Annotated in this window: 52 protein-coding genes and 1 tRNA gene (1 of these 53 cut by a window edge); 28 read left to right on the top strand and 25 right to left on the bottom strand. The window is 66.6% G+C overall.

The genetic code is table 11. The annotated features are described in order from the left end of the window. From AC1DS0_RS26015 to AC1DS0_RS26005, 3 genes are all read left to right on the top strand, one after another. Window positions 1–563, top strand: the end of a protein-coding gene (locus AC1DS0_RS26015; RefSeq protein WP_476817120.1) for an indolepyruvate ferredoxin oxidoreductase family protein. 2,989 nt of this gene lie to the left of the window's left edge; the window shows 563 of its 3,552 coding nt (coding positions 2,990–3,552); its start codon lies off the left edge, out of view; the stop codon is at window positions 561–563. Between the two features lie 81 nt (window positions 564–644). Then, window positions 645–1,238 (top strand): LysE family translocator, encoded by a 594-nt coding sequence (locus AC1DS0_RS26010; protein ID WP_476817119.1) that lies wholly within the window; start codon window positions 645–647, stop codon window positions 1,236–1,238. Between the two features lie 100 nt (window positions 1,239–1,338). Continuing rightward, window positions 1,339–2,013 carry a Crp/Fnr family transcriptional regulator gene (locus AC1DS0_RS26005; protein ID WP_476817118.1) on the top strand — a complete coding sequence of 225 codons (675 nt, stop codon included), beginning with the start codon at window positions 1,339–1,341 and terminating at the stop codon, window positions 2,011–2,013. Window positions 2,014–2,058: 45 nt separating this feature from the next. On the opposite strand, the gene AC1DS0_RS26000 is transcribed toward AC1DS0_RS26005, so the two are convergent. Next, window positions 2,059–2,700, bottom strand: coding sequence for a glutathione S-transferase family protein (locus AC1DS0_RS26000; protein ID WP_476817117.1), 642 nt, complete (start codon window positions 2,698–2,700; stop codon window positions 2,059–2,061). 212 nt (window positions 2,701–2,912) lie between these two features. Here AC1DS0_RS26000 and AC1DS0_RS25995 point away from each other — a divergent pair, with 212 nt between their 5' ends. The 7 genes from AC1DS0_RS25995 to AC1DS0_RS25965 all read left to right on the top strand — a co-directional run bounded on the left by AC1DS0_RS25995 (window position 2,913) and on the right by AC1DS0_RS25965 (window position 10,358). Further along, entirely contained in the window at window positions 2,913–5,282 is a 2,370-nt protein-coding gene (locus AC1DS0_RS25995) for an Orn/Lys/Arg family decarboxylase (protein WP_476817116.1), read from the top strand. Between the two features lie 15 nt (window positions 5,283–5,297). After that, window positions 5,298–5,837 (top strand): N-acetyltransferase family protein, encoded by a 540-nt coding sequence (locus tag AC1DS0_RS25990; protein WP_476817115.1) that lies wholly within the window; start codon window positions 5,298–5,300, stop codon window positions 5,835–5,837. A 329-nt stretch (window positions 5,838–6,166) separates the two neighbouring features. Next, window positions 6,167–6,742 (top strand): hypothetical protein, encoded by a 576-nt coding sequence (locus tag AC1DS0_RS25985; protein ID WP_476817114.1) that lies wholly within the window; start codon window positions 6,167–6,169, stop codon window positions 6,740–6,742. Window positions 6,743–6,956: 214 nt separating this feature from the next. Further along, window positions 6,957–7,955, top strand: a complete 999-nt coding sequence (locus AC1DS0_RS25980; protein ID WP_476817113.1) for an AraC family transcriptional regulator — start codon at window positions 6,957–6,959, stop codon at window positions 7,953–7,955. Window positions 7,956–8,103: 148 nt separating this feature from the next. Beyond that, window positions 8,104–9,060 carry a SphA family protein gene (locus AC1DS0_RS25975; protein ID WP_476817112.1) on the top strand — a complete coding sequence of 319 codons (957 nt, stop codon included), beginning with the start codon at window positions 8,104–8,106 and terminating at the stop codon, window positions 9,058–9,060. A gap of 90 nt (window positions 9,061–9,150) precedes the next feature. Beyond that, on the top strand, window positions 9,151–9,888 hold the full coding sequence (locus AC1DS0_RS25970; protein WP_476817111.1) for an alpha/beta fold hydrolase: 738 nt from the start codon (window positions 9,151–9,153) through the stop codon (window positions 9,886–9,888). A gap of 29 nt (window positions 9,889–9,917) precedes the next feature. Next, complete coding sequence (locus AC1DS0_RS25965; RefSeq protein WP_476817110.1) at window positions 9,918–10,358, top strand: nuclear transport factor 2 family protein; 441 nt, start codon at window positions 9,918–9,920, stop codon at window positions 10,356–10,358. An 88-nt stretch (window positions 10,359–10,446) separates the two neighbouring features. On the opposite strand, the gene AC1DS0_RS25960 is transcribed toward AC1DS0_RS25965, so the two are convergent. Further along, window positions 10,447–10,923 carry a hypothetical protein gene (locus AC1DS0_RS25960; RefSeq protein ID WP_476817109.1) on the bottom strand — a complete coding sequence of 159 codons (477 nt, stop codon included), beginning with the start codon at window positions 10,921–10,923 and terminating at the stop codon, window positions 10,447–10,449. Between the two features lie 159 nt (window positions 10,924–11,082). Here AC1DS0_RS25960 and AC1DS0_RS25955 point away from each other — a divergent pair, with 159 nt between their 5' ends. The 8 genes from AC1DS0_RS25955 (at window position 11,083) to AC1DS0_RS25920 (ending at window position 20,544) form a co-directional block, all read left to right on the top strand. After that, window positions 11,083–13,056: an AMP-dependent synthetase/ligase gene (locus AC1DS0_RS25955; RefSeq protein ID WP_476817108.1), complete on the top strand. Its 1,974-nt coding sequence runs from the start codon at window positions 11,083–11,085 to the stop codon at window positions 13,054–13,056. Then, window positions 13,053–13,868 carry an ABC transporter ATP-binding protein gene (locus tag AC1DS0_RS25950; RefSeq protein ID WP_476817107.1) on the top strand — a complete coding sequence of 272 codons (816 nt, stop codon included), beginning with the start codon at window positions 13,053–13,055 and terminating at the stop codon, window positions 13,866–13,868. Before AC1DS0_RS25955 ends, AC1DS0_RS25950 begins: the two co-directional genes overlap by 4 nt. Before the next feature lie 202 nt (window positions 13,869–14,070). Continuing rightward, window positions 14,071–14,985 (top strand): branched-chain amino acid ABC transporter permease, encoded by a 915-nt coding sequence (locus tag AC1DS0_RS25945; protein WP_476817230.1) that lies wholly within the window; start codon window positions 14,071–14,073, stop codon window positions 14,983–14,985. An 11-nt stretch (window positions 14,986–14,996) separates the two neighbouring features. Next, window positions 14,997–16,076 (top strand): branched-chain amino acid ABC transporter permease, encoded by a 1,080-nt coding sequence (locus AC1DS0_RS25940; protein ID WP_476817106.1) that lies wholly within the window; start codon window positions 14,997–14,999, stop codon window positions 16,074–16,076. Between the two features lie 162 nt (window positions 16,077–16,238). Next, window positions 16,239–17,567 (top strand): ABC transporter substrate-binding protein, encoded by a 1,329-nt coding sequence (locus tag AC1DS0_RS25935; RefSeq protein WP_476817105.1) that lies wholly within the window; start codon window positions 16,239–16,241, stop codon window positions 17,565–17,567. A 161-nt stretch (window positions 17,568–17,728) separates the two neighbouring features. Beyond that, complete coding sequence (locus AC1DS0_RS25930) at window positions 17,729–18,574, top strand: ABC transporter ATP-binding protein (RefSeq protein ID WP_476817104.1); 846 nt, start codon at window positions 17,729–17,731, stop codon at window positions 18,572–18,574. Window positions 18,575–18,606: 32 nt separating this feature from the next. Continuing rightward, entirely contained in the window at window positions 18,607–19,290 is a 684-nt protein-coding gene (locus AC1DS0_RS25925; RefSeq protein WP_476817103.1) for a zinc metallopeptidase, read from the top strand. 21 nt (window positions 19,291–19,311) lie between these two features. After that, a complete protein-coding gene (locus AC1DS0_RS25920; protein WP_476817102.1) occupies window positions 19,312–20,544 on the top strand; it encodes a phenylacetate--CoA ligase family protein in 1,233 nt (410 codons plus the stop codon). Window positions 20,545–20,547: 3 nt separating this feature from the next. Here the strand turns inward: AC1DS0_RS25920 and ung are convergent, their stop codons facing one another. From ung to AC1DS0_RS25865, 11 genes are all read right to left on the bottom strand, one after another. Beyond that, complete coding sequence (ung, locus tag AC1DS0_RS25915) at window positions 20,548–21,255, bottom strand: uracil-DNA glycosylase (protein ID WP_476817101.1); 708 nt, start codon at window positions 21,253–21,255, stop codon at window positions 20,548–20,550. Between the two features lie 103 nt (window positions 21,256–21,358). After that, the gene (locus AC1DS0_RS25910; RefSeq protein WP_476817100.1) at window positions 21,359–22,180 is read right to left on the bottom strand and encodes an aspartate dehydrogenase; all 822 of its coding nucleotides are present in this window, start codon (window positions 22,178–22,180) and stop codon (window positions 21,359–21,361) included. Beyond that, window positions 22,177–23,292, bottom strand: coding sequence for an alpha/beta hydrolase fold domain-containing protein (locus AC1DS0_RS25905; protein WP_476817099.1), 1,116 nt, complete (start codon window positions 23,290–23,292; stop codon window positions 22,177–22,179). The genes AC1DS0_RS25910 and AC1DS0_RS25905 overlap by 4 nt, the downstream gene beginning before the upstream one ends. Beyond that, window positions 23,279–23,980 carry an ABC transporter ATP-binding protein gene (locus AC1DS0_RS25900; RefSeq protein ID WP_476817098.1) on the bottom strand — a complete coding sequence of 234 codons (702 nt, stop codon included), beginning with the start codon at window positions 23,978–23,980 and terminating at the stop codon, window positions 23,279–23,281. Before AC1DS0_RS25900 ends, AC1DS0_RS25905 begins: the two co-directional genes overlap by 14 nt. Next, window positions 23,980–24,732, bottom strand: a complete 753-nt coding sequence (locus tag AC1DS0_RS25895; protein ID WP_476817097.1) for an ABC transporter ATP-binding protein — start codon at window positions 24,730–24,732, stop codon at window positions 23,980–23,982. Before AC1DS0_RS25895 ends, AC1DS0_RS25900 begins: the two co-directional genes overlap by 1 nt. Further along, window positions 24,729–25,691, bottom strand: coding sequence for a branched-chain amino acid ABC transporter permease (locus AC1DS0_RS25890; RefSeq protein ID WP_476817229.1), 963 nt, complete (start codon window positions 25,689–25,691; stop codon window positions 24,729–24,731). The genes AC1DS0_RS25895 and AC1DS0_RS25890 overlap by 4 nt, the downstream gene beginning before the upstream one ends. Before the next feature lie 52 nt (window positions 25,692–25,743). Further along, complete coding sequence (locus AC1DS0_RS25885; protein ID WP_476817096.1) at window positions 25,744–26,658, bottom strand: branched-chain amino acid ABC transporter permease; 915 nt, start codon at window positions 26,656–26,658, stop codon at window positions 25,744–25,746. 75 nt (window positions 26,659–26,733) lie between these two features. Further along, entirely contained in the window at window positions 26,734–27,906 is a 1,173-nt protein-coding gene (locus AC1DS0_RS25880; protein WP_476817095.1) for an ABC transporter substrate-binding protein, read from the bottom strand. Window positions 27,907–28,025: 119 nt separating this feature from the next. Next, window positions 28,026–28,577 carry a 3-hydroxyanthranilate 3,4-dioxygenase gene (locus tag AC1DS0_RS25875; protein WP_476817094.1) on the bottom strand — a complete coding sequence of 184 codons (552 nt, stop codon included), beginning with the start codon at window positions 28,575–28,577 and terminating at the stop codon, window positions 28,026–28,028. A 33-nt stretch (window positions 28,578–28,610) separates the two neighbouring features. Further along, window positions 28,611–29,591, bottom strand: a complete 981-nt coding sequence (locus tag AC1DS0_RS25870) for a dihydrodipicolinate synthase family protein (protein ID WP_476817093.1) — start codon at window positions 29,589–29,591, stop codon at window positions 28,611–28,613. Between the two features lie 26 nt (window positions 29,592–29,617). Next, the gene (locus tag AC1DS0_RS25865) at window positions 29,618–31,051 is read right to left on the bottom strand and encodes an NAD-dependent succinate-semialdehyde dehydrogenase (protein WP_476817092.1); all 1,434 of its coding nucleotides are present in this window, start codon (window positions 31,049–31,051) and stop codon (window positions 29,618–29,620) included. Window positions 31,052–31,169: 118 nt separating this feature from the next. Between AC1DS0_RS25865 and AC1DS0_RS25860 the strand changes: the two genes are divergently transcribed. Continuing rightward, window positions 31,170–32,078 (top strand): LysR family transcriptional regulator, encoded by a 909-nt coding sequence (locus tag AC1DS0_RS25860; RefSeq protein ID WP_476817091.1) that lies wholly within the window; start codon window positions 31,170–31,172, stop codon window positions 32,076–32,078. 17 nt (window positions 32,079–32,095) lie between these two features. On the opposite strand, the gene AC1DS0_RS25855 is transcribed toward AC1DS0_RS25860, so the two are convergent. Further along, window positions 32,096–33,505, bottom strand: coding sequence for an aminotransferase-like domain-containing protein (locus AC1DS0_RS25855; RefSeq protein ID WP_476817090.1), 1,410 nt, complete (start codon window positions 33,503–33,505; stop codon window positions 32,096–32,098). Between the two features lie 161 nt (window positions 33,506–33,666). On the opposite strand from AC1DS0_RS25855, the gene AC1DS0_RS25850 reads away from it, so the two are divergent. The 6 genes from AC1DS0_RS25850 (at window position 33,667) to AC1DS0_RS25825 (ending at window position 40,683) form a co-directional block, all read left to right on the top strand. Continuing rightward, window positions 33,667–34,986 (top strand): hydroxymethylglutaryl-CoA reductase, degradative, encoded by a 1,320-nt coding sequence (locus AC1DS0_RS25850; protein WP_476817089.1) that lies wholly within the window; start codon window positions 33,667–33,669, stop codon window positions 34,984–34,986. A gap of 69 nt (window positions 34,987–35,055) precedes the next feature. Then, window positions 35,056–36,258 (top strand): ABC transporter substrate-binding protein, encoded by a 1,203-nt coding sequence (locus AC1DS0_RS25845; RefSeq protein WP_476817088.1) that lies wholly within the window; start codon window positions 35,056–35,058, stop codon window positions 36,256–36,258. Between the two features lie 157 nt (window positions 36,259–36,415). Further along, window positions 36,416–37,333, top strand: a complete 918-nt coding sequence (locus AC1DS0_RS25840) for a branched-chain amino acid ABC transporter permease (protein WP_476817087.1) — start codon at window positions 36,416–36,418, stop codon at window positions 37,331–37,333. After that, a complete protein-coding gene (locus AC1DS0_RS25835; RefSeq protein WP_476817086.1) occupies window positions 37,333–39,111 on the top strand; it encodes a branched-chain amino acid ABC transporter ATP-binding protein/permease in 1,779 nt (592 codons plus the stop codon). The genes AC1DS0_RS25840 and AC1DS0_RS25835 overlap by 1 nt, the downstream gene beginning before the upstream one ends. A 2-nt stretch (window positions 39,112–39,113) precedes the next feature. Further along, entirely contained in the window at window positions 39,114–39,818 is a 705-nt protein-coding gene (locus AC1DS0_RS25830; RefSeq protein ID WP_476817228.1) for an ABC transporter ATP-binding protein, read from the top strand. Between the two features lies 1 nt (window position 39,819). Further along, a complete protein-coding gene (locus AC1DS0_RS25825; protein ID WP_476817085.1) occupies window positions 39,820–40,683 on the top strand; it encodes a hydroxymethylglutaryl-CoA lyase in 864 nt (287 codons plus the stop codon). A 36-nt stretch (window positions 40,684–40,719) separates the two neighbouring features. On the opposite strand, the gene AC1DS0_RS25820 is transcribed toward AC1DS0_RS25825, so the two are convergent. Genes AC1DS0_RS25820 through AC1DS0_RS25800 form a run of 5 tightly spaced genes read right to left on the bottom strand, consistent with a single transcriptional unit; the run spans window position 40,720 to window position 45,522 of the window. Next, window positions 40,720–41,733 carry a proline racemase family protein gene (locus AC1DS0_RS25820; protein ID WP_476817084.1) on the bottom strand — a complete coding sequence of 338 codons (1,014 nt, stop codon included), beginning with the start codon at window positions 41,731–41,733 and terminating at the stop codon, window positions 40,720–40,722. 35 nt (window positions 41,734–41,768) lie between these two features. Next, on the bottom strand, window positions 41,769–42,557 hold the full coding sequence (locus AC1DS0_RS25815; protein WP_476817083.1) for an ABC transporter permease: 789 nt from the start codon (window positions 42,555–42,557) through the stop codon (window positions 41,769–41,771). A 1-nt stretch (window position 42,558) separates the two neighbouring features. Beyond that, the gene (locus tag AC1DS0_RS25810) at window positions 42,559–43,392 is read right to left on the bottom strand and encodes an ABC transporter permease (protein WP_476817082.1); all 834 of its coding nucleotides are present in this window, start codon (window positions 43,390–43,392) and stop codon (window positions 42,559–42,561) included. Then, window positions 43,392–44,447, bottom strand: coding sequence for an ABC transporter ATP-binding protein (locus AC1DS0_RS25805; RefSeq protein WP_476817081.1), 1,056 nt, complete (start codon window positions 44,445–44,447; stop codon window positions 43,392–43,394). The genes AC1DS0_RS25810 and AC1DS0_RS25805 overlap by 1 nt, the downstream gene beginning before the upstream one ends. A gap of 31 nt (window positions 44,448–44,478) precedes the next feature. After that, window positions 44,479–45,522, bottom strand: a complete 1,044-nt coding sequence (locus AC1DS0_RS25800; RefSeq protein ID WP_476817080.1) for an ABC transporter substrate-binding protein — start codon at window positions 45,520–45,522, stop codon at window positions 44,479–44,481. 107 nt (window positions 45,523–45,629) lie between these two features. On the opposite strand from AC1DS0_RS25800, the gene AC1DS0_RS25795 reads away from it, so the two are divergent. Then, window positions 45,630–46,658 carry a GlxA family transcriptional regulator gene (locus AC1DS0_RS25795; protein ID WP_476817079.1) on the top strand — a complete coding sequence of 343 codons (1,029 nt, stop codon included), beginning with the start codon at window positions 45,630–45,632 and terminating at the stop codon, window positions 46,656–46,658. A 13-nt stretch (window positions 46,659–46,671) separates the two neighbouring features. Here the strand turns inward: AC1DS0_RS25795 and AC1DS0_RS25790 are convergent, their stop codons facing one another. Both AC1DS0_RS25790 and pdxA read right to left on the bottom strand, forming a co-directional pair. Further along, window positions 46,672–47,343, bottom strand: a complete 672-nt coding sequence (locus AC1DS0_RS25790) for a beta/alpha barrel domain-containing protein (protein ID WP_476817078.1) — start codon at window positions 47,341–47,343, stop codon at window positions 46,672–46,674. After that, on the bottom strand, window positions 47,336–48,298 hold the full coding sequence (gene pdxA, locus AC1DS0_RS25785; protein WP_476817077.1) for a 4-hydroxythreonine-4-phosphate dehydrogenase PdxA: 963 nt from the start codon (window positions 48,296–48,298) through the stop codon (window positions 47,336–47,338). The genes AC1DS0_RS25790 and pdxA overlap by 8 nt, the downstream gene beginning before the upstream one ends. On the opposite strand from pdxA, the gene AC1DS0_RS25780 reads away from it, so the two are divergent. Next, window positions 48,206–49,417, top strand: a complete 1,212-nt coding sequence (locus AC1DS0_RS25780; RefSeq protein WP_476817076.1) for a LysR substrate-binding domain-containing protein — start codon at window positions 48,206–48,208, stop codon at window positions 49,415–49,417. The genes pdxA and AC1DS0_RS25780 overlap by 93 nt on opposite strands. A gap of 22 nt (window positions 49,418–49,439) precedes the next feature. On the opposite strand, the gene AC1DS0_RS25775 is transcribed toward AC1DS0_RS25780, so the two are convergent. Both AC1DS0_RS25775 and AC1DS0_RS25770 read right to left on the bottom strand, forming a co-directional pair. Further along, a complete protein-coding gene (locus AC1DS0_RS25775; protein ID WP_476817075.1) occupies window positions 49,440–50,879 on the bottom strand; it encodes a short-chain fatty acid transporter in 1,440 nt (479 codons plus the stop codon). A 39-nt stretch (window positions 50,880–50,918) separates the two neighbouring features. Continuing rightward, window positions 50,919–54,329 (bottom strand): molybdopterin-dependent oxidoreductase, encoded by a 3,411-nt coding sequence (locus AC1DS0_RS25770; RefSeq protein ID WP_476817074.1) that lies wholly within the window; start codon window positions 54,327–54,329, stop codon window positions 50,919–50,921. A gap of 68 nt (window positions 54,330–54,397) precedes the next feature. On the opposite strand from AC1DS0_RS25770, the gene AC1DS0_RS25765 reads away from it, so the two are divergent. Further along, complete coding sequence (locus AC1DS0_RS25765) at window positions 54,398–55,108, top strand: GntR family transcriptional regulator (RefSeq protein WP_476817073.1); 711 nt, start codon at window positions 54,398–54,400, stop codon at window positions 55,106–55,108. 17 nt (window positions 55,109–55,125) lie between these two features. Here AC1DS0_RS25765 and AC1DS0_RS25760 read toward each other — a convergent pair whose 3' ends face one another. Both AC1DS0_RS25760 and AC1DS0_RS25755 read right to left on the bottom strand, forming a co-directional pair. Further along, window positions 55,126–55,362, bottom strand: coding sequence for a hypothetical protein (locus AC1DS0_RS25760; protein ID WP_476817072.1), 237 nt, complete (start codon window positions 55,360–55,362; stop codon window positions 55,126–55,128). Window positions 55,363–55,863: 501 nt separating this feature from the next. After that, window positions 55,864–55,940: transfer RNA gene (locus tag AC1DS0_RS25755), tRNA-Met, on the bottom strand. Window positions 55,941–56,083: the final 143 nt, after the last annotated feature.

Raw genomic sequence — 56,083 nt, 5'->3', positions numbered from 1 at the left:
AGAGCGCGCTGGCCGAGGCCGTTGCGCGCTATCTCTTCAAGCTGATGGCCTACAAGGACGAGTACGAGGTCGCCCGGCTCTACAGCGACGGCGCCTTCCGCAAGCAGCTCGCCGCGACCTTCGAAAAGGACAGCGCCACCGGCCAGCCGCTGCGCCTCGAATTCCACCTCGCCCCGCCATTGCTAGCCAAGCGCGATCCCAATACCGGCCTGCCGCGCAAGATGAGCTTCGGCCCCTGGATGCTGGGCGCCTTCGGCCTGCTTTCGAAGCTGAAGGGTCTGCGCGGCACCGCCTTCGACGTGTTCGGGTACACCGCTGAACGCAAGACCGAGCGCAAGCTGATCGCCGATTACGAGGCGCTGATCGCCGAGGTCCTGGGCAAGCTCTCGCCGCAGAACCACGCGCTCTGTGTCGCCCTCGCCGCGATCCCCGAAAAGATCCGCGGCTTCGGCCACGTCAAGGAGCGCCATCTCACGGCCGCCAAGGCCGAGGAGGCGGAACTCCTGAAGCGCCTGCGCGACGGCTCTGACGCTGCGCTGGCAATGCCGCGGGCGGCAGAGTAGGCGCACGAACGTTCAAGACCAGCGGGGCCTTTTGCCGCTTTCTTTCGCCCGCGCTCCAGCACGGCGGCGGCGGAGGACATCATGGACGGACTGGCTGGATTTCTGCTGGCCGGTGTCGCTCTGACCGGCAGCCCCGGCCCGGCGACACTGAGCCTGACGGCGACCGGAGCCGCCTTCGGCACGCGTCGCGGCCTCGCATATGGCGCCGGCATCACCTTCGGCATGCTCGCGGTGATGGCGCTGACCGCCAGCGGCGTCGTCGCGGTCATCCTGGCACTGCCAGGCCTGGCACCAATCGTCACGATTCTGGCGGCGCTCTATTTCCTCTATCTCGCCTTCCGCATCGCCACGGCTCCGCCGCTCGCCGAGGCGGATGGCGATGCCGCCCCGCCCTCCTTCGCCGCCGGTTTTGCGCTCTCACTGGTCAATCCCAAGGGCTATGCGGCGATGGCGGCCTTGTTCTCGGGCTTCGCGCTGCTGCCGCAGCAACCGGCGATCGATGCGATCCTCAAGATCGGCCTGCTCCTGCTTGTGATCGCCGCCGTCAACATCGCCTGGCTGCTGGCCGGCTCCGGCCTGACCCGCCTGTTCCGCGAGCCCCGGAGCAACCGCATCGTCAACCTGATCTTCGCAGCGCTGCTGCTCGCCTCGCTCGCCGCCGCTATCAGATGGTGATGCCGCTCCTTCCCTCGCCATAAGGCGCGGTTGAGTTCGCGGCCATTGCCTGCCCATAGTGCGCGTCCATCCGTGCGGACGACCGAGGGGCCGGCGAATCTTGATTTCCGAGGACGAGCTGCGCCGGATCGCCACCTGGTCGAACGACCTCACGCCGGAGGAGTTCGAGGAGGCGCGTCGCGGCATCACGACCAAGACCTATGGCAAGGGCGCCTATGTCTGTCATGTCGGTGATCGGCTGGAATCCTGGACCGGCGTCGCCGACGGCCTGCTCAAGATGAGCACGACCTCGCGCAGTGGCAAATCGGCGACGCTCGCCGGCTTGCGCGGCGGCGCCTGGTTCGGCGAGGGCACGATCATCAAGAACGAAGCTCGCCGCTACGATCTCGTCGCACTGCGCGAGAGCAAGGTCGCGCTGATGCGGCGCCAGACCTTCCTCTGGCTGTTCGAGCACTCGGCCGCCTTCAACCGCTTCCTGGTCCACCAGTTCAACGAGCGCCTCGCCCAGTTCATCGGGCTCGCGGAATATGACCGCATGCTGGGCGCGACCGGGCGCCTCGCCCGCAACCTCGCCTGGCTGTTCAACCCGATCCTCTATCCGAACAAGGACCGGACGCTGACGATCTCGCAGGAGGAGCTCGGCCTGCTCGCCGGCATCTCCCGGCAAATGGCCAATCAGAGCCTCGCCAAGCTCGCCGAGCTCGGCTTCATCAAGATCGGCCACAACGAGGTGACGATCCTCGATCTGGAGCGGCTGGCGCGCTACGAGGGGTAGACGGCGCTCGCTGGAAGCGAGGTCCGCTTCCGAGGCCTTGAAGCCTCAAATCCAAGGCTGCGGGATGTGCTCCTCCGCATGGGCGCGCTGCACGGCTGGCCGGGCGATCATACGCTGCAGATAAGCGCCCAATTCCGGTCTACTGGCAGCGGGACGACGCATGCCACGCGACCAGCGGGCCAGCGTGAAGAGATAGGCGTCCGCGGCCGTGTAGGTGTCGCCCAGGAACCAGGCGCCGCCATGCTGCGCCAATTCTTCCTCGACACGGTCGAACTGGGCGTTCACGCGTTGCTCGGCTGCGTCCCTCACCTCGGCTTGCGCTTCCGCGGAGGCTGCAACCTTGTTGGGGTGCAGGTAGAGCGACAGATTGGCGTGCAAAGCGGTCGAGAGCCACATGAGCCATTTGTAGAACTGCGGCCTGAGAGCGCTGCCCTGCTCTGGCAAGAGCGATGTTCCGCCCGGCATTTCGAGGAGATGAAGAATGATGGCGACACTCTCGTAGAGAACGAGATCGCCGCCCTCCAGCACAGGAACGAGGCCATCGGGATGCAGCGCGAGATAAGACGGGCTGCTGTTCGGCCCCTTGTGCAGGTTCACGAACGACAGCTCATAGTCCAAGCCAATCTCTTCGATGACTATGTGCGTGGCGAGGCTGATGAACCCGGGATAATAGTCAAGGCGTAGCATCTCGGAGCTACCATTTCGGTCAGTGTCTGGATCGCCATTTGTCAGGCTCCCGACCTGCAGCGGTCAAGCTCACGATCCCCGGCTGGATTCAAGGCCCGCTTCCGGCCGTAGGGGTCGAAGCGGCGATGCTGTCCGAACCTAGCCGGCTCCATGGTCGCCGAATTGTCGCATAAATCGCCCAATGCTTCGGGTTCACGCCCAGCGGAGCCGGCATGGACTATTTCAGGCGCTTCACCTTCCTGTTCGCGACGCCGAACTTCGATGCCGAGGATCTCGAGGGGATTCGCTTCAACCAGATCATCGAGGAGATCGAGCGGTCTGGCTTCGAGGTGGTCAAGGCGCGCAAGCTCGAGGATGCCGAGATCGCGGTCCAGACCGATGCCGCCATCGGCTGCATGGTGGTCGACTGGGGCAAGAAGGGCCTGGAAGGCAAGACCGCCGCGCTGATCAACCTGATGCGCCGGCGCGGCCTCGATTTCCCGATCATCCTGCTGATCCGCCGCAAGCGCTTCGAGGACGTGCCGGTCGAGGTGCTCGACTTCATCGACGGCTACATCTTCCTCTCGGAAGAGACGCCGCCCTTCATCGCCAAGAGCCTGATCAGCCGGCTGAAGCAATATGCCGAGACGCTGAAGACGCCGTTCTTCGGCGCGCTCGTCGACTATGCCGAGGAAGGCAATCATCTCTGGACCTGCCCGGGCCATAATGGCGGCGTGTTCTACAGCCGCAGCCCGATCGGCCGGGTGTTCATGGAGCATCTCGGCGAAGCGGTCTTCCGCGACGACCTCGACAATTCCGTGCTCGATCTCGGTGACCTCCTGACCCATGAGGGCCCCGCCCTGAAGGCGCAGAAGGAAGCGGCGCAGATCTTCGGGGCGGAGAAGACCTATTTCGTCCTGAACGGCACCTCGACCTCAAACAAGGTCGCACTCGCAGCCCTGGTCACCGATGGCGACCTCGTCCTGTTCGACCGCAACAACCACAAGGCCGCCCATCACGGCGCGCTGCTGATCGCCGGCGGCATCCCGGTCTACATCCCAACCGCGCGCAATGCCTGGGGCCTGATCGGCCCGATGCGCTGGGAGAGCTTCGACGAGGAGGCGCTGCGCGAGCGCATCCGCACCAATCCGCTGGTCAAGGATTCCGAGGCCTGGACAAAGCCGCGCCCGTTCCGTGTCGCCGTGGTCGAGCAGTGCACCTATGACGGCACGATCCACTCGGCCCAGATGATCCTCGATAAGATCGGCCACCTCTGCGAGTACATCCTCTTCGACGAGGCCTGGGCCGGCTTCATGAAGTTCCACCCGCTCTATGCCGGGCGCTTCGCCATGGGGCTGACGGGACTGGGACCGGACTCACCCGGCATCATCGCGACGCAATCGACCCACAAGCAGCTCGCAAGCTTCAGCCAGGCCTCGCAGATCCACATCAAGGACCGGCACATCAAGGGCCAGAAGCGGCGGGTCGAGCACCGGCGCTTCAACGAGAGCTTCATGCAGTACGCCTCGACCTCGCCGTTCTATCCGCTGTTCGCCTCCCTCGATGTCGGCGCGCAGATGATGAAGGGCCGCTCCGGCGAGGTGCTCTGGGACGACACGATCCGGCTCGGCATCGAACTGCGCAAGAAGATCCGGGCCGTGCGCCGGGAATTCGAGGAGAAGGAGACCCGGCCGGAGCGACGCTGGTTCTTCGAGCCCTTCGTGCCGGACCGGGTCAGCATCGCCGACGCGGCACGCGAAGGCGCTGTCCATGATGTCGCCTGGGAGATGGTCGCGACGGACCAGCTCGCCAGCAACCCAGCCTATTGGCAGCTCGCACCCGACGCCAACTGGCATGGCTTCACGCAGATGGAGCCGGGCTTCGCCATCACCGACCCCAACAAGCTGACCCTGCTGACGCCCGGCTTCGATCGCGAGACCGGCGCCTATGCCGAGCATGGCATCCCGGCTCCGATCGTCGCCCAGTTCCTGCGCGAGAACCGGATCGTCGCCGAGAAGAACGATCTGAACTCGCTGCTCTTCCTGCTGACGCCGGGCGTCGAGGCCAGCAAGGCCGGCACGCTGATCAGCGGGCTCGTCGCCTTCAAGAAGCTGCACGACGACAACGCCCTGCTGGAAGACGCCATTCCTGAATTCTACCGCCGCCGGCCAGGCCGCTATGACGGCGTGCGCCTGCGCGACCTGTGCGGGCAAATGCATCGTTTCTTCCGCGACCAGGACGTCAGCGGGCTGCAGAACCGGCAGTTCTCGCCGGAGCATTTGCCGGAAATGGCGATGTCGCCGCATGATGCGGCGCGCTGCCTGACGCGCAACGATGTCGACTATCTGCCGATCGACGCCATCGCGGGGCGGATCGCGACGACGCCCTTCGTCGTCTACCCGCCGGGGATCGCGACCATCGTTCCCGGCGAGCGCCTGACCGAGCGGGCCCAGCCGATGATCGACTATCTCAAGATGTTCGAGGCCTGCTTCAATCTCTTCCCCGGCTTCGAGGTCGAGATCCAGGGCGTCTATCGCGAGGTCGATGCCGAAGGGCGGGTGCGGCTCCACACCTATGTCGTCAGCGAGCAGGCGCAGGGCTGAGGATCGCGACGAGGCATGGAGACCGAGCTACCGATCATCATCCGCCCCTCCCGCGACGACGATGTCGAGCCGATGCTGGCGATCTATCGCCGGCATATCCGCCATGGCATCGAGGCCGGCGTCGAGGATACCGGCACGCCGCAGCCCGATGATCTGAAGGACCGGCGCAAGAACCTGCGCAGCCGCAAGCTGCCGCATCTGGTCGCGACCCGTGGCGGCGAAGTCGTCGGCTATGCCTATGTCGTGCTGTTCCGCAAGCGGCCGGCCTATCGCTTCACGGTGAAGCACTCGATCTATGTCCATCACGAGCATCTCGGCCGCGGCATCGGGCGGCTCTTGATGCAGGCGCTGATCGACGCCTGCGCTGCCGCGGGCTTTCGCCAGATGATCGGCTATATCGATGCCGAGAACGGCGCTTCTCTCATCTTGCACGAGCGTTTCGGCTTTGCCCGGGTCGGGCTGCTGCCGGGCGTCGCCTATCGCTACGGCAAATGGTCCGACAGCGTCATGGTGCAAAGATCGCTCGGGCCGGGCGCAACGCAGCCGATCGGGTAGGCTCTACCCGGTTGTTCGACCCGATCGCCGATCCAACAGCACCGGACGCTGACGATCTCGCAGGAGGAGCTCGGCCTCCTCAAGGTCGGCCGCACGAGATGACGATCCTCGACCAGGCGCGCCCTGCGCGACGAGGGCTGGGGCAAAGTAGGTAGGGCAGAATACTTGCCCGAATACGTTTTCGACTGCCTATTGTGCCGCGGTGAGAGTTGGCCTTTATTCTTGGTTCCGCGAAGTCATTCATTCGCAATTTTCTCGATTTGCAGACCGAAACCCGGAAGCCGGCGGCTGAATGCCGCCGGGATTGCGTTTGAAAGGGGAGACGTCCGATGTTGCAGAAAATCAGCCTGATCGTCGCAGTGTCATTCGCTCTGGCGGGGTGTGCGACCACCCCCGTGGTCACCAGCCAGACGGTCGTTGTCGCCGGTGTCGGGCCGGTGGAAGTCGAGCGGCTCGATGTCGAGGTCGCCGCCGTGCAGCCCGCCGACCACATCGTCGTCGTCCGGCAGGGCCGCCAGACCTGGCCCGTCGCGGTGCCGGAGACGCTCGGAGACCTGCAGAACCTCAGGGCGGGCGACAAGGTCGTGGTTCGGCGCGCCGAGGGCGCGGTCCTCAGCGCCAAGCGGGCCCGCAAGGGCGCCAAGCCCGGTATCGTCTACACGGAGATGGTGGCCGACTCCTCCTTCCAGAACCTGCCGGAAAAATTCGTGGTGCGGACGCTGACGGTGACGGCGAAGTTCGAGAGCTATGACCCGGCGACGAACATCGTCAGCTATGTCGGGCCGGCCGGACCACGGACCCGTATCGTCTCGGATCCCGAGATCCAGAACGACGCCCGCCGCCTGAAGCGGGGCGACATGGTCGAACTGACCTTCGCCGAGGCTTTCCACTTCCAGAAATCCTGAATGCGGCCCGCTCCCGCATCTGGATGATTCGGTCGGACGCGATCCTCCTTCCGAAGGGATGGAGGATCGTGCCCGACGACGATGCTCCTGCCAGGCGTGAGAGCGGACAATCGCAGGCTCCCGAAAGCCGGAGCGGGCAGGCATGCCGTCCGCTTGAAGTTGCTTTCATACAAAGCTATTTTGCCGAGCAAAATAATGGACCGGGAGTGAAGCGATGACCGTGCCCGCCTCCTATGTGGCCGAGCGCCTGTTCGGCGGCGAGCATCTGATCCTCGCCAGCAATGACCCCGACGAGGTCATCGACGGCTGCAGCAAGGCGCTGCGGCCGCATCGGCTTCACTTGAATGGGCGGGGCGCAGCACTTGCAACGCGTCTCCACCATGTGCCGATCGGCTCGTTCTCGATGAGCCGGCTCTGCTATGGCAGCGACGTCACCGTCATCCCCGAGATTCCGCAAGGCGGGCATTTCCTGGTGACGTTGCCGCTGCGGGGCAGTGCGCGCTTTCGCTATGGCGCCTCAACTGCAGAGCTCAAGCTGGGCCGGGGCTCGATCGTGGGGCCCTATCAGGAATGCCAGCTCGATATCGATGGCGCCTTCGACCAGATCCTGCTGCGCCTCGACCGCCGGCGGGTCGAACGTCTCTGCGCAGACCTTGCGGGCACAGAACAGGCGGCGCCGGTCAATTTCGACCTTGGCCTGCGCGATACGCCGGCCTTCTGGCACAAATTGCTGGAGGCGGCCGCGAGCCTGTCCCTGCTCGGCGACCGGCTGGCGCATCCCAAGCTGTTCATCCGCCTCGAGGAACTCATCATCGAGTCGCTGCTGGTCACGCAGCAGAACAATTTCAGCGCGGCGATCTCGGCGGCAACCCAACCGGCACGCTCGGCGCAGTTGCGCCGGGCCATGGAGCATATGCGCGCGCATATCGGCGAGCCTATGCGCCTGAGCCAGGTCGCCCGGCATTGCGGCTTGAGCTTGCGCAGCCTGCAGGCCGGCTTCCAGCGGGAACTGGGCGTATCGCCGAGCCGCTGGCTGCGGGCGGAGCGGCTCGATCGCGTGCATGCCGTCCTGGCCTCGGCGCCGCCCGGCACGGTGTCCGTCACGGATGTCGCCTTGCAATGGGGCTTCGTCCACCTCGGCGACTTCGCGGCCCAGTTCAAGGACCGGTTCGCCCAGAAACCGTCTGCCGTCCTCGCCAAGCGAACCTCCTGATCCGCTGCGCCGGCTCGCAAGATTTTCGCATCGGCGATAGCGCCCTGCGCACTTCCGATAGTCCGGGCACCACCCCTCTCCATGATGCGGCGGATGAACTCTGCCGTTGCCCTCGCGGCTCCAGAGCAGAGCCGCAACGGGAGGGGACATGGTTTTCCGAAGAGTATTTTCCGCCGCGCTGAGTGCGGGAGCGGCCGCGCTGGCATGGCCGGCGACCGCCTTCGAGGCCGGCTATATCGGAGCGGCGCAAAAGCCGGGCATCGTGCTCGGCCAATCCGCTGCGACACCGCCGCCCGGCCTCTACATGTTCAACAACGTCCTGAACAATTCAGGCTCTCTCGTCGGCCCGGGGGCGCCGAGCACGGCGGCCAGCGGGCGGACCTCGGTCGAGATTCCCGGCGGCGCGCTGGGGCTCATGTGGGTTCCCGGCTGGACGCTGTTCGGCGCGACCTACGACGCGACGATCTTCCAACCCGCCATGAGAATTGGCGTCGGTGCCCCGATCCATACGAATCCGGGCGGCCTGCACAACACCTTCATCGCCCCGGTCGGCCTGAGCTGGAAGCTGGGCGATAGCGGCTTGCACGTCAAAGCGGGCCTCGGCATCTGGCTGCCGACCGGCACGCGGGGCGGAGCGAACGGGCTCGGCAATATCGGCGCGCCCTGGTGGACGTTCCAGCCCAATCTCGTGCTGTCCTACGTCAAGGATGGCTGGAACTTCACCGCCAACATCTCGCAGGAGATCAATACGGCGAATTCGATCACCGACTATACCAGCGGCAACGTCCTGCATGCCGAGTTCACGGCCACGAAGACGCTCGGCAACTGGACGCTGGGGCCGGTGGCCTACTATGTCGGCCAGGTCAGCAAGGACCGCTCCAGCCCGTTCTATGGCGGCGCGATCAACCTCAACCGCTACGATATCTGGGCCGCCGGCGCGATGGTCGGCTACAATTTCGGCCCGGCAACGCTGAGCGTCTGGGCGACCAAGGAACTCTCGGCCCGGACCTCCGGCGGAACGCCGCGCTACGGCGTCGACAGCGCGACGGTCGCCAAGGGCACCACCGTATTCGCCACCCTGAGCTACCGGCTGTGGGGCCCCTGACACCCCGTGAGCGGGTGATCGCGCCTGCGCGCCTGCACCCGGAGCCCCCATCAGACCCACCAAATCCACACGACAGGAAAGGACCGCTTCATGCTCTACGCAGTCGAACAATGGGGAGATCACGGCGACCGGATCATCATGGTCCATGGCAGCCTCGGGGTCGGCGCCGCCGCCTTCCTCGAACAGAAGGAACTGAGCGACAGCTTCGCCCTGTCGATCATGACCCGCCGCGGCTATGGCGACACTGCGCCGATCGCTGAGTCCGACATCTATAAGGACGCCGGCGACGTCGTCAGCCTGCTCGGCGGCGGCGCCCATCTCGTTGGGACATCGATGGGCGGCGTCATCGCCATGAATGCCGCTGGAATGCGCCCCGACCTCGTGCGGTCTCTCACCGTGATCGAGCCGCCCGCCTTCGCGCTCGCGAGCGATCTGCCGGCCGTGCGGCGGGTCTCGCAGGCGATGCAGGCACATTGGGCCAGCGCCGACCCGGCCGATCGGTATGGCTTCGTCACTGGTTTCCTCGCCGCCGTGGAGATGGACATGCCTATGCCCAATCCTCTGCCCCCACCGCTCGCCGCCGCCGCTGTCAACCTCGCCACCGCGCACCCCTGGCGCGTCGACGTCCCGATCGGCGCGGTCGCGTATGCGCCATTTCCCAAGCTCGTCGTCACCGGCGGCTGGAGCGAAGCCTTCGACGGTATCTGCCAGCGCCTCGCCGATCTGCTGAAGGTCGAATGCCACTGCCTGCCGGGAGCCGGGCATGCCGTCCAGAAAATCGGCGCGCCTTTCAACACGCTGCTGCGGCGACACCTCGCCTCCGCCTGACGCCATCCAAAAGCAGGGAGATCACCACGATGACACTGACGACTGCAGACAAGATCGAGATCCAGGAACTGTCGTCGCAAATCTATATTTGCCTCGACGGCAAGGATGCTCCGGGCTTTGCGTCCTTCTTCGCGGATGATGGAGCGTTCGTCGCCCCCTATGGCGACTTTGTCGGCCCGGAGGCGGTCGAGGACTTCATTGCCAAGCATATCGCCGCCGGCAAGGAAGACAGCGTCCGCCATTTCCTGAGCAATCACCTCGTCGAGGCGCATGACGAGGGCGCGCGCCATCGCTTCTACATCCATAAGATCGACGTCGCGGTGGGTCCGGTGGCGATCGCAACGGCCGGAGGCGATTGCCTGGTCAAGCGAACCAAGGACGGCTGGCGCTTCAAGCAGTTCAAGCTCAGCATCGATCCTGCGATGTTCGGCGATGCCAAGCCACTCGTGGGCCCGCTCCCGACGAACTAGCTTCCCGACGCGGCGCGTCGGTGCCTCCCATAGGAGCTGTCTGCCGGCTACCCGCCGGCGGGCAGCTCGCTCAGCTTTCAGGCGCGGCTTACGATCCCCCACCTGGCGAGAAGAAGCACAGCAGCTCGCCCGCATCGTTCATGCACAGATGGAAGAACCCGTCGGGCGAGAGACGCGCCTTCTGATAGGGGATTTCGAGCACGACTGTTTGGCGGCGCTCGGTCACCCACATCGGATGGCGGCCCGGCATGATCGTCACGACGAAGCCTGACGGTGTCTCCCGCACCTCGCTCACATCGATCTGCGCGCAATCGGCCTCCGAGCAGCATTCGAACGGGTAGTCCCAGCCGCCGAACGCTCGATGCGCATGCGTTTGCGTCGCGCCCGCGGAGAGCAGCATCGCGATCGTGATCGAGGCAAGAGCACGCATCAGCCGGTCCTTGCGCCGTGTCATCAACCTGCGCGCACAGCCGAAAACACTGCGCCAACCCAGTGAAAACCGGGCGCCCGCGAGCCTTGCGATGTCGGGAAGCGGTGCCCGGCAGATCGCGGGGCTGAAGGCCAAGTCGAACCTCGGCGGGATAATAGCGCCCCAAATGCGTCTTGTCTGTCAAGTGGCTTCTTGCACAGCGCCGAGCCACCTGCAAAGCTTGCATGATCGCACAAGGGCCTTGGGCCCCGGCAAACCCGCGACAGACGGGGCGACAGGGTGGAGACGACGATCGTGGCAAGCGCAGCCGCCGGCCAGGCGGATACCTTTCCCAAGCTCGTGCTGCGCAATGCGCGGGAGCGCGGCGCACGCGTCGCGTTCCGGCACAAGGACCTCGGCATCTGGCAGTCCTGGAACTGGGCCGAGGTCGCCGAACAGGTCCGCGCCTATGCGAGGGGGTTCGAACAGCTCGGCCTGAAGCGCGGCGAGAAGGTCGCCATCATCGGCTACAATCGCCCGCGCCTCTACTGGTCGATGGCCGCGGCGCAATGGCTCGGTGCGATTCCCGTCCCGGTCTATGCCGACAGCGTCGCCGACGAGATGGCCTATGTGCTCGACCATGCCGGCGCGGTCTTCGCCTGCGTGCAGGACCAGGAGCAGGTCGACAAGGTCCTCTCCGTCGTCGAGCGTCTGCCGAACCTGCGCCACATGCTCTATGACGAGCCGCGCGGCCTGCGCGACTACGACCACGCCAAGCTGCACGATATCGGCGAGGTGATCGAGGCCGGCCGCGCCGCGCTCAAGGACGCAACGGTTTCAGCCGCGCATGATCGCGAGATGGAGCAGGGCGCGAGCAACGATCTCGCCATCATCCTCTACACCTCCGGCACGACCGGGCGGCCGAAGGGCGTGATGCTCACCCATTTCAACGTCATCACCGCCGCAGAGATCGGCTGCGGCTTCGACGGCCTCAACGAGAACGACGAGATCATCGCCTATCTGCCGATCGCCTGGGTCGGCGACCACGTCTTCTCCTATGCCCAGGCGATCATCGCCGGCTTCTGCGTCAACTGCCCGGAAGGCCCCGAGACCGTCGTCGACGATCGCCGCGAGATCGGCACCACCTATGCCTTCGCGCCGCCGCGCGTCTTCGAGACCATGCTGACGCTGACCATGGTGCGCATGGAGGATGCCGGCCCGCTGATGCGGAAGGTCTTCCACTACTTCCTCGGCGTGGCGAAGCAGCATGGCGAGAAGATCCTGAACGGCGAGAGCGTGCCGCTTTCCGCCCGCCTGCTCTACAAGCTCGGCGACATCATCATCTACGCGCCGCTGCGCAACCGCTTCGGCCTGACCAACATCAAGGTCGGCTACACCGCCGGCGAGGCGATCGGCCCCGAGCTCTTCCGCTTCTACCGTTCGATCGGCGTCAACCTGAAGCAGCTCTACGGACAGACCGAGGCCGGCGTCTACATCACCATGCAGCCGGACGGCGAGATCAAGGCAGACACCGTCGGCAAGCCGGCGCCGCAGGTCGAGATCCGGATCGCCGACAATGGCGAGGTGCTCTACCGCTCGCCCTCGATCTTCCGCGGCTACTACAAGGACGAGGAGAAGACCGCCGAGACGATGACCGAGGACGGCTATGTCCGCTCGGGCGATGCCGGCTTCTTCGACGAGAGCGGCCACCTCAAGATCATCGACCGCGCCAAGGATGTCGGCAAGCTCAACTCCGGCGAGCTGTTCCCGCCGAAATACATCGAGAACAAGCTGAAGTTCTATCCGAACATCAAGGAGGTCGTCGCCTTCGGCCAGGGCCGCGACTACGCCACCGTCGCGCTCAACATCGACCTGACCGCCGTCGGCAACTGGGCCGAGCGCAACAACGTCGTCTACGCCTCCTATCAGGAGCTCGCCGGCCATCCGCAGGTCTACGAGATGATGGCCAAGCACGTCGACGAGGTGAACCGCTCGCTCGCGGCCGAGCCGATGATGGGCGGCGCCCAGATCAAGCGCTTCCTGATCCTGCACAAGGAACTCGACGCCGACGATGGCGAGTTGACCCGTACCCAGAAGGTCCGGCGCGGCTTCATCGCCGAGCGCTACGCACCGCTGGTCGAGGCGCTCTACAACGGCGCGACTGAAGCCGACATCTCGACCGAAGTGACCTTCGAGGACGGTCGCAAGGGCGTGATCTCGGCGACGGTCAAGGTCGCCGACGCGAAGATCTATCCGGTCTCAGCTCCGGCGACGAAGGAGGCGGCATGAACGCGCATTCCACTGACGTCGCCGGCGAGCCGATCACTCGCAAGGGCGAGGTTCTGCTCTCGGTCGAGAACGTCTCGCTGCGCTTCGGCGGCGTGAAGGCGATCACCGACGTTTCCTTCGACATCCGCAAGGGCGAGATCCGCGCCATCATCGGCCCGAACGGCGCCGGCAAGACCTCGATGCTGAACTGCATCAACGGCTTCTACCATCCGCAGGAAGGCCGCATCACCTACAAGGGCGTGCGCCGCGCCAAGGTCAGGCCACACCAGGCGGCGGCAGCCGGCATCGCCCGCACCTTTCAGAACGTCGCCTTGTTCAAGGGCATGTCGACGCTCGACAACATCATGACCGGGCGCACCCTCAAGATGCGCAAGGGCTTCTTCTGGCAGGCGCTGCGCCACGGGCCGGCGATGAACGAGGAGATCGAGCACCGCAAGGTGGTCGAGGACATCATCGACTTCCTGCAGATCCAGCACATCCGCAAATTGCCCGTCGGCAAGCTGCCCTATGGCCTGCAGAAGCGCGTCGAGCTCGGCCGGGCGCTCGCCATGGAGCCTGAGCTCCTGCTGCTCGACGAGCCGATGGCCGGCATGAACCTCGAGGAGAAGGAGGACATGTGCCGCTTCATCCTCGACGTGAACAACCAGTTCGGCACGACCATCGCCTTGATCGAGCACGACATGGGCGTCGTCATGGACCTCTCCGACCGTGTCGTCGTGCTCGAATACGGCCGCAAGATCGCCGACGGCACGCCGGCCGAGGTCAAGGCCGACCAGCGCGTGATCGACGCTTATCTCGGAGTGGCGCACTGATGGCCGCCGCAAGCAAGGACAAGAGCGCAAAGGACATGAGCGCATGAGCGACATCGCCGCGCAGCCCGCGCCCAATCTCCTCGCCAATGGCTGGGTCAAGGCCGGCCTGATCGTGGTCGGCCTCGTCGCCGCAGCGCTCATCGGCGCCCGCATCGATCCGACCGGCACGATCCACGCCATCTTCGTCGACCCGTTCAACCAGATGGCACAGGCGCCGGACCTGCTCGCCCAGACGATCTGGGAGGGCCTCGTCTCCGGCGTGCTCTATGCGCTGATCGCACTCGGCTTCGTCCTGATCTTCAAGGCCTCCGGCGTCTTCAACTTCGCCCAGGGCATCATGGTGGTGTTCGCGGCGCTGACCCTGGTCGGCCTCTATGAAAAGGGTGTTCCGGCCTTCCTCGCAGTCATCCTGACGCTCGGCGTGATGTTCGCCCTCGCCGTGACGATCGAGCGCGTGGTGCTGCGCCCGCTGGTCAACCAGCCCGACATCATCCTGTTCATGGCGACCTTCGGGATCACCTATTTCCTGATCGGCTTCGGCGAGGCCATCTTCGGCGGCAATCCCAAGCAGATGATCGCCGATCAGCTCTATCTGCCCAAGGGCGCGATCGACCTGAAGATCCTCGGCGGCATCGTCTCCCTGCAGAAGATCGACATCGCCGCCGCCATCATCGCCTCGCTGATGATCGCGGTGCTGGCGCTGTTCTTCCAGTACACCCGCATCGGAAGAGCCCTGCGGGCGGTGGCCGACAGCCACAAGGCGGCTCTCTCGGTCGGCATCTCGCTCAACCAGATCTGGGTGATCGTCTGGTTCACCGCCGGCATCGTCGCGCTGATCACCGGCATCATGTGGGGCGCACGCTCGGACGTCTCCTTCGCGCTCGAGATCGTGGCGCTGAAGGCGCTGCCGGTGCTGATCCTCGGCGGCTTCACCTCGATCCCCGGCGCCATCGTCGGCGGGCTGATCATCGGCATCGGCGAGAAGCTCGGCGAGTTCTACTGGGGGCCGCTGATCGGCGGCGGCATCGAGAGCTGGCTCGCCTATTTCATCGCGCTGGGTTTCCTGCTGTTCCGGCCGCAGGGCCTGTTCGGCGACAAGATCATCGAACGTATCTGAGAGGCTGACCCGTGTTCTACCGCGAAGCCGGCCAATACAAGTCCACTTACGCCGCCGACATGGCCGTGTTCCCGCTCCGGCAGGACCGGATCGGCATCGCCGTCATCCTGGCCATCGCCTTCATCGGCATCCCCTTGCTCGGCAACGACTTCTTCATCGCCTCGGTGATGATCCCGTTCCTGGTGCTCTCGCTGGCGGCGATCGGGCTCAACATCCTCACCGGCTATACCGGGCTGATCTCGCTCGGCACCGCCGCCTTCATGGGTGTCGGCGCCTATTCCTGCTACAAGCTGACCACGTTCTTCCCAGGCGTGAACATCATCGTCCTGATCCTGCTGTCCGGGCTGTTCTCGGCGGCAATCGGCGTGCTCTTCGGCCTGCCCTCGCTGCGGATCAAGGGCTTCTATCTCGCCGTCGCCACGCTCGCCGCGCAGTTCTTCCTGCAATGGGCCTTCGTGCGCGTGCCCTGGCTGTTCAACTACAACGCCTCCGGCGCGATCGAGGTGCCGCAGCGCACGCTGTTCGGCCTGCCGATCACCGGCGCAGCGGCGACACCCGAGACCCGCTATTTCGTCTGCCTCGGCCTCGTCGTGGGGCTGACCTGGTTCGCCTCGAACATCGTGCACGGCAAGCTCGGCCGCTCCTGGATGGCGGTGCGCGACATGGACATCGCCGCCGAACTGATGGGCATCAAGCTGCTCAACGCCAAGCTCACCGCCTTCGCCGTCTCCTCCTATTTCGCCGGGGTCGCCGGGGCGATGATGATCTTCCTCTGGTACGGCGGCGGCGAGGCCAACGACGTCTTCACCATCCGCCTCTCCTTCACCATCCTGTTCATGGTGATCATCGGCGGTCTCGGCTCGCTGATCGGCTCCTTCTTCGGTGCCGCCTTCCTGTCGGCCCTGCCGACGGCGCTGAAGTTCGGCCTGCCGGCGCTGGGCGTGCCGATCGGCGGCGCGGCGGCCGAGCACGTCACCTTCATGCTGGTCGGCGCACTGATCATCATCTTCCTGATCGTCGAGCCGCACGGCCTCGCCCGACTCTGGCAGATCGGAAAGCAGAAATTGCGGACGTGGCCCTTCCCCTACTGACCAGCGCGCTTTCCGTTCGGCTGGAGCCAGCCGAACGACAAGAATTCGCGCAAGATCAATGGGGAGAGAGACCCAAGGACAACGACCCGCCGCGGTCTTCAAGCGGCGGGCAAGCGAAGACGGGACGGCTCGGCCGGACCCGGCAACCACGGAGGAAGGCCTATGAAAACGAGCAGCATCATCAGGAGCGTCGCCGTCGGCGCGCTTCTCGCCGCCGGGGCGATCGCCGCCCCGGCCAATGCGCAGGAGACGATCTACTTCTCGAACAACGCCTATCGCACCGGCCCGTTCTCTGGCTCGGGCATCCCGATCGGCGACGGCATGCGCGACTACATCAGCATGATCAACGAGCGCGACGGCGGCGTGAACGGCGTCAAGGTCATCTATGAGGAGTGCGAGACCGGCTACGACACCAAGAAGTCGATCGAGTGCTACGAGCAGGTCAAGTCGAAGACCATCGTCTACAGCCCGTGGTCGACCGGCGCGACGCTGGCCGCGATCCCGCGCGCCCATGTCGACAAGCTGCCGATCCTGTCGATGGCCTACGGCCTCTCGGCCTCGGCTGACGGCACCAACTTCCCCTGGGTGTTCATCCCCCCGCTGACCTATTGGGACGGCGCCTCGGTGATGGTGAAGCACATGGCGGCCGAGCTCGGCGGCATGGACAAGCTCAAGGGCAAGAAGCTCGGCCTGATCCATCTCGATGCGCCCTTCGGCAAGGAGCCGATCCCGGTGCTCGAGAACCTCGCCAAGAAATACGGCTTCGAGCTGAAGCTCTATCCGGTGGCCGCCGCGGACATGCAGAACCAGGGCTCGCTCTGGCTCTCGATCCGCCGTGACCGGCCGGACTTCCTCTACAACCAGGGCTGGGGCGCGATGAACCCGACCGCGGTCAAGGAAGCCATCAAGAACAACTTCCCGATCAACAAGCTGGTCGGCGTCTGGTGGGCCGGCGGTGACGACGACGCCCGCGCCGGCGGCGCCGAGGCCAAGGGCTACCGCTCGCTGAACTTCAATGCGGCCGGCCAGAACTTCCCGGTGATCCAGGACATCCTCAAGCATGTCGTGGAGAAGGGGAAGAGCACGACGCCGAAGGAGAAGGTCGGCGAGAACCTCTACAATCGCGGCGTCTACAACTCGATGCTCGTGGTCGAGGCGATCCGCACCGCCCAGAAGCTGACCGGCAAGAAGGTGATCACCCCCGAGGACATGCGTCGCGGGCTCGAGAACCTGAACATCGACGAGGCCCGCCTCAAGGAGATCGGCATGGCCGGCTTCGCTTCACCGGTGAAGGTCAGCTGCACCGACCATTCCGGCCACCACAAGGCCTATGTCGCCGAATGGGACGGCACCAAGTGGACCCAGAAGGGCGACTGGATCGAGCCGATGAAGGACGAGGTCCGGCCGCTGATCGAGGCCAACGCCAAGGACTATGTCGAGAAGGCCGGCAATTGGCCCAAGCGCACCGAGCCTTGCGAAAAGTCGTCCTGATCTGACGAGCGCCAATCCTTCTCCCCTCCGGGGGAGAAGGTGTCTGCGAAGCAGACGGATGAGGGAAGTCCAGCACCCGCCCTCATCCGTCCGTCCCTCATCCGACCCGGCTGACGCCGGGCCACCTTCTCCCCCGAGGGGAGAAGGAAGGAGCGCGCAAGATGTCGACCGCCACCCTCGAGAAACCCGCAGCCGCCGCGGCGACAGACACGATCCTGTCGCTGAACAATATCGAGGTGATCTACGATCACGTCATCCTGGTGCTGAAGGGCGTCTCGCTGACCGTGCCGCGCAAGGGCATCGTCGCGATCCTCGGTGCCAACGGCGCCGGCAAGACCACGACGCTGAAGGCGATCTCGAACCTGCTCAAGGCCGAGCGCGGCGAGGTCACCAAGGGCTCGATCGTCTTCGACGGCGAGCGCGTCGACAAGATGTCGCCGAACGAACTGGTGCGCCGCGGGTGCATCCAGGTGATGGAAGGCCGGCACTGCTTCGGCCATCTCTCGATCGAGGAGAACCTCCTGACCGGCGCCTTCACCCGCCGCGACGGCAACGCCGCAATCAAGCGCGACCTCGAGAAGATCTATGAGCTCTTCCCCAGGTTGAAGCAGCGCCGCAACTCGCAGGCCGGCTACACCTCCGGCGGCGAGCAGCAGATGTGCGCCGTCGGCCGCGCCATGATGAGCAAGCCGAAGATGATCCTGCTCGACGAGCCGTCCATGGGACTGGCGCCGCAGATCGTCGAGGAAATCTTCGAGATCGTTCGCCAGCTCAACGACAAGGAGGACGTCTCCTTCCTCGTCGCCGAGCAGAACACCAACATGGCGCTGCGCTACGCCACCTATGGCTACATCATGGAAACCGGCCGCGTCGTCATGGACGGCGAGGCGAAGATGCTGCGCGAGAACGAGGACGTGAAGGAATTCTATCTCGGCGTCGCCGAGGGCAACAAGAAATCCTTCCGCGAGGTCAAGAGCTACAAGCGCCGCAAGCGCTGGCTGTCATAGTCCGGCCCGTTTCGGCAGGGCATGTCCAGCCCATGCTCTACCTCATCGTCGCTCTCGTCATCCTCGCGCTGATCCTCGGTCCGCAATTCTGGGTCCGCCACGTCATGGACAGGCACGCCGCCGACAGGCCCGATCTGCCCGGAACCGGGGGCGAGCTCGCGCGCCATCTGCTCGACCGCTACGGGCTCGACAAGGTGGCTGTCGAGACGACCGCCGATGGCGGCGACCACTACGATCCCGATGCCCGCATTGTGCGGCTCTCGCCCAGGAATCATGACGGCCGCTCGATCACAGCGGTCGCCGTCGCCGCACATGAGGTCGCGCACGCCATCCAGCATGCCCAGGGCAGCCAGCTCTTTGCGCTGCGCACCCGCCTCGCCCGCCTGCTCGGCACAGTCGACAAGATCGCCATGGTGGTGCTGGTCGCGGTGCCGATCGTGATGATCTTCACGCGGGTGCCGGCGATCGGCCTGTTCCAGTTCGGCGCCGTCATCGCTTTGCTCGGCCTCGGCGTCGTCGTGCACCTGTTGACGCTGCCGGTCGAATTCGACGCCAGTTTCGGCAAGGCGCTGCCGATCCTCGACTACGACAAGTACCTCCACCCCGACGACATGCCGGCGGCGCGTGGCGTGCTGCGGGCCGCAGCGATGACTTATGTCGCGGCATCGCTGATGGGACTGCTCGACTTCCTGCGCATCCTGCGCGTCATCCGATAGGCGACCTCAAGGGCAAGAGCGATGAGCGAGCACTACGACGATCTCGAGACCCGGCCGCCCGAGCGGCGCGAGGCCGACCTCTTTGCCCGGCTGCCGGCCGTGCTCGCCGCCGCGCTGGCGACGCCGGGCTATGCCGCGCATCTGAAGGGCGTCGATCCGACCGGCGTCACCGACCGCGCCGCGCTCGCCAAACTGCCGGTTCTGCGCAAGGCCGACCTGCCGGCGCTGCACAAGGACAGCCCGCCCTTCGGCGGCTTCGTCGGCGCGCCGCTCGGCTCCTTCGGCCGGCTCTTCACCTCGYCCGGTCCGATCTTCGAGCCTGAGGGCGCCGGCATCGACCCCTGGGGGACGGCACGCGGCCTTTACGCCGCCGGCTTCCGCAAGGGAGACGTCGTGCTCAACACCTTTGGCTATCATCTGACGCCGGGCGGCTTCGTCATGGATTCGGCCGCACGCGCCATCGGCTGCGCCGTCATCCCGGCCGGCCCGGGCAATATCGAGCAGCAGATGGAAGTGATCGGCGCCTATAATCCGAGTGCCTATCTCGGCACGCCGGACTTCCTGAAGCTGCTGATCGAGGCGGCCGACAGCCGCGGCGTCGACACCTCCTGCCTGAAGCGGGCGATCGTCTCGGGCGCGGCCTTCCCGCCCTCGCTGCAGGCCTGGGTCCGCGAGCACGGCATCGACGCCTACCAGCTCTATGCTACCGCCGATATCGGGCTGATCGCCTATGAGACCAGCGCCCGCGACGGGATGGTGCTCAACGAGAACCTGATCGTCGAGATCGTCCGCCCCGGCACCGGCGACCCCGTTACGGAGGGCGAGGTCGGCGAGATCGTCGTCACCAATCTCGACCCGCAGCACCCGCAAGTTCGCCTCGCCGTCGGCGACCTCACCGCGGTCCTGCCGGGAGCCAGCGCCAGCGGCCGCACCAACCAGCGGATCAAGGGCTGGCTCGGCCGCGCCGATCAGACGGCGAAGGTCAAGGGCATGTTCGTGCGACCCGAGCAGGTCGCCGAGATCGCTCGCCGGCATAGCGAAATCGCCAAGCTGCGCCTTGTCATCGGCCGGGCCAACGAGCTCGACACGATGACGCTCAAGGCCGAGATCTATGCCGAGCCGAAGGGCTTCGTCGACGCGGTCTCCTCGACCCTGCAGCAGGTGACCAAGCTGAAGGGCTCCGTCGAGGTGCTGCCGCTCGGGGCGCTCCCGAACGACGGCAAGGTCATCGCCGACGAGCGGCCGGTGGGATAACCCTCACCACGCGATCGGCTCCTCCCCTTTCGCCTTCAGCCAGTCATTCGCCTGGCTGAACGGCTTCGAGCCGAAGAAGCCGCGCCGTGCCGAGAGCGGCGAGGGATGGGCACTGGCGATGACGAGATGCCTGCTCTCGCCGATCAGGGCGCGCTTGGCCTGCGCCGGTAATCCCCAGAGCATGAACACGGCATGCGGCCGCCGCTGCGATACGGCCGCAAGGATTTCGTCCGTCACCGCGCGCCAGCCGAGCTTGAGATGCGAGCCGGCCTGCGTCGCGCCTTCGCGCACCGTCAGCGCGGTGTTCAGCAGCAGCACGCCCTGACTCGCCCAAGCCGAGAGATCACCGCCCGCGGGCGCGGCAAGGCCAAGATCCTCGGCCCGCTCCTTGTAGATATTGACCAGCGAACGCGGCAGAGGCGGTGGCCCGACATAGGAGAAGGCGAGCCCGTTGGCATGGCCGGGCGTCGGGTAAGGGTCCTGGCCGAGAATGACGACCCGCGCCTGATCGAGCGGCGTCAGCGCGAGTGCCGCCAGAAAGCGCTCCGGTCCCGGCGCCACGACCTGGCCGGTAGCGCGCTCGGCATCGACGGCGGCGCAGGCGCGCGCCACCGTCCCGTCGCGGAAGACGGAAAGGTCGCGCCAGGAGGCTGAAGCGGGCGAGGCCAGAAACACATCAAGCGCCGCGCGATAGGTCATCGTCGATGTCATCGTGATCGGGTCATCCATCGTCATTCGGGCGAACCGCGGAGCGGYGCAACCCGGGACTCCAGATCATCGCAGGCCATGATGACCCGGTCGAGCTGCGGCAGGATCAGCGGCAGAGCGGGCTGACGCTGTTGCTGATCATCCGAACGAGGCTGAGCGCGGCCATCTCCGACGATTTCGGATTGTCGGCGAGCGCCCTATTCTCGATGGTCACGCTGAGGCGGCCGAAGGCGCCGCGCGCGCTCAGGCGATGGCAGTTCGCAGTGATCCCGGGATCGGCGATCAGCTCGACGCGGGTCCGGTCCAGCCCGATGCCGGCGAGCGCCGAGATCACCGCGACATTGGCATTCTGGGGAAAGCGCCGAGCTGCCTCGCGGGCCGAGCCGGTGAAGAAACTCGCCGGCGCGGTCAACGCGTCGAGCGCGACGAGCGCCTCGGCCGGCGTGCCCCGCCAGGCCGCTGGCGGCTTGACGATGGCGTGGACGACCTCGTCGAGCGGCAGCGCAGAGGCGGCCGCGAGTGCATCGATGCCGGCGAGTGCGCCTGATGTGACGACGAGCTGGCTGCCGGCGGCTTCGGCGACCGAGATGAGGCGCTCGAGCAGCGCCGCGTCGGCGAGGGCACCGGCCGAGGTCACCGCGAACATCCCAGCTTGCCGCAGGGCGCTCTCACCCCAGAGCGCAACGGCCGGTTGCCCCGCCGCTTCCGCCACGATGTCGAGATCGAGCCCGGCCAGTTGCTCAGGGTCGGTTACAAGGCTCGTGCCGTGCGGAACATCCTGCGCGCGCTCGGGCGAGCGCACGCCAATGGCGACGAGTGAGACGGCCTCAGCGACCGCCGATCGCGACAGCAGCCGGACGACATGCCGGTTGATCGCGCCCCAGCCGACCAGCGCGATCCGGAGCGGCTTGCGCCGGCGGTCCATCATCGCCCTGCCGTCCGCAAGGCGAGGTCGAGCAGCGCGCCGCCATTCAGCCCGTCGAGCATGCTGAAGTGATGCCCGGCGCAGATCAGCGGCTCCGGCGCCTGCCAGGCCGTCGCCAGTCTTGCGGATTGTCGCTTGAACGCCTCGCTCTCGCCCTCGCCGACTGCAAAGGCAAGCCGAGTACCGGCAGGACGCGGCCGGCCAAGTGGGCTGAGCCGCGCGGCGCGCCCGACATCATCGAGGCCGAGCAGGCGCCCGATCGGCAGATGGCCGAGCGGTTTCAGATCATAGAGGCCAGACAGCAGCAGCGCCGAGGCCAGGGGCGGAGCCCCGGGATCGCACAATGCCATCGCGGCGAGATGGCCGCCGGCAGAGTGGCCGCTGATGTGCAGTTGTGCCGGATCGAGATCGAGCGCCTCGGCCTCGCGGACGAGGAAATTCAGCGCCGCGACAGTCTGGGCGATGCTCGCTTCCAACGGCGTATCCGGCGCCAGCCCGTAATTCGGCTGGGCGACCGCGAAACCGGCGTCGAGCAGCCCTTGCGAGAACTGCGCGTGCTGGGCCTTGTCCGACGCCTGCCAGTAGCCGCCATGGATGAAGACGAAGATCGGCGCGCGCTGGACACCGGCCGGGCGATAGAGATCGAGCGTCTCGAAGCGGCCGGGGCCATAGGCAAGGTTGAGCCCGCCATGGCCGGCGCGGAAGACGGCGCCGTCCCTGCTCCATTGCCGGAACAGCGCGGTCATGTCGGCCTGAAGGCGCGGGCTGTACTGCCGGCCGAGCTCGCGCAGCGGATAGCCGTCGACCTCGATGTCGGGCAGCGGCTGCGGCATGGCGTGGCGGGCGCGGATCGTCAGGCCGAGCTCGGTTCCGAGTCGCAGACGGATCGGCGGGCGGAAGCCGGCGAAGACCTCGCGATAGGCCAGCTCGACCGTGTGGCGCGAGAGGTGGAAGGCGGCGGGGTCGGCGCTCTCCCAATCCATTCCGGTCAAGTGATGCGGGCCGCAGCCGGCTGCGACCAAGCCGGCGAGGATTTCGCTCAGCGTGTCGCGCAGGGCTTCTACAGGATCAGCCGCGATGCTGCGCGCGACGATCTCGTTATCAGACACCGACATAGCGATGCACCAGTTCCGCATTGGCCGCGAGGTCGCTGCTGGAGCCCGACCAGACCGTGCGTCCCTTTTCGATGATGTAGTGGCGGTCGGCGAGGCGTTTCAGCACCGCGATGTTCTTGTCGATCAGCAAGATCGACTGGCCCTGCGCCTTCAGCGCCTCCAGACAGCGCCAGATTTCGGCCCGGATCACCGGCGCCAGCCCTTCCGTCGCCTCGTCGAGGATGAGGAGCTTGGGATTGGTCATCAGCGCCCGGCCGACCGCCAGCATCTGCTGCTCGCCGCCCGAGAGCGTGCGGGCGGACTGGCTGGCACGTTCCTGAAGGCGCGGGAACAGGGCGTAAACCCGTTCCAGCTTCCAGGGCGAAGAGCGTCCGAGCCGGTTGGCGGCGGTGGCGACCAGGTTTTCGCGCACGGTGAGCGTCGGGAAGACCTGCCGGCCCTCCGGCACGAGGCCGATGCCGCAGCGGGCGATCGCTTCCGGCGTATTGCCCTTGAGCGGACGGCCGTCGAAGCTGATCTCGCCGCCCTTGGGCGACAGCAGCCCCATCAGCGAGCGCACCGTCGTGGTCTTGCCCATGCCGTTGCGGCCGAGCAGGGTCACGACCTCGCCTTCGCCGATGTCGAGGCCGACATCGAACAGCACCTGGCTGGCGCCATAGGCCGATTGCAGGTTGCGCACGCTCAGCATCAGGCGTCCCCCTCGCCGAGATAGGCGGTGCGCACGTCCGCGTTGTCGCGGATTTCCTGGGCCGTGCCGGTCGCGATGATCCGGCCATAGACCAGCACCGAGATCCGGTCGGCGAGCGCGAAGACGGCATCCATGTCGTGCTCGACCAGCAGCATGGTGACGCGGCCCTTCAGGCCCGACAGCATCGTGACCATCTGCTCGCTCTCGGCATGCCCGAGGCCCGCCATCGGCTCGTCGAGCAGCAGCAGGCGCGGCTCGCAGGCGAGCGCGATGGCGAATTCGAGCTGCTTCTGCTCGCCATGGGAGAGATCGGCGACCCTGACCTCGGCCCGGTGGGCGAGGCCGGCGGCCGTCAGATGCTCGCGGGCACGCTGGCGCAGACTCCGGTCGCGGCGGGCGTTTGCGAAGAAGCGGAAGCTGTGCCCCTGCCGCGCCTGCACCGCCAGCGCGACATTGTCGAGCATGCTGAAATCGGGCAGCAGCTGGTTGATCTGGAAGGTGCGGGCAAGGCCGCGGCTGACGCGCTGCGGCGTCGCGAGCGCATCGATCGGCTCGCCCTCCAGCCTGATCTCGCCTTCGTCGTGGCTGAGCTCGCCGAACAGCTGGGTCAATAGCGTGGTCTTGCCGGCGCCGTTGGGGCCGATCAGCGCATGGATCTCGCCCTCGACGACATCGAGATCGACGCTATCCGTGGCGATCAGGCCACCGAAGCGCTTGCGCAGCCCGCGGACGCTGAGGAGCAGCTGGGTCATCGCTCGCTCCTGCCAATGCCGAGCCGGCTGAACAGCCCGTTGAGCCCGCCTTGCGTGAAGAGGACGACGAGCAGCAGGATCGGCCCGAGGACGAGCTGCCAGTGCTCGGTCCAGGAGGTCAGCACCGTCTCCAGGATGACGAGGGCGGCGGCGCCGAAGAGCGGGCCGAGTAGAGTGCCGACGCCGCCGAGGATGACCATGATCATCAGCTCGCCCGATTTGGTCCAGTGCAGCATGTCCGGGCTTACGAAGCGCAGATAGTTCGCCATCAGCGCGCCGGCGAGGCCGGTGCCCATGCCGGAGATGACGAAGGCGGCGAGCTTGTAGCGATAGGGCGCGATGCCGATCGCCGCCATGCGCCGCTCGTTCTGGCGGATGCCGGCGAGCACCATGCCGAAGCGCGAGCCGACGATGCGCCAGAGCGCGAGGAGCACCAGCGCCGCGACGGCAAGACAGATGAAATAGAAGGTGATGTCGTCGCGGGTGTTGAGGCCGAAGAGCTCGTTGCGGCGGCGGATCGTCATGCCGTCATCGCCGCCATAAGCCTTGAGCGAGACGAACAAGAAGAACAGCATCTGCGCGAAGGCGAGCGTGATCATGATGAACTGCACGCCGCTGGTGCGCAGGCACAGCGCGCCAATCAGCAAGGCGAGCAGACCTCCCACGAGGATCGCGGCCGGCAGCGTGATCAGCAGCTGGCTCGTGCCCGGGATCATGCCGAGAAAGAGGCTGTCGTCGACATAATTGCGGTAGAGGATGCCGACGACATAGCCGCCGACGCCGAAGAAGGCGGCGTGCCCGAAGGAAACCATCCCTCCGAAACCGAGCGCGAGGTTCAGGCTGGCGGCGGCGATCGCATAGATCAGCACGCGGGTCGCCAGCGGCACCAGGGCCGGTTGGCCGAGCGCCTGGACGAGGAAGGGCAGCGCGACGAGCCCGAGGGCCAATGCGAGCAGCATCAGTGCACGGCCGGTGCTCGGCGCGGGGGAGCCGGTGTGGGTGATGGCGTCCTCAGACATTGGCGGGGAAGAGTCCCTTGGGCCGCACCAGCAGCACCACGGCCATCAGCATGTAGATGCCCATCGAGGCCAGGCCGGCGCCGAGCGCATCGGCTTCCGAGCCGGTCATGACCTGCCGCAGCAGGCCGGGCAGGAAGGCGCGCAGGGAGGTATCGACGAGCCCGACGATCAGCGCACCGAAGAAGGCGCCGCGGATCGAGCCGACGCCGCCGATCACCACCACGACGAAGGTCATGATCAGGATCTGCTCGCCCATGCCGACCTGCACGGCGAGGATCGGCCCGGCCATCAGCCCGGCGAGGCCGGCGAGCAAGGCGCCGAGCCCGAAGACGGCGGTATAGAGCAGGCGGATATCGACGCCGAGCGCCCGGACCATCTCGCGATGCGTCGCGCCGGCCCGGACCAGCATGCCGATGCGGGTGCGGTTGATCAGTAGATAGAGCCCGAGCGCGACGAGAAGGCCCACGGCGATGATGATCAGCCGATAGATCGGATAGGTAAGGCCGGGCAGCAGCTCGACCGAGCCGTTGAGCGCCGGTGGCACCGAGACGAAGAGTGGCTGGCGCCCGAACAGGAGTGTAACGCTCTGGTTGAAGATCAGGATCAGCGCGAAAGTCGCCAGCACCTGGTCGAGATGGTCACGCGCATAGAGCCGGCGCAGCACGAAGAGCTCCATCGCCATGCCGACCAAGGCAGCGGCCGCAAGGCCGGCCAGGATGGCGATGATGACCGAGCCGGTCTGCGCGGCGGCGAAGGCGGCGGCATAGGCGCCGACCATGTAGAGTGAGCCATGGGCGAGGTTGATCACACCCATGATGCCGAAGATCAGCGTCAGCCCGGCGGCGAGCAGGAACAGCATCACGCCGAACTGCAGGCCGTTGAGCAATTGTTCGAGAACGAGCGTCATTGCGGGTCACGTCCGGCTGGCGACGGGATGGGCAGGCAGCGGCCCATCCCGTCGATGCGGGAGCTTATCGGCGGTTCAGAGCTTGCAGTCCTTGGCATAGGCGTCGCTGTGATTGCTCAGAACCTTGCCCGAGGTCTTCAGCACCGGCGTGCCGTCCGCGCCCTTCTCGACCTTGAGCGCGTACCAGTCCTGGACCGGGTGCTGGTTGGGGCCGAACTTGAAGGCGCCGCGTACCGACTGGAAATCGGCCTTGGCGAGCGCCTTGCGCAGCGCAGGCACGTCGGTTTTGCCGCCGGTCGCCTTCAACGCCGAGGCGATGGCGAGCGCGGTATCGTAGCCCTGGCTGGCGTAATAGGTCGGCACGCGGTTGTAGGCCTTTGTGAAGGCCTCGACGAAGGCCTTGTTCGAGGCGTTGTCGAAGTCGGTGTTCCAGTGCGCGGTGACGCTGAGGCCGAGCGCGGCCTCGCCGACGGCTTTCAGCGTGGTCGCGTCGAGCGAGGGCTCGGCCAGCACCATCGGAGTTTTGCCGAGGAGGCCGGCCTGCTGGTACTGGCGCAGGAAAGCGATGCCGAGCCCGCCCGGGTGGAACTGGAAGACCACGTCGGGGTTGGCCGAGCGGATCTGCGCCATCTCCGGCGCGAAGTCGGTCTGGTCGAGGCGCGTATAGACCTCGCCGACGACCTCGCCCTTGAACAGGCGCTTGAAGCCGGCGAGCGCATCCTTGCCGGCCTGGTAGTTCGGCGCGAGGATGAAGGCCTTCTTGTAGCCGAGATTGGTGGCGTGCTGGCCGGCGCTCTCGTGCAGGCTGTCGTTCTGCCAGGAGACGACGAAATAGTTCTCGTTGCACTCCTTGCCGGCGAAGTTCGACGGCGCCGCATTGGGGCTGACATAAAGCGCCCCGGCATCGACGATATCGGGCACGGTCGCACCGGCGACGTTCGAGAAGACGATGCCGGTCATGATCTTGATGCCATCGGTCTTCAGCATCTTCTCGGCGATCTGCTTGCCCTGGCCGGGCTTCAGCGCGTCGTCCTCGACCACGAGCTCGACCGGCGCGCCGCCGAGCTTGCCACCATTCATATCGATGGCGAGCTTGAACGCGTCGCGGATGTCCTGGCCGAGATAGCCGCCCGGCCCCGACAGCGTCGTGACCATGCCGATCTTGACCGGCGCTTGCTGGGCCAGCGCCGGCATGGCGACGGCGGCTGCCAGCATCATTCCCAGGCATACTGATTTACGGTGCTGCATGGTTCCCCTCCTCCGATCATTTGCGTCGGATTGTCAGAAATTATTTTAAGCTTAAAGCAATTTCCAATCGGCGCGCAAGAGCCGCGAAGGCGCCGGCGAACCGGCGCCTTTGTCGTCGCTCAGAGCGCGACCCAACCGGCCGGCGGCTTCCTGCCGGGATGGACGGCGCCGCACTGCTTGCAGGTGCGGGCCTTCTCGTCGGCGAAAAAGGCTTCGTAGAGCGGCGGCAGGTCCTTCACGAGATCCCCGACCTTGAGCTCGATGCGATGCACCAGGCCGTTGCATTCAAAGCAGTACCACTCGAAGCCGTCGACCTGATCGGCATGGCGCGCCGGCTCGACCACGAGCCCGATCGAGCCCTCCTGCGGGCGCTGCGGCGAATGGCGCACATGCGGCGGCAGCAGAAAGACGTCGCCCTCGCGGATCGTGACGTCGTAATGCTTACCGTCGTCGACCAGCTTCAGCATCATGTCGCCCTTGAGCTGGTAGAAGAACTCTTCCACCGGGTCGTCATGGTAGTCGGCGCGCTGGTTCGGCCCGCCGACCACCATCACAGTCATCTGGCCGTCGTCGAACACCTTCTTGTTGCCGACCGGCGGCTTCAGCAGGTGCTCGTTCTCCGCGATCCACGTCTTGAAGTTGAAAGCCTTCAGCCGTCCTTCGGTCGCCATATCCGTCTCTCCCGTCGTTCAAAGCCCTAAGTCTCAGCCAGCCTTGGCCAGCGGTGCTCCGGCAAGCGTCAGGCCGCAAGTCTCGAAGGCGGCACGCGTCGCGGCCTTCTCGGCTTCGGTCAGCTCCAGCATTGGCGCACGCACGCGCCCGCCGACCTGGCCGAGCAGGTCCTGCCAGTATTTCTGATACGCATGCGGCTTCTCGGCCGGCCGCGTCGTGCGCAGCGCCTCGCGCACCGGGTTCAGGCTGTCGCTGATGGCATGGGCCTTCTCGACCTCGCCGGCAAAGGCGAGATCGGTGTAGTCGCGCATGCGCCGATCGGCCGCCGTCTGGATCAGATAGGGCGGCGAGGAGCAGAGATAGACCTGCCAGCCGAGCTCGACGATGTTGTCGAGCCATTCCTCTTCGGAAGCGGTGCTGACCAGGATGCGGTCGCCGGCGAGCCGGGTCAGCTCGGCATACATGGCGCGCGGCACGCTGTACTTGATCGCGACGACGTTCTCGATGTCGGCGAGGCGATTGCAGAGCTGCGGGCTCATCAGATAGCCGGAGTCCGGATGGCTCCAGAGCGCGATGCCGATGTCGACCTGTTCGGCGATGGTCCGATAGTACTGATAGAGCGTCTCGTCCTGCGCCTTGAAGAAGTGCAGCAGCGGCGCATGCACGACGATGTAGTCGGCGCCGACCTTCTGGGCGTGCTTCGCCAGATCGATGACGACATCCATGTTCTGGTCGGAGCAGGACATGATCGTCTGGCCGCGACCGGCCGTGGCCTCGACCGCGAGCTCGAAGCTGCGCTTGCGCTCCTCGACCGACATCGAGAAGAACTCGCCCTGCTTGCCGGCGATGAACAGGCCGTCGATGCCGAGATCGTCAGTCCAGTGCCGGATATTCTCGCGGAAACCATCCTCGTCTATGGCGAGCGAATGGGTGAAGGGCGTGAGCGCGGCCGCCCAGATGCCCTTCATATTGGCGCGGGTATAAGCCTTCGCGTCCTTCCTGGCGTATTTCATGCGGCTGCCTCCTTGTCGCCCACCGGTCAGATCGCCATGCGGTGCGAAACGGTCTTGATGATCGTGTAGTGCGAGAGCCCCTCGGCACCGCCCTCGCGGCCATAGCCGCTGTCCTTGACGCCGCCGAACGGCACCTCGGCGACCGAAGCCTCCAGCGTGTTGATCGAGACGTTGCCGGCCTCGATCTCGTCGGCGAGGCGATCGGCCCGGCTGGCGGAATGGGTGAAGGCATAGGCGGCAAGGCCGAAAGGCAGGCCGTTCGCCTTGGCGATCGCATCGTCCAGCGTCGAGACCGGATTGATCACCGCGAGCGGCCCGAACGGCTCCTCGCGCATGATCCTCGCATCATCGGGCACATCGGCGAGCACGGTCACCGGGAAGAAATAGCCGCGATTGCCGATGCGCTCGCCGCCGGCGAGAACGCGCGCACCCTTGGCCCTGGCGTCAGCGACCAGCACCTCCATCGCCTCGATGCGGCGATGATTGGCGACCGGGCCCATCTGCGTTCCGGCATCGAGACCGTTGCCGACCACGACCGAACGCGCCTTCTCGGCGAAGGTCCGGGCGAAGGCCTCGTAGATCGGCTCCTGCACGAAGAACCGCGTCGGCGAGGTGCAGACCTGGCCGGCATTGCGCGATTTGCGGATCGCCGAGGCCGTCGCCGCCGTGACCGGGTCGACGTCGTCGCAGACGATCACCGGGGCATGGCCGCCGAGCTCCATCAGCACCGGCTTCATATGATCGGCGGCGATCCGGGTCAGATGCTTGCCGACGGCGGTCGAGCCGGTGAAGGCGATCAGCCGGGTCTGCTCCTGCGGGATCAGATAGGAGGAGATGTCGGCCGGCACGCCGAAGACGAGGTTGAACACGCCGGGCGGCAGGCCGGCGTCGTGCAAGGCGCGGGCGATGTGGAGCGCACCCGCTGGTGTCTCTTCGGCCGCTTTCAGGATGATCGAGCAGCCTGCGGCGAGTGCGCCGGCGATCTTGCGCGCCGGCTGGCTCATCGGAAAATTCCAGGGCGAGAAGGCCGCGACCATGCCGATCGGCTGGTGCATCACGACATATTTGATGCCGGGCTCGCTCGGGATCACCCTTCCATAGGTGCGCTGGCCCTCGGCCGCATCCCATTCGAAGAATTCGCAGCCGCGGATCACCTCGAGCTGCGCCTGGGCGAAGGGCTTGCCGTGCTCGAGCGTGATCGCATGGGCGATCTCGTCGATGCGGGCTCTCATCAGCGCCGCCGCCTTCAGCATGATCTCGCCACGGACGCGCGGCGACATCCGGCTCCAGACCCTGAAGCCTTCCCTGGCCGCGGACAGCGCATCGTCGAGATCGGCACGAGCGGCAACAGGAAGCGCGCCGATCACGCTCTCATCGGCCGGGTTTAGCACCGGCAGGCTGTCGGGAGTCTTGCGCCAGGCGCCGCCGATATAGAGCTGCAAATCTGGATAGGCGGTCATGAAAAGCCTCGAACGGAGCGGCCAACGGCGCAATGTCGAGGCATGATGGCCTTGGCCATCACCATATGGAATTCAGCTTATTTGTCTGAATTCAGATGATCTGCTTATAAATATCGCCATGGCAGTCACGCTCCGACAGATCCAGGCCTTCCTTGCCGTCGCCGAGCTCGGCACCTTCACCAAAGCGGCCGAGCGTCTGCACATGGCGCAGCCGGCGCTGTCGCAATTGGTGCGCGAGCTGGAGCAGGCGCTCGGCATCCGCCTGTTCGACCGCACCACGCGCCGGGTCGAATTGACCGAGGGGGGCCGGGAGTTCCAGGGCGCCTCCGCCAAGATCCTCCACGATCTCGACCTCGCCATCCAGAACGCCAACGATCTCGCYGAACGCCGGCGCGGCAAGATCACCGTCGCCGCTCCGCCGCTGCTCGCCGCGGCGATCCTGCCCGAGGCGATCGCGGAGATGCGCGAGCGCTTTCCCGGTGTGCAGGTTGCGGTGCTCGACGCGCGCACCGACACGATCGTCGAGGCTGTCAGGCTGAACCGGGTTGATTGCGGCCTCGGGACCTTCGCCGCCGTCGAGGACGGCATCGAGCGCATCCCGATGGCCCGCGACAATCTGATGCTGTTCTGCAGCTCCGGCAGCCGCTTCGCCGATACGAGTGTCGACTGGCGCGAGCTGCAGAACGAGCCGCTGATCACGCTGACGCGCGACAGCGGCATCCGGCTCCTGGTCGAGGTCGCCTATGAGACCGTCGGCATCCCGCTCGTCCCGGCCTATGAAGTCTCGCAGATCACCACCGCACTCGCTTTGGTCGAAGCACGGCTCGGCGTCGCCGTGCTCCCGACCTATGCGCGTGCCGCCGCGCCGCATCGCAGGGTTCTCGCCCGGCCTCTGGCGAATCCGGCGATCGCGCGCGACATCGTCCTGATCCGGCCGAGCGGCCGCTCGATCTCGCCGGCGCTGGCGACGTTCGAGACCGTACTGCGCCGCCATGTCCGCCGCCTGACGCCGGCCGACATCGACTGAGTTCGGCACCGCCGATACTAGGAAGCGCCTGCCAATTCGGCCTGGAGGAAGGCCATGAAGGCGGGATCGTCGGCATAGGCGACGTTGATCCGCATGCCGGCCGCTCTTTCGTCGGCGTCGGGCTGGTGTCGCTCGGGCATGAAGACCGTGCCCGGTGCGATGAAGATGCCCTGCTCGGAAGCCCGGCGGGCGAGCGCCAGGTCGTCGAGGCCCGGCGGCAAGCCGACCCAGAGATAATAGCCGCCGCCCTGGCGAGCGAAGACCGGTAGGCCGAGGCGCTCCAGCCCGACGAAGGCAGTGCGGGTCGCCTTGCCGATCCGCTCCTTCAGGCGCTTGAGATGGTGGCGGTACTGGCCGCTGGCGATCAGGTCGCTGACCAGCCGCTCTAGATAGCCGGAAGAGTTGACCACGGTCAGCATCTTCATGTCGCAGAGCGAGCGGGCGAGCGCCGGGCTCGCGGCGACATAGCCGATACGCAGGCTGGCCGAGAGCGTCTTCGAGAAGGTGCCGAGATAGATCACCCGCTCGAGCTGGTCGAGCGCGGCGAGCCGCGGCGCGCTTGCCGGCATCACGTCGGCGAAGGGATCGTCCTCGACGATGGTGAGATCGTGCTGGGCGGCGAGCTGCAGCAGGCGATGGGCGATCGGCAGGGCGATCGAGCCGCCCGTCGGGTTGTGCGCCAGCGACTGGGTGAAGAACACCTTCGGCCGATGCCGGGCGATCTGCGCGGCGAGATCGTCGAGGTCAGGCCCATCCGGCAACCGCCGGACGCCGGCCATCTCGATGCGGGCGAGCTTCAGTTTGCCGAAGAGCGGATAATAGCCGGGGCTGTCGACCAGCACCGTGTCGCCGGGCTGCAGCAACTGGCGAATGATCAGATCGAGCGCATGGTTGGCGCCGAAGGTCATCAGGATCTGCGCCGGCGAGACCTGGATCGAGCGCTCGGCGAGCATCAGCCCGACCTGTGTGCGCAAGGGCGCATAGCCGACGGGGTCGCCATAGCCGTGCTCGATCGGCAGGTCGCCCTTGCCGCCGCGGACGCGCAGATGCCGCCCGAGCTCTGAATCCTCCATCCAGGAGCGCGGCGGGCGGCCGTCGCCGACGCGGACCGGATGGACCTGGCAGAGCTGTTCGCGCAGCAGCGAGACGATGTCGATCGCCTCGCTCATATGCGGCAGCGGCGCCTCGCTCGGCCGCTGTCCGGGCGCGCGGACATAGAAGCCGGCGCCGCGACGGGCTTCGAGACGGCCGCCGGCGACGAGCCGGTCATAGATTTCGACCATCGTGTTCTTGGAGACGCCGTATTCGCCGGCGGCCAGCCGCAGCGAGGCCATGCGCCGGCCCGGCTGGAGCAGCCCCTCGTCGATCATCCGGCTGATCCGGGTGACGATCGCGCCGGTGCGGTTGCTGTCGGCCTGCTCGTCCATCAAGCCTCGCATCTGTACCAGTCAATTCACTGGTACAGAGAATGGGACATTGCGGAAATTGTGCCTTGCCGCTCTCCGGCGATTGTCCGAGCTTGTCAACCGAAGAAGCGCCGATGCCGATCGCGCGGCGCAGCAAAAACCCCGGCTGGGGAGGAAACGACATGACGACGGCCGAGGCGCACAGCGCCGCCGGACGCGAGGTGAACTCGCGCATCGAGAACTACCGCAATCTGAGCTGCGCCGAGCGGCTGGACCAGGCTGTCGCGGCGGCCAGGCTCTCCGATGCCGACCGCGCCTTGCTGGCTCAGCCCGGCGCACTGCCGCTCACCCTCGCTAACGGTATGATCGAGAACGTCGTCGGCACCTTCGAACTGCCGCTCGGCATCGCCACCAACTTCACCGTCAACGGCAAGGATTACCTGATCCCGATGGCGGTGGAGGAGCCCTCCGTCGTCGCCGCGGCCTCCTATATGGCGCGGATCGCCCGCGGCTCCGGCGGCTTCCGCACCTCCAGCGACCGGCCGATCATGCGGGCGCAGGTCCAGCTTCTCGGCGTCGGTGATCCCGAGGGCGCGCGTCACAAGCTGCTGGCGGCGCAGGCCGAGATCGTCGCCGCCGCCAATGCCAGGGACAAGGTGCTGATCTCGCTCGGCGGTGGCTGCCAGGGCATTGAGGTCCATGTCTTCCCGCAGACGCCGCGCGGACCGATCGTGGTGATGCACCTGCTCGTCGACGTGCGCGACGCGATGGGTGCCAACACCGTCAACACCATGGCCGAGACGGTGGCGCCGATCGTCGAGCGCATCACTGGCGGCACGGTGCGCCTGCGCATCCTGTCGAACCTTGCCGATCTCAGGCTGGCGCGCGCCAGCATCACCATCCCTGAGGCGGCGCTGGCGACCAAGGAATTCTCCGGCCGGCGCATGATCGACGGCATGCTCGACGCCTATACCTTCGCTGCGATCGATCCCTACCGCGCCACCACCCACAACAAGGGCATCATGAACGGCATCGACCCCGTGGTGGTCGCGACCGGCAATGACTGGCGCGCCATCGAGGCCGGGGCCCATGCCTATGCCGCCCGCAGCGGCCGCTACACCTCGCTGACGACCTGGGAGGAGGATCGCGACGGCAATCTCGTCGGCTCGATCGAGCTGCCGATGGCGCTCGGCCTGGTCGGCGGTGCGACCAAGACCCATCCGCTGGCACAATGGTCGCTCAGGCTGCTCGGCGTCACCAGCGCACAGGAACTGGCCGAGGTCACCGTCGCGGTCGGCCTCGCCCAGAACATGGCGGCGCTCAGGGCGCTGGCGACCGAAGGCATCCAGCGCGGCCATATGGCCCTGCACGCCCGCAATATCGCCATCGTCGCCGGGGCCGAGGGTGCCGAGGTCGAGGCGATCGCCGCCGAGCTCGCCCGCACGCACGACGTCCGCGTCGACCGGGCACGCGAGCTGCTGGCGGAACGGCGCAAGGGCTGATCCGCACTTCATCTTTTCCAGGACTCACCACAGAACCGCAGCAAGCGGACGACAACCGGAGGAACGTTCATGGATAATCGCATCACCCGCCGCACGCTCAGTGCCCTGCTGGTCTCGACCGGCATGGTGCTATCGTTGCCGGCCTTCGCGCAGAACGAGATCAAGATCGGCTACAATGCCGACCAGTCGGCCTCGGGCGCGGCTGAGCTCGGCCTCTCCGGCCTCTACGGCTTCCAGGCGGCGATCGACGATCTCAACGCCCAGGGCGGCGTCCTCGGCCGCAAGGTCGTCGGCGTCGTCCGTGACGATGCCGGCGCGCCGCCGAAGTCGATCCAGAACATGAACGAGCTGATCGACAACGAGAAGGTCGCAGCCGTGGTAGGCCCGACCAACTCGGGCAATGCCCTCGCCTGGCTGCACATCCCGCAGCAGAAGAAGGTGCCAGTGATCTCGCATGTCGCAACCGCGACCGACATCACCGCCCGCTACGCCAAGGAGCCGCAGAACTACATCTTCCGGGTGTCGATGGTCGATCGCGAGCAGCTCGCTTTGCTCGCCGCCTATGCGGTCAAGGCCTCGAAGAGCAAGAACATCGCGATCATCGCCGACACCACCGGCTACGGCCAGGCGGCGACCAAGGACCTGCAGGAGATCCTGACCCTGCACGGGATCAAGCCGGTCGGCATCGAGAAGTTCGGGCCGAAGGACACCGACATGACCTCGCAGCTCGCCAAGCTGAAGGCGGCCGGCGCCGACATGATCATCACCGGCTCGCTGGCCGACGCGACGGCGCAGGTGCTGAAGAGCATGGAGAAGATGGACTATTACCCCGGCCTGCTTTCGACCTGGGGCTCGATCAACACGCCGCTGGTCAACATCGCCGGCCCCAAGCTCGCCGAGAAGACCGTCTTCGCGGCATCGACCACCGAGGACGCCAGCGACCGGGCCGCGGCGCTGCACAAGCGCCTCGTCGCCAAGCATCCGAACATGCCGGCCTTCGTCTCGGCCGCGCAGGGCTATGACGCGGTGATGCTGATCGCCGCCGCGATCAAGCAGGCCGACGGCACGGACGGCCCGAAGCTGCAGGCTGCGCTCGAGAATCTTGGTGCGGTGCAGGGCATCATCAAGAAGTACGAGAAGCCCTTCAGCAAGGAGCAGCACGAGGCGCTCGGCGTCGCCGACTTCCACCTGGCACAGTGGAAGGACGGCCGCGTGGTCAAGCTCGACGACGCGGTGGTCAAAGGCCTGACGGCGGCCGATCTGAAGCGCTGACGTCTCCATCGGGCTTCCGCCCGTCATGGTCGGCCTTGTGCCGACCATCCACGTCTTCGCTTGATCGATCGAATGCGGTGTTCAAGACGTGGATGCTCGCCACAAGGGCGAGCACGACGAGGCCGGAGCGGCTTTGGCTGGTCATGGCGGAGAGACGATGACGGCATTCCTTCAGGCTCTGGCCAGCGGTCTGGCCCTGGGCGCGATCTACGGGCTGATCGCGCTCGGCTTCAACATCACCTACGCCACGACCAAGACCTTCAATTTCGGCCAGGGCGCCTTCCTCGTCCCGGGCAGCCTGGTCGGCGTTTCACTCCTGCTGCTGGCGGCGGGCAAGCCGCATTTCGGCAATCTGACCCAGGCCGAGATGACGATGACGGCCTATGTGCTGGCGACGATCGCCAGTGTCGTCGTCGTCGGCGCGATCGGCATCGCGCTCTACTACTGCGCGATCAAGCCCTTCGTCGGGGCCGGCGGCCTCAACTGGGTGCTGAGCACGATCGGCTTCGGCATCATCATGCAGAATACCGCGCTGGCGATCTGGGGCCCGGCCTCGATCGCGGTGCCCTCGCCGCTCGGCAGCGAGGTCTGGCGCATCGCCGGTGCCGGTATCCGCCCGCAGGAGGTGCTGATCGCCGTCGTCGCGGTCGCCGTCATGGTCGGGCTCGACATCGTCCTGCGCAAGACGCGCTTCGGCAAGGCGCTGCGGGCCGTCGCCTTCAACCCACAGGCGGCGGCGATCGTCGGCATCAATGTCGAGACGATCGTCATTCTCGCCTTCGTCATCTCCTCGGCGCTCGCCGGGCTCGCCGGCATCCTGATCGCGCCGATCACCACGGCTTCCGTCTTCATCGGGCTCGGCATCGCGCTGAAGGCCTTCTCGGCCGCGATCGTCGGCGGCCTGACCAGCCCGCGCGGCTGCATGCTCGGCGGCTTCCTGCTGGGGATCGTCGAGGCGCTGGTCGGGCTCTGGCGCGCCGAGATGCGGGAGATCACCATCTTCCTGCTGATCATCATCGTCCTCGTCGTCCGCCCGGGCGGGCTGATGGGCGCGCGCAGCGTGGAGAAGATCTGATGCCGGCGCTCGCCCATGCCCTCGGGGTGGCGGCGCTGGCGATGGCCCTCGCGCTCGTGCCCCTGTTCGGCTTCAACGATTTCTACCTGCAGATCCTGTTCACGATCGGGGTGAACTATCTCGCCGCCGCGGGCCTCAACGTCCTCGTCGGCTATGCCGGCCAGAAATCGCTGGGGCATGCCGGGCTCTTCGCCGTCGGCGCCTATACGGCGGCGATCGCCAATATCGAATGGGGGCTCTCTCCCTGGCTCTCGCTGCTGCTGGCCTGCGGTTTCGGCGCTGTCTTCGGCCTCGTCATCGCCATGCCTTCGGTGCGCGTCTCCGGCCCGAGCCTTGCCATGGTGACGATCGGCTTCGGCATCGTCGTCGAGAAGATCGTCACGGAGTGGACCGACATCTTCAAGGGCCAGGCCGGTTTCTACGGCATCAATGCACCCTCGCTCGCCGGCACCAGCTTCACCAACCTGCACTGGGTCTGGTTCGTCGGCGCGCTCTGCATCGCCACCCATCTGATGCTGCGCTCGCTCCTCGCCGGCCGCTATGGCCGCGCCTTCCTTGGCGTGCAGATGGCCGAGCCGGCGGCGCAGTCGGTCGGCATCTCCGTGGTGCGCGCCAAGACACTGGCCTTCGTGATCTCGGCGGTGACCTGCGCCCTCGCCGGCGCCGTCGTCGCGCAGCAGAACCAGTATTTCAACTCGGACTTCATCACCTTCAACCTGTCGATCTTCCTGCTGGTCGTGGTGATCTTCGGCGGCTCGGGCTCACTCTACGGGCCGCTCTTCGGTGCGGTGATCCTGACCCTGCTTGACGCCTGGCTGGCGCGCTGGCCGGCGCTCCAGCACTTCACCTATGGCGCGCTCCTGCTGTTCTCGCTCTATCTGATGCCGAACGGCATCGCCGGGGCGGTCTCCGGCCTCGCTGCAAGGTGGCGGCCGCGCAAGGCGGCTATACCCGGCATCACTGGCCACAGCGCTCTGGCGGCAACCTCAGCAGCGGCGGCGAGCGGCGAGATCCTCGTCGTCAAGGACCTCTACAAGGCCTATGGCGGCATCGTTCCGGTGCGCAACATCTCCTTCGCCATCACTGCCGGCAAGGTCCATGCGCTGATCGGTCCGAACGGCGCCGGCAAGACGACGCTGCTCAACCTGCTCTCCGGCCATGTCGCGCCGGGCAGCGGCTCGATCCGCTTCGAGGGGCAGGAGATCGCCGGCTGGCCGGCGCATCGCGTCGCCTCGCTCGGCATCGCCCGCACCTTCCAGAACCTCAAGCTGTTCGGGGAGCTTTCGGCCCTCGACAATGTCCTGCTCGGTGCGCACCGGCACATCGAGACCGGCTTCGTCGCCTCGCTGCTCGGCCTGCCGTCGAGCCGCCAGGCGGAGGCCACCGCCCGCGCCGACGCATTGGCGCTGCTCACCGATCTCGGCCTTGGCACGCGCGCTCATGAGCCAGCAAAAAGCCTGCCCTATGGCCTGCAGCGGCGGCTCGAAATCGCCCGCGCGCTGGCCTCGAAGCCGAAGCTCCTGCTGCTCGACGAGCCCGCCGCTGGCCTCAACCCGCAAGAGACGCATGAGCTCGGCGAGGTCATCAAGCGCATCCAGCAGGCCGGCGTCACCGTGCTGCTGATAGAGCATCACATGGACCTCGTCATGGGCATCTCGCAGCATGTGCTGGTGCTCGACTATGGCGCGCTGATCGCCGAGGGACGGCCGGAAGCGATCCGGCAGAACCCGAAGGTCATCGCCGCCTATCTCGGCGCCGATGAGGATGTCGCCGCATGACCATGCTCGCGATCGAAGGTCTGAAGGTCCGCTATGGCGCGGTCGAGGCGCTGAAGGGCATCTCGCTCACCGTCGGACAAGGCGAGGTCGTCACGCTGATCGGCGGCAATGGGGCCGGCAAGTCGACGCTGATGCGGGCGATCGGCGGGCTGGTGAAGGTCGCCAACGGCACGATCCGCTTCGAGGGCCGCGACATCACCGGCATCAGGGGTCATGACTGCGTGCGCCTCGGCATCGGTCACTCGCCGGAGGGGCGCCTGGTCTTCGGCGACCAGAGCGTGCGCGACAATCTCGTGCTCGGCGCCTATGCCCGCCGCGACGAGGAGGGCATCGCCAGCGATATCGAACGCTATTTCGGCATCTTCCCGCGCCTCGCCGAGCGGCAGGACCAGCTTGCCGGCACGCTGTCCGGCGGCGAGCAGCAGATGCTGGCGATCGCCCGCGCCCTGATGGCGCGGCCAAAGCTGCTCCTGCTCGACGAGCCCTCGCTCGGTCTGGCTCCCCTGATCGTGCGCGAGGTGTTCTCGGTGATCCGCCGGCTGCGCGAGGAGGGCATGACGATCCTGCTGGTCGAGCAGATGGCCAATCAGGCGCTCGCCATCGCCGACCGCGCCTATGTCATCGAGACCGGCACGATCACGCTCGAAGGCACCGGCGCCGAGCTGCTGCGCGACGAGCGCGTCCGCTCGGCCTATCTCGGCGCCTGAAATGGCCGACAGCGTCACCATCGTCGAGGTCGGCCCGCGTGACGGGCTTCAGAACGAGAAGGCCGAGATCGCCACCGCGGACAAGCTGGCGCTGATCGACAGGCTCGCCGAGGCCGGCCTCTCCCGCATCGAGGCGACCGCCTTCGTCTCGCCGCGCTGGGTGCCGCAAATGGCCGACCACGAGGCGGTGATGCGCGGCGTCAATCGCCGGCCGGGCGTCATCTACTCGGCCCTCGTCCCGAACGAGAAGGGCGCGGAGGCCGCGCTCACCGCCGGCGCGCAGGCGCTCGCCGTGTTCACCGCGGCGTCGGAGAGCTTCTGCCGGAAGAACACCAATTGCACGATCGCGGAGAGCATCGAACGCTTCCGGCCGGTGATGGCGCTGGCAGAGCGTGCCGGCGTGCCGGTGCGCGGCTATGTCTCCTGCGCGCTCGACTGCCCCTATGAGGGGGAGATCGCGCCCGAGGCGGTCGCGACGGTCACAGCCGAGCTGCTCGCGCTCGGCTGCAACGAGATCGCCCTGTCCGACACGCTCGGTCGCGGCACGCCGGAGCGGACGGCGGCGATGGTCGAGGCCGCCTTGCGGCGGGCACCGGCCATAATGCTGGCCGGGCATTTCCACGACACCTCCGGCCGCGCCATCACCAATGTCGCGGCGGCCTGGGAGCTGGGCTTGCGCGTCTTCGACGGCTCGGTCGGCGGCCTCGGCGGCTGTCCCTACGCACCCGGCGCGGCCGGCAATCTCGCCACCGAACGACTGGTCGCGCATTTCGAAGCCAGGGGCATCGCGACCGGGATCGACACCACCCGCCTGGAGGCAACGGCCGAATGGATCGCCGGCCGCAGGACAGCCGCAGCACGATAGCAGGGCGGCCTGACGCCGCCCCGCCAAGACGCGTGATCAGGCGACGAGAAAGCCGGCGTCGACGGGATCGTCGCGGTTGATCGTCCAGCGTGCGGTTCCGAGCAGGCCCGCGGTGCCCTTCACGGTCGGGCGCACCGCGCGGGTACCGTTCAGGCTGGTCTCGCCGATCAGGCAGCCTTCGAAGGTGCCGGAGCCGAGCAGGCCTTCCGAGCGGATCGGCTGCTGCAGCTTCATCAGGCCGCGCGCCTCGTACATCGCCATCATCGCGCTGGTGCCGGTGCCGCCGGGTGAGCGGTCGAGCTGGCCGGCCGAGAAGACGTGGACGTTCTTGTAGAACGCGCCTTCGATCGTCGGCTCATGCCAGAAGGTGACGAAGTTGAAGTTGTTGATATGCGCCGAAGCCGGGTGCTGGATCGCGACCTTCTGGCGAAGCTGCTCGCGGGCGATGATGCCGAGGCGCGAAAGCTCGGAGCCGTTCTCCGGCGAGATCTTGAGCGAGGTGCCGCGTAGGTCGATGATGCCGAAATAGTTGCCGCCCCAGACGATGTCGGCCTTGAGCGAGCCCACGCCCGGCAGGTCGAACGGCACGTCCTGCGCTGCGACATAGGCCGGCACATTCTCGAAGCGGGTCCAGAGCACGTCCGGGCCGTCATTGGCGACCTCGGCGGTGACCAGCCCGGCGGTGGTCTCGAAGCGGATGGTGGTGCGGCCGTTCTCGCCGCGCCGGACGAGGCCGAGCGCGACCATCGCCATGCCGACCGCGATCGTGCCGTGGCCGCACATATGGGAATACTGGGTGCCGTCGATATAGATCAGGCCGGCATCGTAGTCCGGGCTCGATGGCGGCGTCAGGAACACGCCGAACATGTCCTTGTGCCCGCGCGGCTCGCGCATCAGGGCGCAGCGCAGCCAGTCATAGTTCTCCTCGAGGAAGCGGCGCTTCTCTAGGATGCTCGATCCGGCCGGGTACGGAATCCCGCTATGGATGATGCAGAGGGGTTCACCCTCGGTATGCGTGTAGACGACGTCGAAGACATTCTGCTGGCGCATGTGCGGCTCCTTTGAAAGGCAGTTGGTCGAGAGGGTTAGCGGCGTCGCTCCGAGAGCACGTCGAGGCCGATGGTGAGGTCGAGCAGCACGATCACGACAGCGGCGACGATGATCGTCAGGCCGGAGACCGCCGCGATCGTCGGGTCGATCGTGTACTGGACGTAGTTGAACAGCTTGACCGGGATCGTGGTCAGCTCGGCGGTGGTGTTGAAGATGCTGAGCTCGACATTGATCCAGGAGGCGATGAAGGCGAAGATCGCGCCGCTGACGAGCCCGCTGCGGATCTGCGGCAGGGTCACCAGGAAGAAGGTGGTCAGCGGCCGGGCGCCGAGATCGGCGGAAGCTTCCTCCAGGCTGCGCTGCTCGTCGCTGAGCTGCGGCAGCACGGCCCGCAGCACGAAGGGCATGATGATCACGACATGCCCGACGAGCAGCGCCGGAAAGCTGCGGACGAGGCCAATCGCGCTGCCATATTGCAGCAGCGCCGCGCCGAGCACGACATGCGGCAGGATCAGCGGCGACATCAGCGTCTCCGACAGGAGGCGGCGGCCGGTGAAGCGATAGCGCGCGATGGCAACCGCCGCCGGCACCGCCAGCAGCACCGCCACGATCGTCGCGGCGACGGCGAGCAGCGTGCTGATCAGGAAGGCCGAGACATAGGACGGATCGCCCAGCATCTTGCCGTACCAGGCGAACGTCAGCCCCTGCGGCGGGAAGGCGAGGAAGCTGGTCGTGGTCAGCGACGCCCCGACGAGGACGACGAGCGGCAGTGCGAGATAGGCCAGCGCGGCGAAGGAGACGATCCGGACGAGGGCCGACACCATCTCAGGCCCTCCTCGGTTCACTGAGGCGTCCGGCGACGGCGACGAGCGCCAGCGTCAACACCAGCATGGTGATGCTGAGCGCACCGCCATAGTTGAAGTCGAAGACCGAGCTGTATTGCTGGAAGATCAGCATCGAGAAGACGGTGATCCGCCCGCCGCTGAGCAGCGCCGGCGTGACATAGGCGCTGACGGCCAGCATGAAGACCATGACGGCGCCGGCCATCAGACCGGACAGGCTGAGCGGGAAGATGATCGTGCGGAAGGTGCCGGCCGGCGTCGCGCCGAGATCGGCGGAGGCATGCTCCAGCGCCGGATCGACCTTGGCGAGCGCATTGCCGACGGCGAGCACGATGAAGGGCAGGAGGATGTAGACGAGGCCGATCAGGATGCCGAGCTCGGTGCCGAGGAAACGCATCGGCCGCTCGATCAGGCCGAGCCCGATCAGACCGTCATTGACCAGGCCGTTGCGGCCGAGCAGCACCATCCAGCCGAAGGAGCGGACGATATTGCTGGTGAACAGCGGCACGACCAGCAGGATCACGCAGAACCGGCGCCAGGGCCGCCACTGCACGATGCGGACGAGATACCAGGCGAGCGGATAGCCGATCAGCACGCAGACCAGCGTGGTCAGCGCGCCGATGCGGAAGGTCACCCAGAGTACGTCCCAGTGATAGGTGTCGGCGAGGATGCGGACGTAATGCGCGAAGGTCGGCTGGCCCGCGGACGTGGTCAGGCTCGCGATCAACACGACCGCCATCGGCGCCAGGAAGAAGGCGACGAAGAAGGCCGCCGGCAGGGCGCAGAGCAGCAGGACCGGGCGCAGCGTTCCGCTCATCACGCATCCCCCGGCACGAGGCGGAGATCCGAGAGGCGGATATTGGCGAGGACGGGCTGGCCAACGCTCAGGCCGGCCAGAGCGGACGGGGCGAGCCGGGCCGTCAGGGCACCACCACCGAGGGTGAGCGTAACCGAGGCATGACTGCCGACATGGATGATGTCGGAGAGAACGACCGGCAGAGCGAGATACCCGGCGACGGGCTCGGCGGTGACGAGGATATCCTCTGGCCGCAGCACGCCGGTGAGGCTGCCCTGCGGTGCATCGGCGGCGGGAAGAATGATCGCGCCGTCGAGCAGCGAGAAGCAGCCGTCGCCGCGCCTGTTGACCGCGAGCAGGTTGGCGTCGCCGATGAAGTCGGCGGCGAAGCGGGTCGCCGGACGGGCGTAGATGTCCTGGCCGCGGCCAATCTGTTCGATGCGGCCACGGTTCATCAGCACGATCCGGTCGGCCATGGTCATCGCCTCCTCCTGGTCGTGCGTCACGAACAGGAAGGCGATGCCGAGACGGTGCTGGATCTGCTTGAGCTCGCTTTGGACTTTCTTGCGCAGCTTCAGGTCGAGCGCGCTCAAGGGCTCGTCGAGCAGCAGCAGTTGCGGCCGGTTGACGATGGCGCGGGCCAGCGCGACGCGCTGCTGCTGGCCGCCGGAGAGTTGCGCCGGCAGGCGTTCACCGAAGCCCGCGAGGCCGACGAGCTCCAGCGCCTCGGCCGCGCGCTTGGCCGCTTCGTCCTTGGCGACGCCCTGCCGGCGCGGCCCATAGGCGACGTTCTCGGCGACGCTCATATGCGGGAAGAGCGCGTAGCTCTGGAACACCGTGTTGAGCGGGCGCCGATAGGGCGGCAAACGCGTCACATCCTCGCCCGCCAGCCGGATCGTGCCGGCCTCCGGCGTCAGGAAGCCGGCGATGCAACGCAGCAGCGTGGTCTTGCCGCAGCCCGACGGCCCCAGCAGGGCGATGAATTCGCCCTGCTCGACGGCGAGGTCGATCGCCGTCAGCGCCGGCTGCCCGCCGAAATGCTTGGACAGACCGTCTATGGCGAGGATGGGAATCATGCTGCGGCTCGCGATGCTCGTTGCCGTGCGCTCACTTGCGGGCGATCTGGCGGTTCCACTCGTCGACGACGCGTGCGCGCAGGCCGTTGATCTCGGCCCAGTCGAACAATTGCAGGTTCTTGACCGAGCCGGTCTCGCCCCAGGGCAGCTTGCGGGCGGTCTCAGGCTTGACCGTGACGTTCTTCACGGAGGGGCCGAGATAGAGCTTCTCGGCGAGGCAGCCGGAGGCTTCCGGCGTCAGTGCCTGGTTGATGAATTTCGCCGCCGCGTCCTTCTTCGAGGTGCCCTTGACCAGATGCAGGCGGGCATCAGTCGCCCAGGCGCCTTCCTTCGGCACGACGAAGCCGATCGGCAGGCCTTTGTCGGCAAGATCCCAGGCGCCGACGTTGAAATGCGCGCCGATGATCGCCTCGCCGCTCTGATAGGCATTGGTCGCGGCACCCGAGGAATCGAAGAACAGCGCGGCCTTGAGCTCCTTGATCTTCTTGAACGTCGGAGCAAGGTCGCCGGCCGGATGGCCCCAGATCTTCGACAGGAACATCACGAAGGGCACGCCGGAGGAATTCGCCGGCGAGGGAATGGTGACGGCGTCCTCGAACTCCGGCTTCCAGAGATCGTTCCAGGAGGTCGGGACAGCCTTGACCTTCTGGGTGTTGTAGGTGAGCCCGAGCGAATAATAGCCGGTGCCGACCGCATAGGTGGTCGCGCCGCTCTTGTAGATCGCTTCCGGCAAGGTGTTGGTGAGATTGGGGATCGCCGCCGGGTCGAGATTGTCGGTTACCTCGGCGGCGAGAGCGAGCTCGCTGATGCCGCCATCCATCCAGGCGACGTCGATGGTCGGAGCCGCCTTCTGCTGCTGCAGCTTTGCGAGGGTGACGGTCGAGGTGCCGATCTCGGCATTGACGGCGATGCCGGTCGCCTTGGTGAAAGGCTCGGCGACGCAAGCTTTGAAGGCGTCGCCCCAATTGCCGCCATACCAGGCGACGGTGATCGACGCGGGCTGCTGCGCCAGTGCCGGGGCGGTGAGCAGGGTGGTGGCGAGCATGGCCGCGGCCAGCCGGATGGGTCGGGTCATCGTCGTTCTCCTCTGCCGAGCGTCTTTGCGCTTCTGTCAGGATATGTTGGCGCGCAGGCCGCAAAAGGCACTAGAATGCGCCGGCCCAAAATTTGAATAATCACGACATGAGCACCGAGCAGCTCCTTCAACCCACCGGCGACCGGTCGCAAGCTGCCGCAGTCCCCGTTTCGCGGCTGCGGATCGGCTTCCTTCTGCTCGACCAGTTCACGCTCGCCGCCTTCTCCGGGCTGATCGACGTGCTGCGGCTGGCGGCGGATCATGGCGGACGCAGCCGCCAGCTCCATGCGAGCTGGACGGTAATGAGCCTCGACGGAGAGCCGCGGCGTTCAAGCTGCGGCGTCTCGGTCACCCCGAATGCAGGCCTGCTCGACCCGGCCGGCTTCGACTATCTAGCCGTCTGCGGCGGCAACGACTACCTGAACGACGCCCTGCCCGAGAGCCTGCTCGGCTATTTGCGCCGGGCGGCGACATCCGGCGTGCGACTGCTTGGGATCTGCACCGGCACCTTCGCCATCGCCCGGGCCGGCCTTGCTGGCCCGCGCCGGGTCTGCGTGCACTGGAACGTGCTCGACGCCTTCAAGGAGCGCTTTCCCAAGGTCTCGGCCGGGGTCGAACGGCTCTTCATCGACGAGGGCGACCTGATCACCTGCGCCGGCTCGACCGCTGCGATCGATCTCGGCCTCTATCTCGTCGCCCGCCATTGCGGGCGGGACAAGGCCCAGCAGGCGATGCGGCACATGATGCTGCAGGACATGCGCCCGGCCGAGATGCCGCAAGCGCATTTCTATGCCGAACTCGCGCCTAATCTCGATGTCAGGGTGCAGCAGGCCGCGCAGTTCATCGAGCAGCGGCTCGACAACCCGCCACCGATCGCCGCAGTCGCGCGCTATGTCGGGGTCAGCTCGCGCCAGCTCGAGCGGCTGTTCGGCGCCTCGCTCGGCCAGAGCCCGGCGGCCTTCCAGCGCAAGCTCAGACTCGACTATGCGAAATGGCTGATCCTGAACAGCAGGCGCTCGCTCACCGACATCGCCATGGGCGCAGGCTTTTCCGACAGCGCCCATCTCTCGCGGGATTTCAAGGCAGCCTTCCGCGAAACCCCGCGCTCCCTGCGGCAGAAGGCACAGCCCGGCTGAGCCGCCCCGCCCGTCAAAGACAGGCGGCGATCGCTTCGAGCTGTGCATCCAGCGCGGCTCCCCGCGCCGGGAAGCGGCCCTCGAGGGCCGAGGTGCCGATGGTGAAACCGGCAGCGCCGGCTCGCCGAACGGCCTCGATCTGCTCGGGACGGTCGATCGAGCCTGCGACGATCACCGGCTTGTCGGTAGCTCCGCAAATGGCCGTCATCAGCGCGGGAACGTCGACGCCGGAGCGATAGGCGAGCAGGTCGAGCCCGTCGACGCCGTCCCGGCCCGCAAGGGCGCGGGCGCTGGCGGCGATCTCGTCGATCGAGCCGTTCAGCACGCTCGGATGCCCCGCGATCTCGCCCGGGAAAGGGTAGTAGCGGATACCGCTGCCGCGCAGCAGCGGCAGGGCATCGTCGACATGCGTCCCGCCCAGCAGATGGTCGACGCCGAGATCGATGGCGGCGCGTACCGACATGATTTCGCTGGCGCGGTCGAGCGAGACGACTTCGAGATAACTCGACGCACCGCCGGCCTTGATCATGCGATCGAGATCCCTGAGCGCGGGAAGCGGCAGCCCGACATCCTTGAAGCCGATATGGCGGACGCCGGCAGCGAGCGCAGTCGCGACATGACCGGCGGCCTCCGGCACCGTCCGGTCATGGCGCGTCAGCATGAAGATGAAGTCGAGGTCAGCCATGGCGATGATCCTGGTCGCGCGCGGCCGCGAGGCGGCACGCATAGGCGAAAGCGGTTTCGAGGCTGGCGGGCTCGGCGATGCCCTGCCCGGCGATGTCGAAGGCCGTGCCGTGATCGGGGCTCGTGCGGATGAAGGGCAGGCCGAGCGTGATGTTCACCCCCTTGTCGAGGCCGAGATATTTGACCGGGATCAGACCCTGATCATGGTACTGCGCCACGACGATGTCGAAACGGCCGGCGCGTGCTTGCATGAAGACAGTGTCGCCGGGCCAGGGGCCGCTCGCGTCGATCCCTTCACGGCGCGCCGCAGCGACCGCCGGCGCGATGATCTCGATTTCCTCGCGGCCGAATAGGCCGCCCTCCCCGGCGTGGGGATTGAGCCCGGCGACAGCGATGCGCGGCGCCGCGATGCCGAGCGCCTTCCCACCCGCATGGGCCAGGCGAATGGCCGACATCTGCGCGGTAAAATCGGCGCGTTCGATCGCCTCGCGCAGCGAGCAATGGATCGTGACGAGAACCGTCCGGATCTCGTCATTGGCGAGCATCATCGCCACACGACCCGCCTTGCCGCGATCGGCCAGAATCTCGGTATGGCCGGGGTAGCCGAAGCCTGCGGCCGCCAATGACTCCTTGTGGATCGGCGCCGTGACGATCCCGGCGACCTGCCCGGCTGCAGCCAGCTCGATCGCCACGGTGATCGCATCGAAAGCGGCCTTGCCGCTTCGCGCATTGACCGTGCCGAGCGGAGGAGGCGCGTCGAGGCGGGAGGATGCGAGGACATCGATCGTGCCCGGCTCGTACGCGGCTTCGTCTACCCCCGCTATCGTCCGCAGCTGGAGCGAGCTGCGCAGGAGCGCCAGGGCATGGCGCATGACCAGCGGATCCCCGATCACGATCGCAGGCCGCGCCTTGCCTTCTCCCGGCGACGTCTTCTCAGACAGTCGCCGAGCAAACAATTTCGCGACGATCTCCGGCCCGATGCCAGAGGGATCCCCCATGGTGATCGCAATGGGCAGGGCTGTCGCTCTCATCGGGCGCTCTCCAGCAGGGCAAGCCGGCTGCCACGCCTGAGAAGCGGCGTTGGCGCCTGCCGTGGCGATGCCAATCTGCAGGGAATTGCTCATCGTCATGCCCGTGAGGATGGCAGAATTGTCAGCGCTGAAAATGCATATGTTCTGACGAATATTGGTGATAAATCATCACCAATGAAGCGTTCTGAGATCCCCTCGCTCGATGATTTGCGCGCCCTGGAGGCGGTGGCCCGACTTGGGTCCGTGCGAGCCGCCGCAACGGAGCTCGCCTTGACGCATGGGGCCGTCAGCCGGCGGGTTTCGAAGCTGGGCGCGGATATCGGCGTGCCCTTGCTGGGAGCGGATGGGCGCGGCGTGCGACCGACAGCCGGCGGCGAGACCCTGGCGCAGGCGACCGGTCAGGCGCTCGGCCTGATCTCGGAGGCGCTCGTGGCGATCCGGACCAGCGCCGCGCCGGCGCCGATCGTCCTGTCCTGCGAGCGATCGCTCGCCATGCGCTGGCTGATCCCGCGCCTGTCCGAGTTCCAGGATGCCTATCCGGCGATCGAGGTGCATCTGTCGACGGGCGGAGGCGCACTGGATTTCGCGCGCGAACGGGTCACCGTCGCGATCAGGCGGCTGGATTTCGCGCTCGATCCGGGCTGGGCGGTCACGACGTTGATGCCTGAACGGGTCGGCCCGGTGATGCCGCCATCGCTGCGCCGGGCTTTCGATAGTGGTGACTATGTCGCGCTGGGATCGCGAACCCGGCCGCAGGCCTGGCAGGCCTGGCTCGACGGGCAGCCGAACGCGCCTCGCCCCCGTTCGATCCGGCTGCTGGACCATCATTTCCTGATGATGGAGGCAGCGCTCGGCGGCCTCGGCGTCGCGCTCTCGCCGCAAGCGATCGCGGCGAACGATGTCGCGGCAGGGCGGCTGGAGGCACCGGCCAGCTTCTCTCCGGACGGAACCGCCTATGGTCTCATCCAGCCCCGAGCTTCGGCGATCAGCGAAGACCTGTCGGCGCTGCGAACCTGGCTGATGACCCAGGCCGCAGCACTATGAATGACGACGAGGCTCCGGCCGCTCAGGGAATGACCGGCGCGCGATAAGTGAAGGTGTGCATCAGGGCGACCGCGAGCAGCATCACCACCGGGAAGTGGATGAAGAACTGCATCGAGGTGTAGCCGATCAGGTCCTTCGACTTCAGCTTTAGCACGCCGAGCAGCGGCAGCATCCAGAACGGGTTGATGAAGTTCGGCAGGGTCTCGGCGATGTTGTAGACCATCACGGTCCAGCCGAGATGCGCGCCGATCTCGTTAGCGGCCTTCATGATGTAGGGCGCCTCGATGATCCATTTGCCGCCGGCCGAGGGGATGAAGAAGCCGAGGATCGCCGAATAGATCCCGACGATGAAGGAGAACACGCTGGCGTCGCTGGCGAGGCTGACGAACCAGTGCGCGATCGTGTCGGAGAGCGAGGCGCTCCCGGCCTTCACCCGCGTCAGCATATAGGCGATGCCGCCATAGAACGGGAACTGCAGCAGCACGCCGGCGACGCTCGGCATCGCCTGCGAGAAACTGACCAGGAAGCTGCGCGGGCGCCAGTGCAGCAGCGCGCCGACGAGCAGGAAGACGAAGTTGTAGGTGTTGAGGCCCGACATGGTGATCAGCGGATTGCCGGACTTGAAGGTCTCGTAGAACCAGCCGGCGGCCAGCACGACGATCAGGATCGTCAGGAGCGGGCTGAATTCGAGATAGTCGCCCGGCCGGGTCGGTTTCTGCTCGGCCTTGACGTCGGTGAGGTCGACGCCGAGATCGGCCGCCGTCTTGGCCGCGGCATCGGACGGGGTGGTGTAATAGCAGATCGCTGCCGAAAGCAGCGTGCCGACCACGATCACCAGGAGGTTCTGCCAGGTCAGGATCGTCTCGTAGAAGCTGATCACGCCAGTGATCGGCATCAGCGAGGGCGGGATGCTCGCCGGATTGGCCTGGAGCTGCGCCGCCGAGGAGCTGATGCCGAGCGTGAAACCGAATCCGAGCCCGAGATAACCGGCCGCGCCGGCCGCGCGATAGTCGAGGCGGATGTCCTTGCGCCGCGCGATCTCGCGCACCAGCAATCCGGAGAAGATCAGGCTGACGCCCCAGTTGACCAGCGAGAGCAGGATGCTGACCACGCCGACGAAGACGACGGCGCCGCGACCGGTCGTCGGCACGGCGGCGGCCTTCCGCATGAGCGCCGCGACCGGCGGCGACAGCGCGACGATGTAGCCACCGATGGCGACCAGCGCCATCTGCATGGTGAAGGGGATGATGCTCCAGAAGCCCTCGCCGAAGGCGGTGCTGACCGCAACCGGCGAGCCGCCATGCGCGATCGCGGCGAGCGCCACTGCCACGGTCGCCAGCAGGACGAAAATATAGGCGTCCGGGAACCAGCGCTCGGAAAAGGCCACCATGGTCTGCGACAGGCGCACGAGGACGCCTTCGCGCGGCGCTGCCGCGCGTTCGTTCAGGATCGTATCTGTCATTGTCCCCTCTTATGGCGGTTTGCCGCCGTTGGTTTGCAGTCAGGCGTCGAGAACGAGGTCGCTGAGCGGCACCGCGCAGCAGGTCAGGCAGTCGTCGGGCGCGCCGTCATAGGGCGAGAGATGGCTGGCCGTGCCGGAGACGACACGCAGGCGGCAGCTCTCGCATTGGCCGCTGCGGCAGCCGCTCGGCAGCGACAGTCCTGCCGCCTCGGCGGCATCGAGCAGGCTGCCTGATTGCATCGACCAGTCGAAAGATGTCCCGCTCCGCTCCAGCACGATCCGGCGCGGCGCCAGGTTTGAGGGTATCTCGATCTGGGAAACGAAGACCTCGCTGAAGACGTCGAAGCCCGGCAGGCCAATGCTGGCCAGGGCAACCTTTGTATCGGCGACGAAGCCGTCGGGCCCGCAGAGATAGGCCAGCGGCCGGCGCGCGCCGTGCGCGAGGCCCTGCCTTGCGATGTCCGGCCGGCCGGCATGGTCATAATCGCGGTCGAGCTGGTCTTGCGGCCGCGGCCGGGTGAAGGCGCGGATCACCCGCAGCTCCGGAATTCTGGCGGCGATCATCTGCAGCCAGCCGCCGAAGGGCTGCTCGGCGCCGTTCCGGCAGATGTAGACCAGCTCGACCGAAGGCGGACGCTGCTCCGGCGCGATCCGCGCGAGCGCGGCGAGGTAGCCGATGAAAGGCGTGATGCCGACTCCGGCCGCGACCAGGATCACCGGGCGATTGCCGGTCAAGGGCGGGGTGAAGATCCCCGCTGGCGGCTGCAGCGTGACGATACTGCCCGGTGCGAGCTGGTGCAGCCGCGTCGACATCCGGCCGGGCGGCATGCCCCCGCTGCCGGCCGCGATCCGGCGCACTGCGATCTCGTATTCAGTGGGGTTCTCGGTCGGTCCGGTCAGCGAATAGCTGCGCGACAATCCCGTTCCGGGCTCGGTGAGCTGAACATACTGGCCGGGCAGGAAACCGGGCAGCGCCCCGCCATCGACGGGCGCGAGGCCGAAGGCAAGGACATCCTCGGCCTCGCGCCGACGCGAGCTCACCCGGAAGGTGCGTTCGCCCGTCCACCAGCCGCGGGAGGCCGCGTCGTCGCGGATGATCTCGCAGGCCACCGCCCGCAGCGGCACCGAGCCGCTGATCGGGTCGCGGTCGCGGTCCGACAGGATCGCATTGATGTTGCGCGTCGCCGCTCCCGTCACCGACCCGCCGGGACGCCCGAGCGGCGTGCAGGCCTCCCACCAGCCGAACTCGGCAATCACGGTCCCGGCCGGCTGCGTCGGCTCCAGCTTCGCCCTTAAGCGCGCCTCGCCGTCGCGCGTGCGCACGGTCACCCAGTCGCCGGCAACGATGCCGCGCGCCTGTGCATCCGCCAGGCTGAGTTCGACCGAGGGGTCGGGCGCCTTGCGCCGTAGCGAGGCGACATGGCGATGCGACGAGTGGACGAACCAGCCGGACTTGGCGGTCGAGAGCAGCAGCGGCAATTCGGCCGGGCGCCCGGCTGCGCTCGCCGGCTCGACATGGCAAGGCAGCGCCGGATGGCCCAGCGCGAGCAGTTGTTCGGAATAGATCTCGACCCGGCGGCTCGCGGTCGGGAAGCCGGCGACGCCACCTTCCGTGCGGACCGCAGCGTATTTGCGTTCCGGATTGGGCTGCGGCACGCGGATGCCGCCCGGCTCCTCCCGCAATTGCGCGACGCTGAGCCCGAGCGGTTCGAGCTGATGATTCCAGCCGGCCTCGATCGAGCCGCCGAAGAAGGCATCGGCATGGCCAAGCCGGCAGGCAAGTTCGAAGGCGATGTCGTAATCGGCCCTGACGTCGCCGCGCGGCGGCACAATGGCCTGGCGCAATTGGATGTGCTCGACCGCTTCCTGCGTGATCTCGAAGCCGAGCCTGAGCGCCTCGCGCTCCCAGGGCATGCTCGCCGGCAGGACGATGTCGGCCTGCTCGGCGGTGGGGTTCATGAACATGTCGACATGGACATGGAAGTCGAGCGCCTGTAGCGCCGCGCGGTTGCGCCCGGAATCGCCCTGCGACACCACGAAATTGGTGCCGAAGCTCATCAGTGCGCGGACACGGTAGGGCTCGCCCTCCAACACCGACCGGCAGAAGTCGCGGGCAGTGATCCAGCCCTTGGCCGGCGGACCCAATGGCAGCTCGGCGAGTCCGAGGGCCTTGCGGCGCTGCGCTTCCGGCAGCAGGGCATAATCGTTCACAGCGCGGAAGGGCGGCGCGCTCGTCCAGACATTACCGCCGATGCGGTCGCTCGCGCCGGTCAGCGCATAGAGCGTGCCGATAGCGCGCTCGATCATCGTCGCATTGGAATGCTGGCCGACGCCGGTCCAGGAATGATAGGCGAGGCGCGGCGAGCCTTCGAACAGCGCGTAGAAGCAGGCGAGGTCGTCTGTCGCGAGGCCAGTGATCCCGGCGACATGATCGGGCGTGAAGGCGCTGGCCTCACGCGCCAAGAGCCGCATCACGGTGGCGCAGGAGATCGTCCGTCCGTCGGCACCTTGCAGCGTCGCTTCGCCGTCGAGGACAACGTCCTGCGGCCGCGCCAGAGCCTCTGATGTGTCATAGGCCACAGCCGAACCATCCGGACGCAGCAACACGAAGGCGTCGGCCGCTCCATCAGCCCAGAGGTCCCGCGCCCGCAGCAGGCGCCCGGTCGCGATATCGACCAGCATCGGGGCATTCGTCCATTGCCGGACGAAGGCGTCGTCATAGCTGCGGTTGATGAGGAGATGGCGGATGGCGCCCATGGCGAGCGCTCCATCGGCGCCCGGCCGGATGCCCAGCCAGAGATCGGCGCTCTCGCCGGCACCGCCGCGCTTGGGATCGACCACCGCGACGGTCGCGCCGCGCTTGCGGGCCTGCGCGATGCGGGTCGCCTGCGCCAGCCAGGTCCGCGTCGGGTTATGGCCCCAGAGCACGATCGCGTCGGCATTGTCGTAATCGGCGGCGCCGATGCCGCGGCCATAGGTCAGGGCCTGGGCGAAATCCTTGTGCCAGCCGCAGATCTCGACCGCATAGATCAGATTGGGGCTGCCGAAGCAGCGGATGAAACGCTCGACCCATTCGAAGCTATCGACCATCGGCGTGCCGCTCGGCGTGGTCACCGCGAAGGCGACCGTCTCGGCCCCGGTTTCGCGGCGGATCGTGCCGAGCCGCTCGGCAATCGTGTCGAGCGCCTCAGGCCAGTCGATCTCCACCCAATCCGGCGTTTCGGCGCCACGCGGCGTCGTGCGCTTCAGCGGCCTGGTCAGTCGCAGCGGGCTCTCGACCAGCTCGGGCGCCGCCCGCCCCTTGGCACAGAGCGCTGCCCCGGTCGGATGGGCCGGATTGGGCGAAACCGCGACGAGACGGCCGTCCTGCACATGGTTCAGCGAACCGCAGCGGGAGCGGCACAGGGTGCAATACCCCTCTTTGATCTCGGCATTCCGCATATCGGACATAAGGTAGTGTATTACGCGTGACGCGCTACTTCAAGTCCGAGATGCGACTCGCCATATCCGGGTTGAACGTGGCAGAGAGCACCAACTATTCGGCGCAAGGTAGGAAACGGATGCTGCTGGTCTCGGGAGACGCCAATCTGCGCGAACAGGTCGTCGATCAGCTGCGGATCGCGATCGTTTCGGGTGAGATGCCGCCGGGCACGGTCTGCTCGGTGCCCTCGCTGGCACGTACGCTCGGCATCTCCACCACGCCGATCCGCGAGGCCCTGCTCCAGCTCACCTCCGACGGGCTGCTCCAGCCGATGCGCAATCGCGGCTTCCGGGTCGTCGATCCCTCCCTCGACGAACTGCGCGGCATCTTCGAGGTGCGCATGCAGCTCGAAGCCTCCGCCTTCCGCAAGCTCGTCAGGATGGGGGCCGAGGATCTCTCGGAGCTGCAGGCGCAGGCCGACACCATTGCCGAATCCGTCGAAACCGGGGACGTCCCGCGCTATCTCGCCGCCGACCGGGCTTTTCATGCGGAGCTGCTGGCGCTCGCCGGCAACGAGGTGCTGGCCGACATCGTCCTGCGCCTACGCGACCGGATGCGGCTCTACGGGATCCGCTCAACCCACGGCCTGGAGCGACAGAAAGCATCCGTGCCCGAGCATTACCGCATCATCGAGGTGATCCGGCAGGGGCTGGAGGACGAGGCCGAGGCGCTGATGACCAGCCATGTCATGGCCTGGGAGCCGATCTTCACCGAGGCRATCGCGCAGAGAAACAGCCGGTCCGATTAGAACCCGTCCCTAACCCGTCAGCGCCGCTTCTCCTTGAGGCGAGCTGGGGTTGTCCCGACGAACTGCGACGGAACAATCGGCGGCTGCCCGGAGCGCTCCAGCACTTTGCGCCCCTTCGGAGCCAGCAGGAAGGCGACGAAGCTCTCCGCGAGACCTCGCCCACCCGCTGCGACCGGAATGGTGACGGCGTTGCGGATGGCCTGATCCAGCGAGTCGACATCGGCGGGATCGGTGCTGTGATCATTGGCGCCCATCCCCCCGTCCGGACTTCACCCAAGGAGATCACCTTCTTCGACGACACCGGCATCGGTCTGCGGGATCCAGCGGCGACCTGCCACGATTGCGATAGGCGGCGCAGCTGGAGAATGGGTATGAGCAGCCCGGCCTCAACGTTAAATTGCTTTAGATTTCTACCGCTACCTGCAATTTGTTGTTTTGCGCACACTGGAACGCTCCCTTCGAGACATCGCGGCTCCGGGGGAAGCATGCCGAGGACGAGTAAAGGGCCGGCAGACCGACAGAAAGTCCGCGATTTATACCAAACACTGCTTAAGAGGCAGAATGACGCCTAGAGCGCTTTCCGGGCGATCTCGATCGCAGAGCTTCAAAAAGGCGCGAGCTTTCGACCCAACCCAATCGCTAGCGCGTCCTGTGCTTCTTCACTAGACCCAAAGCAGAAGTCCCTCTCCGTCTCTCTGTTGCGCGCCCTGAACGACAAAACCCCGCCGCGGTTTGCGACGGGGTTTTTGGTGATTTGGTTGCGGGGGCCAGATTTGAACTGACGACCTTCAGGTTATGAGCCTGACGAGCTACCGGGCTGCTCCACCCCGCGGTAAGTTTTTTAAACGGCAACGCGGCGCTGGGTGCTTTTGGGCACCTGGCGCCGCGCGCTGTTAGTCATGTGATGCGGGTTATCCGTGTCAGGCCCGGCAACGACCTACACTCCCGGGTCTTGAGCAACAGTACCATCAGCGG

Source organism: Allobosea sp. P4_H5, assembly GCF_056400825.1.
The sequence above is the reverse complement of the archived record's forward strand: the minus strand, read 5'-3'. Positions and strand labels throughout refer to the sequence as shown.

What these genes read in the sequence shown, in the direction of transcription:
- AC1DS0_RS26010 (WP_476817119.1), top strand. Translation starts at nt 645, where the DNA reads ATGGACGGACTGGCTGGATTTCTGCTGGCCGGTGTCGCTCTGACCGGC.
- AC1DS0_RS26000 (WP_476817117.1), bottom strand. Translation starts at nt 2,700, where the DNA reads ATGCTACGCCTTGACTATTATCCCGGGTTCATCAGCCTCGCCACGCAC.
- AC1DS0_RS25995 (WP_476817116.1), top strand. Translation starts at nt 2,913, where the DNA reads ATGGACTATTTCAGGCGCTTCACCTTCCTGTTCGCGACGCCGAACTTC.
- AC1DS0_RS25990 (WP_476817115.1), top strand. Translation starts at nt 5,298, where the DNA reads ATGGAGACCGAGCTACCGATCATCATCCGCCCCTCCCGCGACGACGAT.
- AC1DS0_RS25985 (WP_476817114.1), top strand. Translation starts at nt 6,167, where the DNA reads ATGTTGCAGAAAATCAGCCTGATCGTCGCAGTGTCATTCGCTCTGGCG.
- AC1DS0_RS25980 (WP_476817113.1), top strand. Translation starts at nt 6,957, where the DNA reads ATGACCGTGCCCGCCTCCTATGTGGCCGAGCGCCTGTTCGGCGGCGAG.
- AC1DS0_RS25975 (WP_476817112.1), top strand. Translation starts at nt 8,104, where the DNA reads ATGGTTTTCCGAAGAGTATTTTCCGCCGCGCTGAGTGCGGGAGCGGCC.
- AC1DS0_RS25970 (WP_476817111.1), top strand. Translation starts at nt 9,151, where the DNA reads ATGCTCTACGCAGTCGAACAATGGGGAGATCACGGCGACCGGATCATC.
- AC1DS0_RS25965 (WP_476817110.1), top strand. Translation starts at nt 9,918, where the DNA reads ATGACACTGACGACTGCAGACAAGATCGAGATCCAGGAACTGTCGTCG.
- AC1DS0_RS25950 (WP_476817107.1), top strand. Translation starts at nt 13,053, where the DNA reads ATGAACGCGCATTCCACTGACGTCGCCGGCGAGCCGATCACTCGCAAG.
- AC1DS0_RS25945 (WP_476817230.1), top strand. Translation starts at nt 14,071, where the DNA reads ATGGCACAGGCGCCGGACCTGCTCGCCCAGACGATCTGGGAGGGCCTC.
- AC1DS0_RS25935 (WP_476817105.1), top strand. Translation starts at nt 16,239, where the DNA reads ATGAAAACGAGCAGCATCATCAGGAGCGTCGCCGTCGGCGCGCTTCTC.
- AC1DS0_RS25930 (WP_476817104.1), top strand. Translation starts at nt 17,729, where the DNA reads ATGTCGACCGCCACCCTCGAGAAACCCGCAGCCGCCGCGGCGACAGAC.
- AC1DS0_RS25925 (WP_476817103.1), top strand. Translation starts at nt 18,607, where the DNA reads ATGCTCTACCTCATCGTCGCTCTCGTCATCCTCGCGCTGATCCTCGGT.
- ung (WP_476817101.1), bottom strand. Translation starts at nt 21,255, where the DNA reads ATGACATCGACGATGACCTATCGCGCGGCGCTTGATGTGTTTCTGGCC.
- AC1DS0_RS25910 (WP_476817100.1), bottom strand. Translation starts at nt 22,180, where the DNA reads ATGATGGACCGCCGGCGCAAGCCGCTCCGGATCGCGCTGGTCGGCTGG.
- AC1DS0_RS25905 (WP_476817099.1), bottom strand. Translation starts at nt 23,292, where the DNA reads ATGTCGGTGTCTGATAACGAGATCGTCGCGCGCAGCATCGCGGCTGAT.
- AC1DS0_RS25900 (WP_476817098.1), bottom strand. Translation starts at nt 23,980, where the DNA reads ATGCTGAGCGTGCGCAACCTGCAATCGGCCTATGGCGCCAGCCAGGTG.
- AC1DS0_RS25895 (WP_476817097.1), bottom strand. Translation starts at nt 24,732, where the DNA reads ATGACCCAGCTGCTCCTCAGCGTCCGCGGGCTGCGCAAGCGCTTCGGT.
- AC1DS0_RS25890 (WP_476817229.1), bottom strand. Translation starts at nt 25,691, where the DNA reads ATGCTGCTCGCATTGGCCCTCGGGCTCGTCGCGCTGCCCTTCCTCGTC.
- AC1DS0_RS25885 (WP_476817096.1), bottom strand. Translation starts at nt 26,658, where the DNA reads ATGACGCTCGTTCTCGAACAATTGCTCAACGGCCTGCAGTTCGGCGTG.
- AC1DS0_RS25880 (WP_476817095.1), bottom strand. Translation starts at nt 27,906, where the DNA reads ATGCAGCACCGTAAATCAGTATGCCTGGGAATGATGCTGGCAGCCGCC.
- AC1DS0_RS25875 (WP_476817094.1), bottom strand. Translation starts at nt 28,577, where the DNA reads ATGGCGACCGAAGGACGGCTGAAGGCTTTCAACTTCAAGACGTGGATC.
- AC1DS0_RS25870 (WP_476817093.1), bottom strand. Translation starts at nt 29,591, where the DNA reads ATGAAATACGCCAGGAAGGACGCGAAGGCTTATACCCGCGCCAATATG.
- AC1DS0_RS25865 (WP_476817092.1), bottom strand. Translation starts at nt 31,051, where the DNA reads ATGACCGCCTATCCAGATTTGCAGCTCTATATCGGCGGCGCCTGGCGC.
- AC1DS0_RS25855 (WP_476817090.1), bottom strand. Translation starts at nt 33,505, where the DNA reads ATGGACGAGCAGGCCGACAGCAACCGCACCGGCGCGATCGTCACCCGG.
- AC1DS0_RS25850 (WP_476817089.1), top strand. Translation starts at nt 33,667, where the DNA reads ATGACGACGGCCGAGGCGCACAGCGCCGCCGGACGCGAGGTGAACTCG.
- AC1DS0_RS25845 (WP_476817088.1), top strand. Translation starts at nt 35,056, where the DNA reads ATGGATAATCGCATCACCCGCCGCACGCTCAGTGCCCTGCTGGTCTCG.
- AC1DS0_RS25840 (WP_476817087.1), top strand. Translation starts at nt 36,416, where the DNA reads ATGACGGCATTCCTTCAGGCTCTGGCCAGCGGTCTGGCCCTGGGCGCG.
- AC1DS0_RS25835 (WP_476817086.1), top strand. Translation starts at nt 37,333, where the DNA reads ATGCCGGCGCTCGCCCATGCCCTCGGGGTGGCGGCGCTGGCGATGGCC.
- AC1DS0_RS25830 (WP_476817228.1), top strand. Translation starts at nt 39,114, where the DNA reads ATGCTCGCGATCGAAGGTCTGAAGGTCCGCTATGGCGCGGTCGAGGCG.
- AC1DS0_RS25825 (WP_476817085.1), top strand. Translation starts at nt 39,820, where the DNA reads ATGGCCGACAGCGTCACCATCGTCGAGGTCGGCCCGCGTGACGGGCTT.
- AC1DS0_RS25820 (WP_476817084.1), bottom strand. Translation starts at nt 41,733, where the DNA reads ATGCGCCAGCAGAATGTCTTCGACGTCGTCTACACGCATACCGAGGGT.
- AC1DS0_RS25815 (WP_476817083.1), bottom strand. Translation starts at nt 42,557, where the DNA reads ATGGTGTCGGCCCTCGTCCGGATCGTCTCCTTCGCCGCGCTGGCCTAT.
- AC1DS0_RS25810 (WP_476817082.1), bottom strand. Translation starts at nt 43,392, where the DNA reads ATGAGCGGAACGCTGCGCCCGGTCCTGCTGCTCTGCGCCCTGCCGGCG.
- AC1DS0_RS25805 (WP_476817081.1), bottom strand. Translation starts at nt 44,447, where the DNA reads ATGATTCCCATCCTCGCCATAGACGGTCTGTCCAAGCATTTCGGCGGG.
- AC1DS0_RS25800 (WP_476817080.1), bottom strand. Translation starts at nt 45,522, where the DNA reads ATGACCCGACCCATCCGGCTGGCCGCGGCCATGCTCGCCACCACCCTG.
- AC1DS0_RS25795 (WP_476817079.1), top strand. Translation starts at nt 45,630, where the DNA reads ATGAGCACCGAGCAGCTCCTTCAACCCACCGGCGACCGGTCGCAAGCT.
- AC1DS0_RS25790 (WP_476817078.1), bottom strand. Translation starts at nt 47,343, where the DNA reads ATGGCTGACCTCGACTTCATCTTCATGCTGACGCGCCATGACCGGACG.
- AC1DS0_RS25780 (WP_476817076.1), top strand. Translation starts at nt 48,206, where the DNA reads ATGGCGCATGACCAGCGGATCCCCGATCACGATCGCAGGCCGCGCCTT.
- AC1DS0_RS25775 (WP_476817075.1), bottom strand. Translation starts at nt 50,879, where the DNA reads ATGACAGATACGATCCTGAACGAACGCGCGGCAGCGCCGCGCGAAGGC.
- AC1DS0_RS25770 (WP_476817074.1), bottom strand. Translation starts at nt 54,329, where the DNA reads ATGTCCGATATGCGGAATGCCGAGATCAAAGAGGGGTATTGCACCCTG.
- AC1DS0_RS25760 (WP_476817072.1), bottom strand. Translation starts at nt 55,362, where the DNA reads ATGGGCGCCAATGATCACAGCACCGATCCCGCCGATGTCGACTCGCTG.